Annotated in this window: 38 protein-coding genes; 20 read left to right on the top strand and 18 right to left on the bottom strand. The window is 75.6% G+C overall.

Translation table 11 applies throughout. The annotated features are described in order from the left end of the window. Nucleotides 1–460: 460 nt before the first annotated feature. The 7 genes from ACLQ2V_RS11155 to ACLQ2V_RS11125 all read left to right on the top strand — a co-directional run bounded on the left by ACLQ2V_RS11155 (nt 461) and on the right by ACLQ2V_RS11125 (nt 9827). Nucleotides 461–1288: a pyrimidine reductase family protein gene (locus tag ACLQ2V_RS11155; protein WP_425718304.1), complete on the top strand. Its 828-nt coding sequence runs from the start codon at nt 461–463 to the stop codon at nt 1286–1288. A 181-nt stretch (nt 1289–1469) separates the two neighbouring features. After that, entirely contained in the window at nt 1470–3224 is a 1755-nt protein-coding gene (locus ACLQ2V_RS11150) for an ATP-binding protein (RefSeq protein ID WP_425718303.1), read from the top strand. 34 nt (nt 3225–3258) lie between these two features. After that, on the top strand, nt 3259–4407 hold the full coding sequence (locus ACLQ2V_RS11145; RefSeq protein ID WP_425718302.1) for an exonuclease SbcCD subunit D: 1149 nt from the start codon (nt 3259–3261) through the stop codon (nt 4405–4407). Then, nucleotides 4407–6881, top strand: coding sequence for an AAA family ATPase (locus ACLQ2V_RS11140; RefSeq protein ID WP_425718301.1), 2475 nt, complete (start codon nt 4407–4409; stop codon nt 6879–6881). Before ACLQ2V_RS11145 ends, ACLQ2V_RS11140 begins: the two co-directional genes overlap by 1 nt. A gap of 83 nt (nt 6882–6964) precedes the next feature. Then, the gene (locus ACLQ2V_RS11135) at nt 6965–7912 is read left to right on the top strand and encodes a hypothetical protein (RefSeq protein ID WP_425718349.1); all 948 of its coding nucleotides are present in this window, start codon (nt 6965–6967) and stop codon (nt 7910–7912) included. After that, nucleotides 7912–8769 carry a spermidine synthase gene (locus ACLQ2V_RS11130; protein WP_425718300.1) on the top strand — a complete coding sequence of 286 codons (858 nt, stop codon included), beginning with the start codon at nt 7912–7914 and terminating at the stop codon, nt 8767–8769. Before ACLQ2V_RS11135 ends, ACLQ2V_RS11130 begins: the two co-directional genes overlap by 1 nt. Before the next feature lie 134 nt (nt 8770–8903). Beyond that, nucleotides 8904–9827: a DNA-3-methyladenine glycosylase family protein gene (locus tag ACLQ2V_RS11125; protein WP_425718299.1), complete on the top strand. Its 924-nt coding sequence runs from the start codon at nt 8904–8906 to the stop codon at nt 9825–9827. Nucleotides 9828–9870: 43 nt separating this feature from the next. On the opposite strand, the gene ACLQ2V_RS11120 is transcribed toward ACLQ2V_RS11125, so the two are convergent. Further along, nucleotides 9871–10434, bottom strand: a complete 564-nt coding sequence (locus tag ACLQ2V_RS11120; RefSeq protein WP_425718298.1) for a DUF1990 family protein — start codon at nt 10432–10434, stop codon at nt 9871–9873. A 131-nt stretch (nt 10435–10565) separates the two neighbouring features. On the opposite strand from ACLQ2V_RS11120, the gene ACLQ2V_RS11115 reads away from it, so the two are divergent. Next, the gene (locus ACLQ2V_RS11115; protein ID WP_425718297.1) at nt 10566–11060 is read left to right on the top strand and encodes a GNAT family N-acetyltransferase; all 495 of its coding nucleotides are present in this window, start codon (nt 10566–10568) and stop codon (nt 11058–11060) included. Here the strand turns inward: ACLQ2V_RS11115 and ACLQ2V_RS11110 are convergent. The 3 genes from ACLQ2V_RS11110 to ACLQ2V_RS11100 all read right to left on the bottom strand — a co-directional run bounded on the left by ACLQ2V_RS11110 (nt 11035) and on the right by ACLQ2V_RS11100 (nt 12571). Then, nucleotides 11035–11481 carry an SRPBCC family protein gene (locus ACLQ2V_RS11110; protein WP_425718296.1) on the bottom strand — a complete coding sequence of 149 codons (447 nt, stop codon included), beginning with the start codon at nt 11479–11481 and terminating at the stop codon, nt 11035–11037. The genes ACLQ2V_RS11115 and ACLQ2V_RS11110 overlap by 26 nt on opposite strands. Nucleotides 11482–11488: 7 nt before the next feature. Then, nucleotides 11489–12121: a putative immunity protein gene (locus tag ACLQ2V_RS11105; protein ID WP_425718295.1), complete on the bottom strand. Its 633-nt coding sequence runs from the start codon at nt 12119–12121 to the stop codon at nt 11489–11491. Between the two features lie 240 nt (nt 12122–12361). Next, entirely contained in the window at nt 12362–12571 is a 210-nt protein-coding gene (locus tag ACLQ2V_RS11100) for a hypothetical protein (protein ID WP_425718294.1), read from the bottom strand. 146 nt (nt 12572–12717) lie between these two features. Here ACLQ2V_RS11100 and ACLQ2V_RS11095 point away from each other — a divergent pair, with 146 nt between their 5' ends. Then, nucleotides 12718–13830: an ATP-dependent DNA ligase gene (locus ACLQ2V_RS11095; protein WP_425718293.1), complete on the top strand. Its 1113-nt coding sequence runs from the start codon at nt 12718–12720 to the stop codon at nt 13828–13830. Between the two features lie 12 nt (nt 13831–13842). Then, the gene (locus ACLQ2V_RS11090; RefSeq protein WP_425718292.1) at nt 13843–15450 is read left to right on the top strand and encodes an alpha/beta hydrolase; all 1608 of its coding nucleotides are present in this window, start codon (nt 13843–13845) and stop codon (nt 15448–15450) included. A 43-nt stretch (nt 15451–15493) separates the two neighbouring features. On the opposite strand, the gene ACLQ2V_RS11085 is transcribed toward ACLQ2V_RS11090, so the two are convergent. Continuing rightward, nucleotides 15494–15964 (bottom strand): potassium channel family protein, encoded by a 471-nt coding sequence (locus ACLQ2V_RS11085; protein ID WP_425718291.1) that lies wholly within the window; start codon nt 15962–15964, stop codon nt 15494–15496. 74 nt (nt 15965–16038) lie between these two features. On the opposite strand from ACLQ2V_RS11085, the gene ACLQ2V_RS11080 reads away from it, so the two are divergent. Further along, nucleotides 16039–16491 carry a GNAT family N-acetyltransferase gene (locus ACLQ2V_RS11080; RefSeq protein WP_425718290.1) on the top strand — a complete coding sequence of 151 codons (453 nt, stop codon included), beginning with the start codon at nt 16039–16041 and terminating at the stop codon, nt 16489–16491. A 67-nt stretch (nt 16492–16558) separates the two neighbouring features. Here the strand turns inward: ACLQ2V_RS11080 and ACLQ2V_RS11075 are convergent, their stop codons facing one another. The 4 genes from ACLQ2V_RS11075 to ACLQ2V_RS11060 form a co-directional block, all read right to left on the bottom strand. Further along, nucleotides 16559–17224 carry an ABC transporter ATP-binding protein gene (locus ACLQ2V_RS11075; RefSeq protein WP_425718348.1) on the bottom strand — a complete coding sequence of 222 codons (666 nt, stop codon included), beginning with the start codon at nt 17222–17224 and terminating at the stop codon, nt 16559–16561. 68 nt (nt 17225–17292) lie between these two features. Continuing rightward, on the bottom strand, nt 17293–18285 hold the full coding sequence (locus ACLQ2V_RS11070) for an ABC transporter ATP-binding protein (RefSeq protein ID WP_425718289.1): 993 nt from the start codon (nt 18283–18285) through the stop codon (nt 17293–17295). Between the two features lies 1 nt (nt 18286). After that, a complete protein-coding gene (locus tag ACLQ2V_RS11065; RefSeq protein ID WP_425718288.1) occupies nt 18287–20983 on the bottom strand; it encodes an FtsX-like permease family protein in 2697 nt (898 codons plus the stop codon). A gap of 70 nt (nt 20984–21053) precedes the next feature. Then, nucleotides 21054–24242, bottom strand: a complete 3189-nt coding sequence (locus ACLQ2V_RS11060; protein WP_425718287.1) for an FtsX-like permease family protein — start codon at nt 24240–24242, stop codon at nt 21054–21056. Between the two features lie 158 nt (nt 24243–24400). Between ACLQ2V_RS11060 and ACLQ2V_RS11055 the strand changes: the two genes are divergently transcribed. Next, nucleotides 24401–24694, top strand: a complete 294-nt coding sequence (locus ACLQ2V_RS11055) for a hypothetical protein (protein WP_425718286.1) — start codon at nt 24401–24403, stop codon at nt 24692–24694. A 56-nt stretch (nt 24695–24750) separates the two neighbouring features. Here the strand turns inward: ACLQ2V_RS11055 and ACLQ2V_RS11050 are convergent, their stop codons facing one another. Then, on the bottom strand, nt 24751–24990 hold the full coding sequence (locus tag ACLQ2V_RS11050) for a hypothetical protein (protein ID WP_425718285.1): 240 nt from the start codon (nt 24988–24990) through the stop codon (nt 24751–24753). Then, a complete protein-coding gene (locus ACLQ2V_RS11045) occupies nt 24978–25271 on the bottom strand; it encodes a hypothetical protein (protein WP_425718284.1) in 294 nt (97 codons plus the stop codon). The genes ACLQ2V_RS11050 and ACLQ2V_RS11045 overlap by 13 nt, the downstream gene beginning before the upstream one ends. A gap of 113 nt (nt 25272–25384) precedes the next feature. Between ACLQ2V_RS11045 and ACLQ2V_RS11040 the strand changes: the two genes are divergently transcribed. After that, nucleotides 25385–25585: a helix-turn-helix transcriptional regulator gene (locus ACLQ2V_RS11040; protein ID WP_425718283.1), complete on the top strand. Its 201-nt coding sequence runs from the start codon at nt 25385–25387 to the stop codon at nt 25583–25585. 190 nt (nt 25586–25775) lie between these two features. Here the strand turns inward: ACLQ2V_RS11040 and ligD are convergent, their stop codons facing one another. Then, nucleotides 25776–26804, bottom strand: coding sequence for a non-homologous end-joining DNA ligase (gene ligD / locus ACLQ2V_RS11035; RefSeq protein ID WP_425718282.1), 1029 nt, complete (start codon nt 26802–26804; stop codon nt 25776–25778). A 47-nt stretch (nt 26805–26851) separates the two neighbouring features. Between ligD and msrB the strand changes: the two genes are divergently transcribed. After that, entirely contained in the window at nt 26852–27262 is a 411-nt protein-coding gene (msrB, locus tag ACLQ2V_RS11030; protein WP_425718281.1) for a peptide-methionine (R)-S-oxide reductase MsrB, read from the top strand. Between the two features lie 101 nt (nt 27263–27363). Here msrB and ACLQ2V_RS11025 read toward each other — a convergent pair whose 3' ends face one another. After that, a complete protein-coding gene (locus tag ACLQ2V_RS11025) occupies nt 27364–27639 on the bottom strand; it encodes a glycoside hydrolase (RefSeq protein WP_425718280.1) in 276 nt (91 codons plus the stop codon). A 132-nt stretch (nt 27640–27771) separates the two neighbouring features. On the opposite strand from ACLQ2V_RS11025, the gene ACLQ2V_RS11020 reads away from it, so the two are divergent. Next, complete coding sequence (locus ACLQ2V_RS11020) at nt 27772–28227, top strand: GNAT family N-acetyltransferase (RefSeq protein ID WP_425718279.1); 456 nt, start codon at nt 27772–27774, stop codon at nt 28225–28227. Between the two features lie 150 nt (nt 28228–28377). Continuing rightward, nucleotides 28378–29469, top strand: a complete 1092-nt coding sequence (locus ACLQ2V_RS11015) for a lytic polysaccharide monooxygenase auxiliary activity family 9 protein (RefSeq protein ID WP_425718278.1) — start codon at nt 28378–28380, stop codon at nt 29467–29469. Nucleotides 29470–29535: 66 nt separating this feature from the next. Here the strand turns inward: ACLQ2V_RS11015 and hemQ are convergent, their stop codons facing one another. Genes hemQ through hemE form a run of 3 tightly spaced genes read right to left on the bottom strand, consistent with a single transcriptional unit; the run spans nt 29536 to nt 32777 of the window. Continuing rightward, nucleotides 29536–30252 (bottom strand): hydrogen peroxide-dependent heme synthase, encoded by a 717-nt coding sequence (gene hemQ, locus ACLQ2V_RS11010; RefSeq protein ID WP_425718277.1) that lies wholly within the window; start codon nt 30250–30252, stop codon nt 29536–29538. Further along, complete coding sequence (hemG, locus tag ACLQ2V_RS11005; protein ID WP_425718347.1) at nt 30249–31667, bottom strand: protoporphyrinogen oxidase; 1419 nt, start codon at nt 31665–31667, stop codon at nt 30249–30251. The genes hemQ and hemG overlap by 4 nt, the downstream gene beginning before the upstream one ends. 27 nt (nt 31668–31694) lie before the next feature. Then, entirely contained in the window at nt 31695–32777 is a 1083-nt protein-coding gene (gene hemE / locus ACLQ2V_RS11000) for a uroporphyrinogen decarboxylase (RefSeq protein WP_425718276.1), read from the bottom strand. A gap of 149 nt (nt 32778–32926) precedes the next feature. Here hemE and ACLQ2V_RS10995 point away from each other — a divergent pair, with 149 nt between their 5' ends. After that, a complete protein-coding gene (locus ACLQ2V_RS10995; protein WP_425718275.1) occupies nt 32927–33499 on the top strand; it encodes a DUF3000 domain-containing protein in 573 nt (190 codons plus the stop codon). Between the two features lie 110 nt (nt 33500–33609). Here the strand turns inward: ACLQ2V_RS10995 and ACLQ2V_RS10990 are convergent, their stop codons facing one another. Continuing rightward, nucleotides 33610–34533, bottom strand: a complete 924-nt coding sequence (locus ACLQ2V_RS10990; RefSeq protein WP_425718274.1) for a hypothetical protein — start codon at nt 34531–34533, stop codon at nt 33610–33612. Between the two features lie 79 nt (nt 34534–34612). Then, the gene (locus ACLQ2V_RS10985; protein ID WP_425718346.1) at nt 34613–35683 is read right to left on the bottom strand and encodes a trypsin-like peptidase domain-containing protein; all 1071 of its coding nucleotides are present in this window, start codon (nt 35681–35683) and stop codon (nt 34613–34615) included. 637 nt (nt 35684–36320) lie between these two features. Here ACLQ2V_RS10985 and ACLQ2V_RS10980 point away from each other — a divergent pair. From ACLQ2V_RS10980 to ACLQ2V_RS10970, 3 genes are all read left to right on the top strand, one after another. Then, a complete protein-coding gene (locus ACLQ2V_RS10980; protein ID WP_425718273.1) occupies nt 36321–37646 on the top strand; it encodes an HRDC domain-containing protein in 1326 nt (441 codons plus the stop codon). A 166-nt stretch (nt 37647–37812) separates the two neighbouring features. Then, the gene (locus tag ACLQ2V_RS10975; RefSeq protein WP_425718272.1) at nt 37813–39009 is read left to right on the top strand and encodes a thiolase family protein; all 1197 of its coding nucleotides are present in this window, start codon (nt 37813–37815) and stop codon (nt 39007–39009) included. Nucleotides 39010–39059: 50 nt separating this feature from the next. Then, on the top strand, nt 39060–41129 hold the full coding sequence (locus ACLQ2V_RS10970; protein ID WP_425718271.1) for a 3-hydroxyacyl-CoA dehydrogenase NAD-binding domain-containing protein: 2070 nt from the start codon (nt 39060–39062) through the stop codon (nt 41127–41129). Nucleotides 41130–41214: the final 85 nt, after the last annotated feature.

Raw genomic sequence — 41214 nt, 5'->3', positions numbered from 1 at the left:
ACGCTGGCGTTCCTCAAGGGTCTCAAGCAGGTCGACGGGTGGCAGGACATGCCCCTGACCAAGGCCGCCCAGACCGTGCAGGTCTCCGCCTACCCGGATCACTACGCCCAGTGGGAGCAGCTCGCCGCCGACCTCGTCGCCGAGCACTGGAACAGCTGACCCCCGCTCACCCCGCTCACACCGCACGCGCACGCAGTCGTACCGCCGCCGGCCGGACACCCGCACGCAGGGTGCCCGGCCGGCGGCCTGTTCGTCTTCAGACCCCGGCATCACCAGCGCACGGAAAGCGTCCAAGGTCGCAGGGGTCCGGGGCGGGGGTGGGGGTTTGGGCATAGGGTGGCGGGATGATCTGCCGAGCGTGCCGGGAGCAGCGGCACGAGGACTGCCCTGGTCGGACGTGGTGCGACTGCCAGCATCGCGTTCCCGAGCCGACCCCTCCGGTCACCGGTCCGGCGGGCGAATGAGCGCCGGGCCCCCGATCTCCCGGCTCTGGCCCGACCCGGCGGCGACGCCGCTGGACGACGCGGAGCTGGTGGCGCTCTACGGCCGGGCCGGCCGACCCCACCTGCGGGTGAACTTCGTGACCAGCGCCGACGGCGCGGTCACCCTCGACGGCTACTCCGAGGGACTCTCCAGCGTCCCGGACAAGCGGGTCTTCGGCCTGCTGCGGATGGTCTGCGACGGCCTGCTGGTGGCCGCCGGCACGCTGCGACACGAGGGCTACGGCGCGGTACGGCTCAACGAGCCGCGCCGGGCCTGGCGGCGGGCGCACGGGCTGGCCGAGTACCCGACCCTGGTGGTCGTCTCCGCCTCGCTGGACCTGGACCCGGCACAGGGGGCCTTCGCCGACGCCCCGGTGCGGCCGATCGTGCTCACCCATGCCGGCGCGCAGCCGCCCCCGGGGCTGACCGAGGTCGCCGACCTGGTGCGCTGCGGCACCGACCGGGTGGACCTGGCCGCCGGGCTGGCGGAGCTGCACCGGCGCGGCCTCGGCCAGCTGCTCTGCGAGGGCGGCCCGTACCTCTTCGGCGCGCTCACCGCCGCCGACCTGGTCGACGAGCTCTGCCTCACCGTCGCGCCGCTGCTGGCCGGGGGCGGCTCCGGCCGGATCACCGTCGGGGAGGCCAGCGCGCCCCGGGAGCTGCCGCTGCGGCACGTGCTGGCCGCCGCCGACGGCACGCTGATGCTCCGGTACGCCCGCGACCCAACAGCCGCCGCCAGCGACGCGCAGCCACCGCCCGCCAGCACCCGCGACGCGCAGCCACCGCCCGCCGCCACCGCCGGCTGACCCGGCAGCGCCGCCACGGACCCCGACAGGGCCACCGGCTGCGCATCGGCGGCCACGCACGGTCATCGTGGGCCGGTCGTAGGGTGGGCTGCGCCGCGTCGCGTGGCAACCTGTCGCATCCCTCGGGCAGGATGCTCCACGTGTGCCCTCACCGAGACGACCAGCTGACCGGAGCGCGCTGATGACCGACGACCAGCTCGACGGCCCCGGCGAGGGGGTCGGCCGGGTGCTCGGCACCGCCGACGCCACCCCGCTGACGTTCTGGACGGCCGTCGCCCCCGGCAGCTACCTGCAGCTCGACGACGTGGTGGTGACCCGCCGCGAGCTGCCCGACCGGGAGCCGGTGACCATCGCCGGGGTGGTGACCCAGGTGCGGGCCCGGCACGAGGGCGCCCAGTTCGACTCGGACGTCTTCGCCATCGCCGACGGCACCCTGCCGGCGATGGTGCAGGAGGCCGCCGAGATCACCACCACCCGGGTCGACCCCGAGCTCTACGTGCCGCCCACGCCGGGCGCGGTGGTGCACCGGGCCGAGGGCGACGCGCGGGCCCGCGCGCTGCACTTCGACCGGATGGAGCGGCGCATCCCGATGGGCATGGGGCGCGACGGGGTGCCGGTCTACCTCAACGCCGACTTCCTCGACGGCACCCGGGGCGCGCACATCTCCATCTCCGGCATCTCCGGGGTGGCCACGAAGACCAGCTTCGCGACCTTCCTGCTCTACTCGGTCTTCCGCTCCGGCGTGCTCGGCGGCGACGCGGTCAACGCCAAGGCGCTGATCTTCAACGTCAAGGGCGAGGACCTGCTCTTCCTCGACCACCCCAACACCCGCCTCGACGACGCCACCCGCGCCGGGTACGCGAAGCTCGGGCTGGACGCCGGGGCCTTCCCCGACGTGCGGGTCTACGCCCCACCGAGGGTCGGCGACTCCTCCGGCACGCCGGACGTGAGCAGCCGGCTGACCGGGGTGGACAGCTTCTACTGGACGCTGGAGGAGTTCTGCGCCACCGGCCTGCTGCCGTACGTCTTCGCCGACGCCGACGACGAGCGCCAGCAGTACACGATGGTGGTCCACTCCGTCGCCGCCCACCTGGCCCGCTACGCCCAGCCCGCCGACGGCGGGGTGAGCGTCGACGGGGTCCGGCTCGGCTCGTACGCCGACCTGGTGGACCACGTCGTCGCCGCGCTCAACGACGACGAGACCCGGGGCGACTGGGCCGGCAGCGCGGTCGGGCTGGGCACGGTCAACGCGTTCGCCCGGCGGCTGATCGGCAGCAAGAAGGACCTGGGCCGGCTGATCCGGGGCGACCTGGCCACCCGCCGCCCGCACTCGATCAACACCGCGGAGAGCGCCCAGGTCACCGTCGTCGACCTGCACAACCTGCCCGACCGGGCGCAGCGGTTCGTGGTCGGCGTGACGCTGAAGAGCGAGTTCGAGCGCAAGGAGAAGGCGGGCACCGCCAAGCCGCTGCTCTTCGTCGTGCTCGACGAGCTGAACAAGTACGCCCCCCGCGAGGGCTCCTCCCCGATCAAGGAGGTGCTGCTCGACATCGCCGAGCGGGGCCGCTCGCTCGGGGTGATCCTGGTCGGCGCGCAGCAGACCGCCAGCGAGGTGGAGCGGCGGATCGTCACCAACTCGGCGATCCGGGTGGTCGGCCGGCTCGACCCGGCCGAGGCGTCCCGCCCGGAGTACGGCTTCCTCCCGCCCGCCCAGCGGCAGCGGGCGCTGCTGGCCAAGCCGGGCACGATGTTCGTCAACCAACCGGACATCCCGGTCCCGCTCTGCCTGGAGTTCCCGTTCCCGGCGTGGGCGACCCGGGTCTCCGAGGCGGGCCGGGCCCCGTCGCAGACGCTACGGTCGATCACCGGGACGGTCGACCCGTTCGCCGTGGTCGGCTCCGGCGGCGGCACGAGCGACGACGACATCCCGTTCTAGTGGGCGGCGCGGCCACGAACGAAAGGCGGGCGCAGTGAAGATCCTGCACACCTCGGACTGGCACGTCGGCAAGGTCCTCAAGGGGCAGTCGCGGGCCGAGGAGCACAAGCAGGTCCTCGCCGGGGTGATCGACGTCGCCCACCAGGAGCGGCCGGACCTGGTCATCGTCGCGGGGGACCTCTACGACACCGCCGCGCCCACCCCGGAGGCGACCCGGCTGGTCACCCGGGCGCTGACCGCGCTGCGCCGCACCGGCGCGGACGTGGTGGCCATCGGCGGCAACCACGACAACGGACAGGCCCTCGACGCGCTGCGGCCGTGGGCCGAGGCCGCCGGGATCACGCTGCGCGGCGGGGTCCGGGAGAACCCGGACGAGCACGTCATCGACGGCGTCACCGCCGGTGGGGAGCGGTGGCGGGTGGCCGCCCTGCCGTTCCTGTCCCAGCGGTACGCGGTCCGCGCCGTGGAGATGTACGAGCTGACCGCCGCCGAGGCCAACCAGACGTACGCCGACCACCTCGGCCGGGTGCTGGGGCGGCTGGCCGAGGGCTTCGACGAGCCCGGCCGGGTGCACCTGGTCACCGCCCACCTCACCGTGGTCGGGGCGAGCACCGGCGGCGGCGAGCGGGAGGCGCACACCGTCCTCGGGTACGCCGTGCCGGCGACGGTCTTCCCGAACACCGCGCACTACGTGGCGCTGGGCCACCTGCACCGCTCGCAGCGGGTCATCGGCCCCTGCCCGATCCGCTACAGCGGCAGCCCGCTCGCCGTGGACTTCGGCGAGCAGGAGAACGTCCCGTCGGTGACGATCGTCGAGGTGACCGCCACCAGCGCGGCCCGCATCCGGGAGGTGCCGGTGGCGGCGGCCGTGCCGCTGCGCACGATGCGGGGCACCCTGGCGCAGCTCGCCGAGGCCACCCCGCCGGACGGCTGGCTGCGGGTGTTCGTCAGCGAGCAGCCCCGTGCCGGGCTGCGCGAGCAGGTGCAGGAGCTGCTCCCCCGGGCCCTGGAGATCCGGATCGACCCGGATCTGGTGCCGGCCCCGGGCAGCGGCACCCGCACCGCCCAGCGCGCCGGCCGGTCGCCCCGGGAGCTCTTCGCCGACTACCTCGGCAGCAAGGGGCACGCCGACGACGGCGTCCGGGAGCTCTTCGACGAGCTCTTCGAGGAGGTGGAGCGCTGATGCGCCCGATGCGGCTGGACATGGCGGGCTTCACCGTGTTCCGCGACGAGACCACGGTCGACTTCACCGACGCCGACTTCTTCGCCCTGGTCGGGCCGACCGGCTCCGGCAAGTCGACGGTGCTGGACGCGATCTGCTTCGCCCTCTACGGCACGGTGCCCCGCTGGGGTGGCACCCGTGGGCTGGCCAACGCGCTCGCCCCGTCGGCCACCGAGGCCCGGGTCCGGCTGGTCTTCGAGTCCGCCGGGGACCGCTACGTGGCGACCCGGGTGGTGCGCCGCGACGGCCGGGGCAACGTCAAGACCGCCAACGCCGGGTTGCAGCTCATGCCGGCCGGGTTCGACGTGACGAAGCTGGACACCGGGCTCAGCCCGGAGGACCTCGGCGAGGTCGTGGCCGGCACCCCGGCCGAGATGGACCGGGCGGTGCTGGAGGCGGTCGGGCTGCCGTACGAGCAGTTCACCAGCTGCGTGGTGCTGCCGCAGGGGCAGTTCGCCGACTTCCTGCACGCCCGGCCGGCGACCCGGCAGCAGATCCTGGTCAACCTGCTCGGCCTGGGCGTCTACGAGGCGGTGCAGAAGCGGGCCAGCGAGCGCGCCGGCCAGGCCGAGGCGAAGCTGGAGGCGGTCGACCGGATCCTCGCCGGGCTCGCCGACGTCGACGACGCGTCGCTGGCCGAGGCCGAGGCCGAGGTGACCCGGGCGCACGAGCTCTCCGAGGCGGTCGCGGCGGCCGTACCGGAGCGGGACCGGGCGCGGGGCGCGGCGCGCGAGGCGCACGCGGCGCTGGCCGACCTCGACGCCGAGCTGACCCGGCTCGGGTCGGTGCGCGCGCCCGCCGGGGTGGCCGAGGTGGCGCGGGCGGTGGCCGGCGCGCGGGCCGGCGCGGACGAGGCGGCGGCCGGGGTGGCCCTGGCCGAGGAGCGCGAGGAGAAGCTGCGCGGGGAGCTGGCCGGCGCGGGCGACGAGAGCGCGCTGCGGCTGCTGCTGCGGGCGTACGCCGACCGGGACCGGCTCGCCGAGGAGGCCGCGGTGGTGGGCGCGGCGGTGACGGCGGCGGCCGGGGAGCACGACGCGGCGGCGGCCGCGCTCGCGTCCGCCACCGCGGCGGCGCAGCGGGCCGAGTCCGAGCTGGACGCGGCGTTCCGGGCGCACGAGGAGGCGAAGGCCACCGACCAGGCGGTGGCGCTGCGGGCGCACCTGGTCGACGGGGCGCCCTGCCCGGTCTGCGAGCAGGTGGTGCCCCGGGTGCCGGCGGTGCCGGCCGGGTCGGCGGTGGCGCGGGCCACCGCCGCCGGGAAGGCGGCCCGCGCGGCGACCGAGGCGGCGCAGCGGGTGGTGCGGGAGCGCGACGCGGCGGCGCGGGACCTGGAGCGGGCGCTGCTGGGCGCGCGGGCCCGCCACGACCAGCTCCGGGGCCGGCTGGCCGAGCTGGACGACCAGCTCGCCGGGGCCGCCGCCGTCGAGGCGCTGCGGCACGACCTGGCCGAACACGCCCGGCTGCGCCGGGCGCTGGACGAGGCGGCGGGCGGGGTACGGGCCGGCCGGGACGCCGCCCGGCGGGCCCGCGCCGCGCTGGAGGCCGCCGAGGAGCGGCTCCGCGCCGCCTGGCGGGACTTCGACGCGACCCGGGACGCGCTGGCCCGTTTCGGCCCGCCGGCCGCCGACCGCGACGACGTCGCCGGGGCCTGGGCGACGCTGACCCGGTGGGCCGACGCCGAGGCGGGGCGGCGGCGCGACGAGCGGGTGGGGCTGGCCGAGGCGGTCGCCGAGGCGCAGGCCGCCGCCGAGGCCGTGGAGGAACGGATCGCCGCCGTCTTCGCCGCCGCCGGGCGCAGCGCCGGCGACGACCCGGTGCGGGCGGCCACCGTGGCCGTGGAGCGCGCCGAGGCCGCCCACCGGCGGCTGGTGGAGCGCCGCGAGCAGGCCGCCGGGCTGCGCGAGCAGCGCACCGGGCACGAGCACCAGGCCCAGGTGGCGCGGGCGCTCGCCGGGCACCTGCGGGCCAACAACTTCGAGCGCTGGCTGCTGGCCGAGGCGCTGGACCTGCTGGTCGACGGCGCGTCGGGGATCCTGCGGGAGCTCTCCGGCGGCCAGTACGACCTGGTGCACGACAAGGGCGAGTTCTTCGTGGTCGACCACCACGACGCCGGGCTGCGGCGCGGGGTGCGGACCCTGTCGGGCGGGGAGACGTTCCAGGCGTCGCTGGCGTTGGCGCTGGCCCTGTCGGAGCAGCTCGCCGGGATGTCCACCACGGCGGCGAGCCTGGAGTCGATCGTCCTGGACGAGGGCTTCGGCACCCTGGACGCGGCCACCCTGGACACGGTGGCGGCCACCCTGGAGAGCCTGGCCGCCCGGGGCGACCGGATGGTGGGCGTGGTCACCCACGTGCCGGCGCTGGCCGAGCGCATCCCGGTGCGCTACGAGGTCCGCAAGGACGCCCGCACCGCCCGCGTGGAACGGACCGGCCTGTGACCGGGCCGGCCGGGGCCGCAGGGGCGGTGCCGATCGGGGCCGGTGGGCCGATCGGCGCGGCGGCGCAGGAGCCGGCCCCGGAGCTGTTCGTCGACACCTGGGACCCGGGCTACGGCGCGTCCTTCGAGGCGACGCCGGGCGGGCCGGCCGCGCCGAGCAGCCAGCCGGTCGACGCCCAGGTGGAGCTGCCGGCGGTGGACTGGCGGGCCATCGACGTCCGCCCCGGGGTCCGGGCACCCGACGTGGTGCTGCTGGTCGACGGGGTGCGCCGGATCGACGCCAGCGTCTGGACCGCCGAGGCCGACGGGGCGTCGTACCCGGGGCTGGCTGCCTCGTACGCCGCCGGGGTGGTCCGCTGCGACCTGGAGCGCGGCGCGGCCCGGCTGGCCGGCGCGCAGGTCCGCCGGGGCCTCTTCACCGCCAGCCCGTCGGCGCGCGACGTGCGGGCCGGCACGGTGCGCTACCCGGTGCACCGGGTCAGCGGCACCGGCGAGCTGAACAAGCTCCAGGCGGCCGTGCAGGCGCCGCTGACCGCGCTGGAGGTGGAGGTCTCCGGCGCGGCCCGCATCGAGGGCGACCTGCTGGTGGTCGACGGCCCGCTGCGCAGCCGCCGGCAGCTCCCCCGCACCCTGGGCTACATCAAGACCCAGCACAGCCAGTACCTCGACGCCCGGCTGACCGCCGTGGTGACCGGGCTGCGCTCGGGTCAGCGGTGCCCGGTGTTCAAGCTCGGCACCCCGTGGGGCGGGTACTCGTGGTACCTGCGGCTGCCGGTGACCGGCGGTGCCCCGTGGGCCGGCATCGTCCGGGTGGAGTGCTCGGCGGAGCTGACCGAGCCCGAGGCCATCGCGCTGGCGGACCTGTCGCTGGTCACCCTCCCCCGCTTCGCCTCCACCCCGTACAAGGACCCGCGCGCCCCGCAGAACCTCATCCCGATCGCCGGGCTGGAGCGCCGCCTGCGGGCGCTGCTCGGCGACGCCCGCCTGCTGCAACGGGCCCTGACCGCCGCCGCCCGCGGCCCCCGCCGCTGATGGGCCGCCGCCGGGGCGACGACCGGGTCGTCGCGCGGGTCGACACCGGCGAGGCCGAGCTGGTCCCGGACGCGGACCGCCCCGGCTCGTTCACCCTGCTGCTCGACGGCGCCCCGCAATCGCACGTCGACCTGGGCGACCCCACCCACCTGGAATTCGAGTACGTCCGGCGGCTCGGCGCCGCCCTCGACCTGCTCGCACCGCCCGGCGTGCCGCTGCGGGTGCTGCACCTCGGCGGCGGCGCGCTGACCCTGCCCCGGTACGTGCGGGCCACCCGGCCCGGCTCCACCCAGCGGGTCGCCGAGGTCGACGCCGCCCTGGTCGACCTGGTCCGCCGGGAGCTACCCTGGCCGGCCGACCCCCGGCTGAAGATCCGGGTCGGCGACGCCCGCGCCACCGTGGCGTCCGCCCGCGACGGCAGCTACGACGTGGTGGTCGCGGACGTCTTCGCCGGTGCCCGTACCCCGGCGCACCTGACCAGCGTGGAGTTCGCGGCCGAGGTGGCCCGGGTGCTGCACCCCGGCGGCTGGTACCTGGCCAACGTCGCCGACGGCCCGCCCCTGCGGCACGCCCGCGCCCAGGTCGCCACGGTCCGCGCGGTGCTCCCCCGGGCCTGCCTGGTGGGCGACGCGGGGGTGCTGCGCGGTCGCCGGTACGGCAACCTGGTGCTGGTGGCCGGCCGGGCCGAGCCGCCGGTGCCGGAGCTGACCCGCCGGGCCGCCGGGGACTGGTTCCCCGGCCGGGTGCTGGCCGGCGACGAGCTGGACCGCTTCGCCGGCGGCGCCACCGTGGTACGCGACGCCGACGCCACCGACTCCACCCCGCCGCCACCGGGCATCTTCTCCGTCCGCCGCTGAGCCCCGCGGTTCTCCGCCCGCCGCTGAGCCCCGCGGGTGCGGTGTCCTTCGGCACGGCGGCGCGGCGGTGTCCTTCGCCATGGCGGCTCGGCGGCGTCCTCGACGCGGCTGTGCGGCGTGGCAGAGTGTCGCGGGTGACCGCAACCGCCGCCCGCCGCACGCTGCGCCCGCCGGCCGGCTACCGGCTGGCCGCCTCGGTGCGCGCGCTGCTGTTCAGCGCGTACGACCCGTGCGCCCGGCTCACCCCCGACGGGGCCTTCTGGTGGGCCGCCCGCACCCCCGCCGGCCCGGCCACCCTCGCGCTGCGCCCGGCCGGGGCCGACGAGCTGCACGCCGAGGGGTACGGCCCCGGCGCCGACTGGGTGCTCGAGCGGGCCGACGCAGTCGCCGGGCTCCGCGACGACCGCCACGGGTTCGCCGAGCTGGCCGCCGGGCACCCGCTGGTGGCCCGGCTCGCCGCCCGGCACCACGGGCTGCGGATGCCGGCCACCGGTCAGCTCTTCCCGCGTGTGCTGCGGGCGATCCTCGAACAGAAGGTCACCGGCACGGAGGCGTACCGGGCGTACGCGGCGACCGTGCGGCACTTCGGCGAGCCGGCACCCGGGCCGGCACAGCCGGCGCTGCTGCTGCCGCCCGAGCCGGCGGCGGTGGCCGCCGCGCCGTACTGGGTGTTCCACCCGTTCGGGGTGGAGCAGAAACGGGCCGACACGCTGCGCCGGGCCGCCGCCGAAGCCGACCGGTTGGAACGCTGCGCGGATGCCGCCGAGGCCACCCGCCGGCTCACCGGCATCCGGGGAATCGGCCCGTGGACCGCCGCCGAGGTGGTGCGGATCGCGTACGGGGACCCCGACGCGGTCAGCGTCGGCGACTACCACGTGCCGAACACGGTGGCCTGGGCGCTGGCCGGGGAGGCGCGCGGCGACGACGCGCGGATGCTGGCGCTGCTGGAGCCGTTCCGGGGCCACCGGGGCCGGGTCTGCCTGCTGCTGGCCGCCGAGGGCGTGCACGCCCCCCGGTACGGGCCGCGCCACCCGATCCGCTCCTTCGCCCGATACTGACCCCGGCCGCGGGTCAGGGCCGGGCGGCGCACGGGTGCGCGGGTCAGGGCCGGGCGGCGCAGAGTCGCCGCAGGGTGCGGCCGAGCCACCAGGCGTACCCGTGTTGAAAGGCTCGACCGGCGGGCCCGGCGGCGCGCATCAGCCAGCCGGCAGGGCGGCTGAACGCCCGTACCTCGAACCAGACCGCGCCCGTGTCGTCCCGGCTGACCACGAACGCCTCCTCACCCCGAGCCGGGTGGCCGGGGAGGGTGCCGTACCCGAAGCCGGCCCGGTGGGCGTCGTCGGCGGCCCAGACCACCCGGCACGGCGCGGCCAGCCGCAGCGGGCCCACCCCCAGCCGGGAGACCACGGTGACCCCGGGCGCGGCCCGGGGCGCGTCGGCGTCCATCCGGATGCCGGCGGCCCGGTGCAGCCGCCAGCCGAGCACCGCCGCGCCGGCAGTGGCGAAGGAGCCGTCGGGCAGCCGCACCCGGTGCCGCACGTGCCGCCAGCCGGCGGGCAGCCCTCCGATGCCGGGGCTGCCGGCGGCTACGGTGGTGCTGCCGCCGGCTGCCGTGGCACCGCCGGCTTCCGTGGCACCGACGTGCGGATAGGTCAGCTCGGGCACGATCGCCGCCTCTCCTGCACGCTTGCCGCCTCTCCTGAGGGCCGGGCCGCTCCCGGGGGCCGGTCCGGTCCGGGACAGCGCCAGGGTACCGGCGTGCGCGCCGGGCGTCGGCGGTGTGGTGAGCTGGTTTCATGACCACGCCGCCACTGATCGCCCCGGCCACCCCCGCCGACGCGGGTGAGATCCTCACCGTGCAGCGGGCCGCCTACGTGACCGAGGCGCAGCACTACGCCGACCCGTTGCTGCCGCCGCTCACCGAGACCCTCGAGGAGATCCTGGCCGCGCTGGCCGCCGAGGAGACGGTGCTGGTCGCCCGGTCCGGGCACCGGCTGGTCGGCTCGGTCCGGGCCCGGGTCGCCGACGACACCGCCCACGTCGGCCGGCTCTCCGTGGCCCCCGACCAGCAGGGGCGGGGCATCGGCACCCTGCTGCTGGGCGCGGTGGAGGCGGCCTGCGCCGACCGGGTGTCCCGTTTCGCCCTCTTCACCGGGGCGGCCAGCGAGGGAAACCTGCGGCTGTACCGGCGCAACGGCTACGAGATCGTCGGCCACCGGCCGGACGCCAACGGAATCACCCTCGCGGTGTTCGAGAAGCGGCTGGTCACGCCCGCTCGCACCGACGCCTGAGGCCGTCGGCCTCCATCCGCAGGTACCTGCGGGTGAGGTCGCCGAAGAGCCACCCCACCGGCCCGGCGAGGGGGCCCCGCTGCTCCAGCGTCAGCTCGACCCGGACCCGGCCGTCGGGCAGCGGGACGATCCGGTGGTCGCCGTGGCTGCGTACGCCCGGGGTCTGCGACACCCAGGCGAAGCGGTACGGGGCGGCGACCTCGACCACCCGCCACACGGCCGGTCGGAGCCGGGGCTGCTCCAGCAGCGCGGTCGAGCCGACCGCCAGCGGCCCCGGTTCGCGCCGCCGGGCCCGGCGAACGGAGTGGGTCCACTCCGGCCAGCGGTCGATGTCGGTCTGCACCTGCCACACCTGCTCGGCGGTGGCCGCGATCTCCGTGCTCGCCTCGAACCGCATGGTCTCCCGCTCCTGTCGTCGCACCCGCCGCCTACGCCGGCGGACCTTGGACGCTTCCTGTTCCGTGCGGACGAGAGCCGTCCCAGCTCCGGCTCTGCCGTGGGCGGTCCGTTGCCTGGCGGCGCAGTGCGGCGTCCAGCATCCGCAGCAGCTCTCCCGCCCGGCCGCGACCGGCCGGTGCGGTGGGGTAGCGCGTCAGGACGTCCACCACGGCGGGGCCGGCGAGCCCGCTTGCCCGCTCGACGTGGTCGACGCCGACGGCGGGGTCGTCGCCGACGTCGAGCTCGAAGGCCCGCGCCGCGTGGGCTGCCGCGCCGAGGATGTGCAGGACCTGGGCGGCCTTCGCCAGGGGGTGCAGGTACGCGGCGCTGGCCGCCGCGACGGCCGCGCGGGCGACCTCGCTCGCCGCCGCCTGCCCCGCGTCGCGGGTCTCCTGGTACGCCCGGTGGGCCGCCCATGCGCCGTCCCGGATCGCCTTGCTCCGCCGGCCTCCGTCGACGAACGCCCGCGCGGCGTCGAGCGCGCCCCGGGGACGCCGATCGTCGGGACGGACGCGTTCGAAGATCGCCAGGGCGGGCTCAGCGCAGACCACCGCATAGCCCGTCACCGCCCGCAGCTCCGCCATGCTGACGTCGATCGCCAGACCCTCGTCCACCCCCGCCACCCCGCAGACGCTATCCCCGCCGCCCCTCCCCCGCCGCCCCTCCCCCGCCGCCCCGCGCCGCCCCGCGCCGCCCCCGCCGCCCCACCCCCGCCGCCCCACCGCTGCGTCGATCTTGGAGTTGTGGTGCCCCGCGAAGGCCGCCGAACGGGACAAGGCGGGCACCACAAGTCCATGATCCACGGGGGGCGGGGGCGGAGGGCGGGGGCGGGGCCGGGGGCGGGGGCGGGGGGCGGGGCGGGGTCAGGGGTTCTTGAGGTTGGCTAGGGTCAGGGGGGTGTGGCGGTGGAGGAGGGCCGTTAGTTCCGGGATGGTGGTGGCCTCGCCGAGCACGTTCTTGCCGCCGCCGTGGCGGGCCGGGTAGCGGTGGGTGAGGCGGTAGCGGTAGCGGCCGTGGATCAGCTCGACGCTGACCCGCCAGCGCCCGCAACATTCACAGACCAACTCCCGCATTCGGCGAAACTAGCTCTGGGCTGCGGGAACGCCATCCGGTCAGGGTGGGACGAGCGGGCGGCGAGCGGGACGCGGCGGGACGGTTCGCGCCGTCACCGGCGGTGATCCGCCTCACGACTGTCGGTGGGGTCTGGTTGACTGTCGCCGTGGACCTGCCGATCAACCCGCCGGTCGAGCCGATGCTGGCCAAGGCCGTGTCGGAGCTGCCCACCGCGCCGGGCACGACCTACGAGCCGAAGTGGGACGGCTTCCGCTGCATCGTGTTCCGCGACGGTGCCGAGGTCGAGCTGGCCAGCCGGGGCGGCAAGACGCTCACCCGTTACTTCCCGGAGGTGGTCGAGCAGGCGCTGCGGCAGCTGCCGCGCCGCTGCGCGGTCGACGGCGAGCTCATCGTGATCCGCCGCGACGGCCCCGGCGGGCAGCCCCGGCTCGACTTCGAGCTGCTCGCCCAGCGCATCCATCCGGCCGCGTCCCGGGTGAAGCTGCTGGCCGAGACCACCCCGGCCGACTTCGTCGCCTTCGACCTGCTGGCCGTCGACGACGAGCTGCTGACCGACCTGCCCTACCCGCAGCGCCGGGCCCGGCTGGAGCGGGCCCTGGCCGGGGTCCGCCCGCCGGTGCACGTCACCCAGGTCACCACCGACGCGGCCACCGCCCGGCGCTGGTTCGACGTGTTCGAGGGCGCCGGGCTCGACGGGCTCATCGTCAAGCCCGCCGACCTGCCGTACGAGCCGGGCAAGCGGCTGATGTCCAAGGTCAAGCACGCCCGCACGGCCGACGTGGTGGTGGCCGGCTTCCGCTGGCACAAGACCGGCCCGGTGGTCGGCTCGCTGCTGCTCGGCCTCTACGACGACGCCGGGGTCCTGCACCACATCGGGGTCAGCTCCTCGTTCACGGCGGCCCGGCGCAGAGAGCTGCTGGACGAGTTGCAGCCCTACCGGGAGGTCGACGGCGAGCACCCCTGGGTGCACGGCGACCACGAGCGCGGCCAGCGCATCCCCGGCGGGGTGAGCCGGTGGACGGGGACGAAGAACCTGGAGTGGGAGCCGCTGCGCCCGGAGCTGGTGGCCGAGGTGGCGTACGACGCGATGGAGGGCGACCGGCTGCGGCACACCGCCCGGTTCGTGCGCTGGCGGCCCGACCGCCAGCCCCGGTCCTGCGGCTACGACCAGCTCGACCGGCCCATCCGCTACGACGTCGACCAGGTCCTGCGCGGCGATCCGGCGGCGACCTCCGACGCCACGGCGGGCCGGGCGTAGCCTGAGTCGTCGATGATGATCATGAGAGGCGTGCCGGTGACCAGCTTCCCCGACCGGATCCGCCGGGTCCGGCTGACCCTGGCCGGCGTCGTCGCGGCGGCGGTGGTCGCCGCCGGCTGCACGTTGCCGGCGTTCGCGCCCCGCACCGAGGGTGAGGTCGAGGCCGCGCCCCCCGGCACCGCGCCGACCTGGCGGGCCTGCCCAGAGGTGGCCGACGAGCTGGTGGGCCGGGGCGCCCCCGACATGCGGTACGAGTGCGCGCGGATCGCGGTGCCCCGCAACTGGGGCTCCGGCACCGGGGCGACGGCCGGGCCGGGCGTCGGGGAGACCTTCGAGATCGCCCTGCTGCGGGCGCGCTCCACCAAGCAGCGGGACCGGATCGGTTCGCTGGTGATCAACCCGGGCGGGCCGGGGGCCTCCGGGGTGGACACCGCCGTCTACCTCTCCTTCGGCCCGGCGTTCGGCGGGCTGCCCGCGACGGTCACCGAGCGATTCGACATCGTCGGGTTCGATCCGCGCGGGGTGGCCCGGTCCAGCCCCGTGCGGTGCATCCCCGACGCCGAGCTGGACAGCAGCTTCGGCTACGACCCGGATCCGCAGTCCCAGGAGTCCTTCGACGGGCTCGTCTCGCTCAACCAGCGGATCGGGCGCGGCTGCGGCGACAAGTACGGCGACCAGCTTCCGCTCTACGGCACCGAGCAGGCCGCCCGCGACATGGACGCGATCCGCGCCGCGGTCGGCGACGAGAAGCTGAGCTACCTCGGCTACTCCTACGGCACCCTGCTCGGCGCCACCTACGCCCAGCTCTACCCGTCCCGGGTCCGGGCCATGGTGCTCGACGGCGCGGTGGATCCGACGCAGGACCTGGTGGCCGGCTCCGAGAGCCAGGCGAAGGGCTTCGAGCGGGCGTTCGACAACTTCACCCGGTGGTGCGCGGCCAACGCCGGGCGCTGCCCGCTCGCCCCGGATGCCCGGGCGGCGGTGATCTCGGCGATCGACAAGGCCAAGGTCTCCCCGGTGAAGGCGGCCGACGGGCGGGAGGCCACCTCGGGCTGGATCTTCTACGCGGTCATCTCCTCGCTCTACACGGAGTCGGGCTGGCAGGAGCTGGCCCAGGCGATCGACCGGCTCGGCGAGGGCGACCCGGAGAAGGTCTTCGAGCTGGCCGACGCGTACGCGGGTCGGGAGGACGACGGGCGATACTCCAACCTCTTCGACGCCAACCTCGCGATCAACTGCACCGACGAGACGGAGAAGCCGACGGTGCAGCGGGTTCGCCAACTCCAGTCGCAGTGGCGCTCGACGTACCCGCTCTTCGGCCCGGCGCTGGCCGTGGGGATGCTCAGCTGCGTCCAATGGCCCGGCGGGCGGGACCCGTACCCGACCGGCAAGGCCGTGGGCGCACCGCCCATCGTGGTGGTGGGCACCACCGGGGACCCGGCGACGCCGTACGAGCAGACCGCCACCCTGGCCTCGATGCTGGGCGTGGGCCGGGTGCTGACCTGGGAGGGCGAGGGGCACACCGCGTATCCGCAGACGGCCTGCGTGACGGACGCGGTGGACGCGTACCTGATCTCGCTGACCGTGCCGCGGGAGGGGCTGCGCTGCCCGGCCCGGTGACGCGCCCGCCCGGGTCGAGGGGCACCGTCACGCGTCACCTGAGTCACCTGCGGCGGCGGCGCCTCCCCGACGGCGGTTGCGGGAGCGGGGCCGGTTCTGCCGGCAGGGTGATCCCCTGACGGGCCGCCAGTTCCTCCAGCAGCGCCCGCATCCGCCGTACGTCCGCCTTCAACGCCTCCTGCTCCTCGTGCTCGAAGGCGTCGTCGTCCACGATCAACTGGCTCGCGAAGTGCGCGGTGATCAGCGGAATGACCAGCAGCACCATGGTGGAGATGAGCAGCGCGGCGAGGGTCCGTCCGGCCGCCGTGGTCGGCGAGATGTCGCCGTAGCCGACGGTGGAGGCGGTCACCACCGCCCACCACACCGAGTCGGCGGCGCTCTTGTGCTCCACCTGGCTGTAGATCACCCCGGCCACCACGATCATCAGCAGGTACGACGCGATCAGCGTCCGGGGGGAGTTGGCGAACCAGACCAGGCCCCGGTAGATCCAGCGGAACGGCAGCAGGACGTCCATGCCGCATCATGCTGCCCGGTGCTGGCAAGCCACCACCCGCGCATCGCCGTCGCCGGCTGTGCCAGGCTGATCCGATGCGTACCTTAACGTTTCGGGAGGCGGTCCGGGCGGACCTGCCGGCCGTCCTCGCCCTGCTGGCCGACGACGAACTGGGCGGCAATCGCGACGCTGCCGACGTCGACGACGCGTACGAGCGGGCCTTCGCGGATGTCTCCGCCGACCCGCGCAACCACCTGGTGGTGGCCGACGAGGACGGCGTCGTGGTGGGTTGCCTGCAGATCACCTACATCCCGGGGCTCAGCCGGCACGGCGCCGAGCGCTCGCTCATCGAGGCGGTGCGGGTGCGCTCGGACCGCCGCGGCCAGGGGGTGGGCCGGCAGATGATGCGCTGGGCGATCAGTGAGGCCGAGCGACGCGGCTGCGGCCTGGTGCAGCTCACCACGGACAAGTCCCGCGCGGACGCGCAGCGCTTCTACCGCGACCTCGGCTTCGTCGCGAGCCACGAGGGCATGAAACTGCGTCTGTGACCCCCACCCCGCCCGCCTCGTCGATCACCGATCGTGATCGACGGGGCGGGCGGGAGCGGGATGGGTGTCAGGGCAGCAGGCGGCCGTCGCGCATAGTCAGGGTGCGGTCGGCCAGGTCGATCAGGGCCGGGTCGTGCGTGGCGACCAGGGCCGTCATGCCGCGAGCATGCACCACCGCCCGCAGCAGGTCCATGATGGACCTGCCGGTCTCCGAGTCGAGCTGACCGGTGGGCTCGTCGGCGATGAGCAGGTCCGGCTCGTTGGCCAGGGCCCGGGCCACCGCCACCCGCTGCTGCTGGCCACCGGAGAGCTCGTACGGCCGCTGTGCGGCGTGCTCGCCCAGCCCGACCAGTTCCAGCAGCGTCGCCACCCGCTCCTCCCGCTCGGCGGCGGGCACCTTCGCCAGCCGCAGCGGCACCCCGATGTTCTCGGCGGCGGAGAGAATGGGGATCAGCCCGAAGGTCTGGAAGACGAAGCCGATGGTGCCCCGGCGCAGCCGCAACAGTTCCCGCTCGCCGGCCGCGCCGAGGTCGTGCCCGGCCACCCGCACCTGCCCGGAGTCCGGCCGGTCCAGGCCGCCGACCAGGTTCAGCAGGGTCGTCTTGCCCGAACCCGATCGCCCCCGGACGGCGACCAGCTCGCCTCGGGCGGCGGCGAACGAGACGTCCCGGACGGCGTGCACGGCGCGCTCGCCCCGGCCGAAGGTGCGGCTCAGCCCGTCTGCCCGTACCACCTCGTCGCCGGCCACGGCGGTGCCGAGGCCACCGCCGGCGGCCGGCGGGGTCGGGTTCTGCTGCTCGGTCACGTGTCGCTCCGTTCGGCGTCGGCCCGGTCGCCCGGCCGCACCTCGACATGATCGGGTTCCAGGTCGAGTCGGACCCGGTCCTTGAGGGCCAGGGCGTCCACGAAGGACGCCGGGAGCTGCATCCGGCCGGCCCGGTCGAGCACGGCGTACTCCTCGCTGACCAGCTCGGTGCTGCCGTCCGCGCCGATCCGGGCGGTGCGGCGCACCTCGGAGGCGGTCCGGCCGTCGCGGATCGCGACGGTCCGGCGGACCTGGGCGGCCACGGCCGCGTCGTGGGTGACCACCACCACCGTCACCCCCAGCTCCGCGTTGATCTGCCGCAGCGCGGCGAAGACGTCGGCGGCGGTGGCCTCGTCCAGCTCGCCGGTCGGCTCGTCGGCGAAGAGCACCTCCGGGTCGTTGGCCACCGCCACCGCGATCGCGCAGCGCTGCTGTTCGCCGCCGCTGAGCTGGCCCGGCCGCCGGTCGGCGAGGTGCCCCACCCCGACCAGGTCCAGCAGCTCGCCGGCCCGGCTCCGGCGGGTCCGCTGCCCGCGCCGACCGGCCAGCCGCATCGGCAGTTCGACGTTCTCCCGGGCCGTCAGGTACGGCAGCAGGTTGCGCCCGGTCTGCTGCCAGACGAACCCGGCCATCTGCCGCCGGTAGCTGAGCCGGCGGCGAGCGGAGAGGGCCAGCAGGTCGTACTCGGCGACCCGGGCCGTGCCGGCGGTCGGGGTGTCCAGCCCGGAGAGGATGTTCAGCAGCGTCGACTTGCCCGACCCGGAGGCCCCGACGATCGCCACCAGCTCCCCCCGGTCGATGACCAGGTCGAGGCCCTGCAACGCGACCACCTCCACCCCCTCGGTCTTGAAGATCCGCACCAGGTTGTCGCAGACGATGTGCCCGCGCAGCCGGTCCTGCCCGCCGGCCCGCTCGGCCGCGCGCTGCGCGGCCCGCCGTTGCAGGGCGGCCAGGTCCGGCGCGGCGGACGCCTCCACGGTGGCTGTCATCTCAGCTCTCCTCTCCGAGCCGCAGCACCTCACCGAGGCGCAGCCGGCGGTTGTTCAGCGTCTCCACGGTCACCGCGAGGGCCAGCGCCACCGCGCCGATCCCGATCACGGCCCCGACCAACCCGGGCGAGAACCCCACCCGCACCGGCGTGCCGCCGGTGAACGCGGCCAGCCCCAGCGACGGGGTGAGCAGCAGGGGCAGCAGCGCGCCGGTCACCGCGCCGGTGAGCAGCGCGACGGCGACCAGCGGCGTCAGCTCCACCAGCAGCAGCCCGCGCCACTGGCGGCGGGACAGCCCGAGGGTGCGCAGCCGGGACAGCACCTGCCCCCGCGCCCGGGCCCCGGCGAGCACCGCGAAGGCGATCGCCAGTAGCCCGAGGACGGCCCCGCCGGCCGCGCCGGCGACGAAGCCGAAGACCAGCAGGCCGTTGGCGCCGACGCCGCCGAGGACGTCGCGGGCCCCCCGCCAGGTGGTCACCTCGGGGGCGCGCGGACGGTCCTCCGCGACGATGGTGCCGCCCCGCTGGTAACGGCGCTGACCCTCGACGCCCGCCTGCCGCAACGCCGCCAGGTCCAGCCCGTCGCCGGAGACCAGGAAGGCCGTCGGGACCACAGCGGTCGGCCCGGCGTCGGGCAGGGCCTGCCAGGGCAGGACCACGAACCGTTCGGTGCCGGGCGCGACGAGCGGGAAGTCGTCGGCCGCGCCGGCCACCCGGAACGCGTAGTCGTGTCCCTGCACGGTCACCAGGGCCGACTCGTCGAGGCCCGCGCGCGCCAGCTCGGCGGCGAGCACCGGGGAAACCAGCGCCGGGGCCGGCCCCGGCCCGGGGCCGGCGCGCAACTGCGGCGGCACCGACACCGCCAGCCCGGCGTCCCCGGCCGTCTCGGCGAGCCCCGGCCCGTCGACCAGCAGCACCGAGACGGTGGGCAGCTCGGCGTAGACGCCGCGCGGGTCGGCGATCCGCAGCGCGGTGTCGCGCAGCACGGGGGTGGCCTGCCGGACGCCGGGCAGCCCGCGCAGGGCGACGCCGGTGTCCGGGGCGAGCCGCCCGCCGTCGACCAACGCGGTACCCGGCACGAGCGTGGTCGCCGTGTGGTCCCGGCCGGTTTCGATGCCGGCGGCCACGACGACGCAGAACGCCGCCGTCGCGATCGCCACCACCACCACGACGACCGGCCCGGTCGCCGCCGCCCGGCTCGCCCGGGCGGCACCGAGGAACGTGACGCTGCCCCGGGTCCGGGCGGCGATCCGGCCGAGCAGCCGCAGCGGCCACGGATAGAGGCGCAGCGCGAGCACCGCCGCGGCCACGGCCAGCAGCACCGGCACCGACACCAGGAGCGGGTCGACCGACCCCGGGCTCAGCCCGCGACGCCGCAGCAGCACGGTCGCCAGCACCGCCAGCGCCACCACGAGGACTTCGAGGGTCAGCCGACGGCCACCGGGGCCCAGCCTCGGCAGGTCCCGCCGCCGGCCCGGCGCGGCGGCGACGGCGACGGCCAGCGCGGCCACCGGCAGGGCCAGGACGGCCAGCACCGCCGTGGCCGGGGCGAGCCAGCCCAGCCCGCCGCCGGAGCCGGGCAGTAGCTGCCCGAGCACCCAGCCCAGCGCCGCCGCGGGCGCAACGACCAGCACCGACTCGGCGAGGCTGCGCCGGGCCACGCTGGTCGCCGCGCCACCGCGGGCGACCAGCAGGGCGAACTCGCCCTCCCGGCGGCGGGCGGCGAGCCGGGCGGCCAGCCCGATCAGCCCGGCCAGGGTGGCCAGCACCCCGGCGGCGATCACGGCCAACAGCGTCCCGGCGGCCGAGACCGCGTCCAGGAACCGCTGCAACGGGACGTCCACGGACTGGGTCACGCGCAGGCCCGGCGGGGGCTTCCGGACCAGCAGCCGCACGCCGTCGACGATGCCGCGCAGGTTGCCGGCGTCCACGTTGTCGCCGGTGAGCCGGTACCGCCAGGAGGGCCGCAGCGGCACGCCGACGTCGACCGCCGCCGCCAGGCCGCGGGTGGCGGCGGTCACCGCCACGATCTCGTACGGTGCGGCGTCCACCTCGGGCTCGATCACCTGTAGGACCGGCGGCAGCCCGTCCCAGATCCCGTCCGTGACCCGCGCGGGTTGGAAGACGCCGACCACGAGCACCCGCAGCGGGTTCGTCGCCTTCTCGCCGACCCAGGTCAGGCGGCTGCCGAGGCGCAGGTTCATCTTCCGGGCCGTCTCGGCCGAGAGCGCGACCTCGACCGGCCGTTCCTGGGCCGTGGGCCCCGTCGGCCAGCGTCCCTCGACGAGGGTGGCCGCCGCCTCGACGCCGGGCATCTCGCGCAGCCGGGCGACGACGAAGAGGTCCTTCGCGGCCAGGTCCGGGCCGGTGAGCCGGCCGGGTGCGGTGTCCGCGACGTACCACCGGTCGCCCACGGCGTCGCGCACGGGAGCCGGCATGCCCGCCTGGAGCGCGTCGAGGTCGGCGGGCCCCGTCGCGACCGGTCCCCGGCTCCGGTCGACCGGCCCCGCAACGGCGCCGAGGATCACGTCCCGCTCGGCGGCCGGGCGGCCGGCGATGTATTCCCGCAGCCCTTGCTGGGTGAGCCGGTCGGCGACGCGCGGCACCCCGGTCACCAGCAGCACGGCGACCAGGGCGAGCGACCCCAGCAGCAGGAACTGCCCACCGAATGCCCGCACCCGGCGGGCCGCCCCGGTCATCGCCCGCCCGCCCCGGGCCGCACGGTCACTGCACTCACTGCTCTCCCCCGCTTCGTCGTCGCGTCGCCGTTCACTGGTCCCCGCCGATCCGCAGCTGGGCCGCCGCCATGCGCTGCCGGATGCCGGCGGCGATCGAGGTACTGAATGCCAACGCCGCCAGCAGCAGGCCCAGGGCGGTGGCGGCGACCGGCAACCAGGGCAGCACGAAGGCCGCCTCCGGCAGCGGCCGGTCCGCCGCGCGGGTGAGCACCAGGAACGGGGCCATGGTGGCGGCCACCGCCGTGCCCACCAGCAGGCCGACGCCGACGCCGATCCCGGCCAGGAACGTCTGCTCGGCCAGCAGGGCGCGGGCCAGCAACCGTGGCGTGGCACCGAGCGTGTGCAGCACGGTCAGCTCACCGACCCGCCGGCGCGCGGTCGCCCAGACGTCCACGCACAACCCGACCAGGGCGAGCAGGACCGCCCCGGCCGCCGCCGCCAGCAGGCCGGTGCGGGTGCCCAACCAGTACGGGTCGCGGTTGGCCTCCGCCGCCGTCGCCCGCCGGTCCAGCACCGTCACGCCGGGCAGGTCCGCGACCGCCCGGGACGCCGCGTCCGAGCCGCCCGGGTCGGTACGCACCCACCACTCCTGGGTCGGCCGGGTAACCCCCCTGGCGCGGACCAGCGAGTCGGCCGCAGCGGGCAGGTCCAGCAGCATCCCGGCCCCCGGCCCGCTCCCCGGCACCGCCTCGATCTCGCCCACCACCTGGACGGGCAGCATCACCCCGGCAACGCTGATCTGCGTCGTGTCGCCTCGGCCGATGCTCAGCGCCCGCGCCACCTGCGGGGTGATCAACGCCGGCACCGGCGCGTCGGCGCCGACCGCCACGACGGCGAAGCGGCTGGACGGCTGCGACGCGTAACGGCTCCCTTCCACCAGCATCTCGACCGTCCGGCCGGCGTGCAGCCCGTCGTCGTCGAGCCGGGCCGGCTCCCCCTGCCCCCCGACCTCCGCCGGGGTCACCCACTCGCCGGTGAGCCGCACCGGGCTCGTCGCTCCGGCGGCGTCGACGACGCGCAACCCGCTGACCTCCAACCGGTAGGCGGTGCCCTGGGCCAGGCCACCGGTGGCCTCGAAACCGACCAGCCGGTAGGCCCGGCCACCGAGGTCGGGCAGCTCCACCGCCGCGGCGACCGGCCGCCCGTCGCTTCCGCCGGTGGCCATCGGCAGTTTCCGTACCTCGCCGTCGGCGGTGGCCAGCAGCGCGGAGACCACGATGGATTGCGGGCGCAAGGCCCCGACCACCAGGGTGCGGACGGTGCCGGTGAGCCGGCGGGCGTCGGCGGGCAACTCGACGCCGACGGGCGCCGCCCGACCGCGCGCCTGGCGGTCGAAGAGCGCCCGGGCCGGCTCGTCGACGAGCCGGTCGTGCAGCCTGACCACGTCCGGCGCCGCCGCCGCGTCGATGCTCAACACGCTCACCGGCAGATCATCGCGGCCCACCCGGATGTCGTCGCGCCAGGCCGGCAGCGCCCGGTCGACCCCGGGCACCGCCGCCAACCGGGCCGCCCGGTCGGCCGGCGCACCGCCGGAACGCTCCACCAGCCGCAGGTCCGCGCCGACGGCGTGATCGGCCTGGTCGACGTGCGAGCGCTCCCCCGTGGTGACCAGCGACCAGGCCAGGGTGCTGCCGCCGACGGCCAGCGCGAGCAGCAGCACCGGGCCGGCGTGCGGGCGGCGGCCGGCCTGCCACATGCCCAGCGTCGTGGCGTTCCACAGCCGGCGGTCGACGAACCGTTCGGCGAAGCGGGCCGCCGGCGGGAGCAGGCGCAGCGCGACCACCGCGCCCGCGAGGACGCCCAGCGTCGGCGCCGCCACCAGCAGCGGGTCGATGCCCAACCGGCCCCCCGCGCCCGCCAGGGGGGAGGAGTACTGCCGCAGCTGGAACCAGGCGAGCACGGCCAGGCCGACCAGGGCCAGGTCGGCGCCGACCCGCTGGGCCCGCGCGACCCGGTTCGGCCGGGACCGGGTCGCCAGGTCGGCCACGTACGTGCCGGCCCGCCGCATCGCCGGCAGGACCATGGCCACCAGGCAGCCGGCGGCCACGGCGGCGGCCACCGCCCAGGTGAGCGTGCTGCCGGCGGCCGAGGCCCCCGACCACCCCTGGCCTCGGCCGACGTGACGCAGGGCCTCGGCGGCCAGCGGCGGCCCGAGCAGCGCCGCCGGGAGGACCACCAGCGTCGCCTCCCGGGCCGCCAGGCCGGCGAGCTGCCGCCGGGCCGCGCCCCGGGCCCGCAGCAGCGCCGTCTGCGCCCGGCGGTCCTCGTTGAGCAGCCCGGCCACCAACACCAGCGCGTACCCGCCGAGCACCACGATCAGCAGCAGCGGGGTGAGCAGCGCGGAGCGTCCCACCAGGTCGGCGCGGCCGAGCCGGTCGAGCAGCCGGTCCATGGTGGTGACGAGCTGGGCGGACGAGCCCAGGCCGGTGGCCTCGGGCAGTTCGGCGACCTCGGTGGCGACCGCCCGCCCCACCGCGCCCAGCCGGCTCGGCTCGACGGCCGCCAGGTCGGGTTCGACCAGCCACGCGGCCGACGTGCCGCCGGGAAAGGTCCGGTCGAAGTCGGCCGGATCGAGCAGGAACGGCCCGTACGAGGTGGTGAGGTCGGCGGTGGTGGCGCCCGGCGCGAGCCGCCAGTACGACGCGGTGGGGTCCCGGGGCCGGAAGAGCCCGACCACCTCCACCTGGCTGGTGCGTTCGCCGGCCCGGTCCCGCAGCGGCACCCGTTCACCGACGGTCACGTTCAACCGGCCGGCGACCCGCTCCGGCAGGAGCACCTGGGTGGGTTGCGCGCCGCGCTCGGGCTGCCGCCCGCTGACCAGATCGGCGTTGCCGGCCAGGTCCTCCAGGGCGACCAGCTCGGCGAAGACCGGGTCGTCACCGGCACGGGCGGGGCCGATGTCTCCGGTCAGCTCCCGGCCGGTGCCGTAGCGGGCTCCGCGCACCCGCGTGGGCGCGCCGCCGAGCCCGGCGGCGAAGCGCTCCCTGACCGCGCGGTCGCGGGCGGCGGCGGCGTTGCGGTCGGGGCCGCCGGAGCCGCTGACCAGCAGGCTGCGCTCCTCTGCGGGGGACGCGGCGAGCACCGCCGACTGTCCCGCGTCGACGGCCCGCCGGTTGTAGTCGGTCAGGCCCGTGACGAGGGTGATCGCCACCAGGGCCGCGACCACCGCCGCGAGCAGCAGCCCGCGGGCCGCCCAGGCCCGCCTCCACACCATCGCCATGTCGCCGCCCTCCCCGGCCCCCACGGGCCGATGAGGAACAAGAGCGACTGCGGGTACGGAAAGGTTGGCCCCCGTTATCCGACCGTTACGCCCGATCACCCGCCCGGCCACACTTGGCACGATTTCCGGGCCGACGCCGGCCTGCTTGGATGGCGGGCATGGAAATCATCCTCGGCATCCTGATGACCGCCGTCGTCCTGTTGCTGGCGGCCCAGTCCGCGGCGGGGCGGCCCGACCGGCGCACCGCGTACCGGCTGAGCGAGATCGAGCGCCGCCTGGAGCTGGTGATGAAGCACCTCGGGGTGGCCGACGACCGGCCGGCGGCACCCGGGGTCCGCGAGCACCTGGCCCGGGGCGAGAAGATCCAGGCGATCAAGGCGTACCGGCAGGCGACGGGGGTTGACCTGCGCACCGCCAAGGAGTCGGTGGAGGCGATGGAGGCCGGCCGCTGAGCCAGGTGCGGCCGGGCCGGCCGGCCAGGAGCGCCGGGTGCGGCCGGGCCGGCCGGTCAGGAGTCCGGCGCGGTGCGATGCCTTCTCGTCTTCGCGCCGGTGGCCTTCGGCGGTCGTGTCGTCTTGGTCGACCAGTCCCCGGCCTGCCGCCGCCGGCACTCCGGTTCGGGGCAGTCGCACCACCAGCCCAACTCGTCGGTGGGGATCTTGTTGCCCCGGCACAGGTGCGGCAGGGGCAGGATCGGCGTGACGCAGCCGAGGCAGCGACTCGGGCCGGTGAAGGTCACCGGGTCCACGCCAGCATCCGGCGGAACAGGTCGTGGTCGCCGCGCTCGTGGACCAGGTCCTCGACGGCGACGTTGAGGACCTGCGCCATCGTGATCGACAGCTCGACCCGGTCGCCGGCGGCGGCGGTGATCCGCTCCCGCGCGTGCGGGCACGGCCAGGGATGCGGGCAGCTCGCAGCGGCGCACGTCCAGGACGGCCGGGCGGGGAGGTGCCCGGCGATGCCGGGGACCCGTCGGATGGCGCGCATGACGGGCTGGGCGTCCGCCCCCGCCCTGTGCTCGTGAATCATTCGAGTGACCCTCCGGAGTCGTCCAACTGCCCCATCAGCCCCACCTGCAACATTGCCACTGTCAACCATACAAGCTGAATGCTTGCCACGCTGCACCTGCATACGGTCAGGGCGTGAGACTGGTTGCGCTGTCGGACGTCGCCGAGATGCTCGGCGGGGTGTCGCGCACCCGGGCCACGGAGATCACCAACCGGCCGACCTTCCCCGCCCCCATCGACACGGTGGCCAGCGGCCGAATGCGCGTGTGGGCACGCGCCGACGTCGAGGCATGGATTCGAGAGCACCGGCCGAGTCAGCGCGTCGACGAGCATTAGCCCCGGCCCGCCGCCCGGCGAACCCCATCGGGGGACGGCTCACCGCCTACGGACTACCCCCCCGAGGCCCGCGAGCACCTGACCCAGGGCCCCAAGATCCGAGCATCTTCGGGGAAGTTGCTGCCTCAAAGCGGATTCAGGCAACATTTTCCCTGAAGATGCTCGGATCTTGGGGAGAGGGCGGGCGGGGTCAGGCCGTGGGGCGCTTGGCGCGGCTCGGCTGGACCCGCATCGGCTCGCCGGGCATCTTCGGGTGGTCCGGCGGGTACGGCAGGTCGCCCTCCCCCGCGGCGGCGTCCCGGTCGGCCCACTCCAGCAGCGGCGTGATGTCCCACGGCGCGTCGTCGATGCCGGCGTGCGGGTCGCCGCGCTCGACCAGCCGGGTCGGGACGCTGCCCAGGTGGAACTCGTCCGGGTCGACGTCGGGCAGCTCGTCCCAGGTCACCGGGGTGGAGACGGTCGCCCGCGCGTTGGCCCGCAGCGAGTACGCGCAGGCGATGGTGCGGTCCCGGGCCATCTGGTTGTAGTCGACGAAGACCCGCTCGCCCCGCTGCTCCTTCCACCAGGCGGTGGTGACCAGATCCGGACGGCGGCGCTCCAGCTCCCGGGCCAGCGCGATGGTGGCCCGGCGGACCTCGGTGAACGTCCATCGGGGCGCGATGCGCAGGTAGACGTGCACGCCCCGGCCCCCGGAGGTCTTCGGCCAGCCGGTCGCGCCCAGCTCGTCGAGCAGGGCCCGCACCTCGGCGGCGGCCGCCGCCGCGTCGGCGAAGTCGGTGCCAGGCTGCGGGTCGAGGTCGATGCGCAGCTCGTCGGGGTGGTCGACGTGGTCGACGCGGACCGGCCAGGGGTGGAACACGATGGTGCCCATCTGGGCGGCCCAGGCGACGTGGGCCAGGTCGACCGGGCAGAGCTCGTCGGCCGTGCGGCCGCTGGGGAAGCTGATCCGGGCGGTGCGCACCCACGGCGGCACGCCCCGCGACGGCACCCGCTTCTGGAAGAACATCTCCCCGGCGATGCCGTCGGGGAAGCGTTGCAGGGTGGTGGGGCGGCCCCGCAGGGCGCGCAGGATCGCGTCGCCCACGGCCAGGTAGTAGCCGAAGACGTGCGCCTTGGTGAAGCCCCGCTCCGGGAAGACCACCCGCTCCGGGCTGGTCAGTCGGACCGGGTGCCCGGCCACCTCGAGCTGCGCGGCCGCCGACTTCGTGGTGCCTGCCATGTCGAGACCATATGTCAGGGCACCGACACTCGACGTACCGTTGCGGGGTGAGTCTTGACGAGAACGAACTGCCCCGAACCGAGGACGAGTGGCGGGTCCGGCTGAGCCCGGAGGAGTTCCGGGTGCTCCGGGAGGCCGGCACCGAGCGCCCGTGGACCGGCGAGTACGTGGACACGAAGACCCCCGGCATGTACCACTGCCGCGCCTGCGGGGCCCAGCTGTACCCGAGCGACACGAAGTTCGACTCGCACTGCGGCTGGCCGAGCTTCGACGACGCCATCCCGGGGGCGGTCAAGGAGATCGACGACGACAGCCTCGGCATGCGGCGCACGGAGATCCGCTGCGCGCGCTGCGACAGCCATCTCGGGCACGTCTTCCGGGGCGAGGGTTTCACCCCGAAGGACACCCGGCACTGCGTCAACTCGGTCTCCATCCGGCTGGACCCGGCGCAGGGCTGAGCCCACCCCCGCCGGCAAGGCGGCGGAACGTGTGGACGCCCGGCCCCGCCGGCCGGGCCACGAACGGACGGACGCCCACCCCGCCGGCCGGGCGGTGACGGTCAGAGCAGCAGCAGGCTGCCCTCGTCGTCGACCCGGTCGGCGGAGTCGTCGTCCAGCCAGACGCCGCCGCTGGCCAGGTAGCGGAACCGGTGCGCGCCGGGCGGCAGCTTGACGCTCACCGTACGGCTGCCGTCGCGGCGGGTGACCAGCTCGTGCCGGCCCGGCTCCCACTCGTTGAACGACCCGACCACGCTCACCGGCCCGGCCGGCGCGTCGCGGGGCAGGCAGAAGGTCACCCGGGTCTGGTTGCCGAAGAGCTTGCTGCGCTTGATCACGTCTCCTCCGGGGTGCACGAGTTCGCGGTCTCCAACACGAGGCAGCACGGCCTCCACCAGGCACAACGCGCGACACGCCGGCCGCGACACGCCGACGGCGGGGCCGAATGGCGGGCGGCCTACCATCGGCGGATGCCGCAGCAGACCATCGAGAGCCGGCTCGCCTCCTTCACCGAGCTGGACGCGCACACCTTCCACGACCTGCTGAGACTGCGCATCGACGTCTTCGTCGTCGAGCAGGCATGCGCGTACCCGGAGCTGGACGGCCGGGACGTCGAGCCCGGCACCCGGCATCTCTGGCTGACCCGCGACGGCGTCGTGCTGGCGTACCTGCGGATCCTGGCCGAGCCCGGCGGCGTGGCCCGCATCGGTCGGGTCGTGGTGGCCCCGCACGCGCGCGGCGAGGGGCACGCGGGCCGGCTGATGGCCGAGGCGCTGGCCGCCGTGGGCGACCGGCCGTGCGTGCTGGAGGCGCAGTCGCACCTGGCCGGGTTCTACGCCCGGCACGGCTTCGCCGTCTGCGGGCCGGAGTACGTCGAGGACGGCATCCCGCACACGCCGATGCGCCGGGAGAGCGCCACCGGCTGACCCGGGAAAGCGCCATCCATTGACATAGGCTGATGGGTGTGGAAACCTCCGCCACGGAGCCACCACGGGAGCGGCACGAGCCGGCGCGGGAGAGGCAACTTCCGCCGTTCGGGTGTCGCAAGTCCGACCTCGCACCCCCGAGGAGCCCCCGTGCCCTTTTCCCTCCGCAGCAGACTCACCCCGCGCGCGGCAGCCTGGCTGCTGGCCGTCAGCGCGGTCGTCACGCTGCTGATCACCACCGGCCTGGCGAACTCCGCCTCCGCCCACGGCTCGGTCGTCGACCCCGCGTCCCGCAACTACGGCTGTTGGCAGCGGTGGGGCGGCGACTTCCAGAACCCGAACATGGCCACCCAGGACCCGATGTGCTGGCAGGCCTGGCAGGACGACCCGAGCGCCATGTGGAACTGGAACGGCCTGTTCCGTGAGGGCGTCGCCGGCAACCACCAGGGCGCCGTCCCCGACGGCCAGCTCTGCAGCGGCGGGCGCACCTCCAACGGCCGGTACAACTCGCTCGACACCGTCGGCGCGTGGAAGACCACCTCGGTGTCGAACAGCTTCCGGGTCAAGTTCTTCGACCAGGCCAGCCACGGCGCCGACTACATCCGGGTGTACGTGACCAAGCAGGGCTACAACGCGCTGACCAAGCCGCTGGCCTGGAGCGACCTGGAGCTGGCCGGTCAGATCGGCAACACCCCGGCGTCGCAGTGGACGCCGGAGACCGGCGGCGTGTCGATCCAGATTCCGGCGACCGCGTCGGGCCGCACCGGCCGGCACATCGTCTACACCGTCTGGCAGGCCAGCCACCTGGACCAGTCGTACTACCTCTGCAGCGACGTGGACTTCGGCGGTGGCGGCGGCCCGACCACCCCGCCGCCCACGACCCCGCCGCCGACCACCCCGCCGCCCACCACTCCCCCGCCGACCACCCCGCCGCCGGCGGGTGCCTGCACCGCGACCTACCGGGTCACCTCGTCGTGGAACGGCGGGTTCCAGGGTGAGGTCGAGGTGACCGCCGGTTCCTCGGCGATCAAGGGCTGGACGGTGACCTGGACGTACTCAGGCGGTCAGCAGGTCAGCTCGTCGTGGAACGCCACCGTGACCAGCAGCGGCTCCACGGTGACCGCCCGCAACGTGGCGCACAACGGGACGCTGGCCGCCGGGGGGAAGGCCACGTTCGGCTTCCTCGGCTCGTCGACCGGCACCAACACCGCACCGACGCCGACCTGCACGGCGACGCTCTGACCCAGCGACGGCAGGACAGGGCCCCCGGACGACGACACGCGTCGACCGGGGGCCCTTCCCCGTCGCTCAGGCCAGGGCGGTGACGATGTCGCCGATCGAGCGGCGGCGGCCGGTGTAGAACGGGGTCTCCTCGCGGACGTGCCGCCGGGCCCCCGACGCCCGCAGGTCGCGCATCAGGTCCACGATCCGGTGCAGCTCGTCGGCCTCGAAGGCCAGCATCCACTCGTAGTCGCCCAGGGCGAAGGAGGCGACCGTGTTGGCCCGCACGTCGGCGTACCCCCGGGCCATCTTGCCGTGCTCGGCCAGCAGCTCGCGCCGCTCGGCGTCGGGCAGCAGGTACCACTCGTAGGAGCGGACGAAGGGGTAGACGCAGAGGTATGCCCGCGCCTCCTCCCCGGCCAGGAACGCCGGGACGTGGCTCTTGTTGAACTCCGCCGGCCGGTGCAGCGCCAACTGCGACCAGACCGGGGTCATCGCGCGCCCCAGGGTGGTCCGGCGGAACCGCAGGTACGCGTCCTGCAGCGCGTCGCTCGACGACGAGTGCCACCAGATCATCAGGTCGGCGTCGGCGCGCAGCCCGGCCACGTCGTACGTGCCGCGCACCGTCACGTCCATGCCGGCCAGCTCCTCGAAGAGGGCCTCGACCTCACCGGTGACGTTGTCGCGCAGCGACGGAAGCGGGCCGCTGGCCCGGTACACCGACCACATGGTGTAGCGGATGCTGTCGTTGAGCTCCCGCAGCCGTGCCGCGTTGGTCTGCTCGGTGCTGCTCTGCTCGGTCATGCCGCCGATCCCTCCCGTGCTTCGATGATCTCCTCGGCCGCCGTCTCGCCGGAGCGGACGCAGACCGGGATGCCGACGCCGTCGTAGCCGGCGCCGGCCAGCGCCAGGGTCGGGTGCGCGGCGCGCACCGCCGCCCGGACGTCGGCCACCCGGTCGAGGTGCCCCGGGGTGTACTGCGGCAGCGCGCCGCCCCACCGCTGCACGTGGGCGGCCACCGGGGCGGGCAGGGCCGTGCCCAGCACCGTCGCCACCTCCCGCAGCACGGTGGCGACCAGGTCGTCGTCGGTGACCTGGAGCGTGGACTCCTCGCCGTACCGGCCGACGGAGGCGCGGACCAGGGCGAGGCCGTCCGGCCGGGCCAGGTGCCCCCACTTGGTGGTGAAGAACGTCGACGCCTTGATCGTCAGCCCCTCGGTGGCCGGCACCAGGAACCCCGACAGCGCCGGCAGCTCCGGGCCGGGCAGCGCCACGGTGACCAGCGCGACGCTGGCGTAGTCGAGCCCGCCGACGGCCTCGGCGACGCCGGGGGCGAGGCCGGCGACCCCGGCCAGCAGCCGGGCGGCCGGGTGCGCCGGCACGGCGAGGATCACGGCGTCGGCCTCGACGAAATCGGGGTCGCGGGTCGGGCCGACGGTCAGCCGCCACCCGGTCGCCGTGCAGGTCAGCTCCCGCACGGCCGCGTTGCGCCGGATCGTCGCCCCGCTGGCCGTGGCGGCGGCGTCGACCAGCCGGCTCAGCCCGCCGGCCAGGGTGCCGAAGACGGGGGCGCCGGGGGCGCGCGGCGCGGCGGCCTGCGCCGCCCGGACCGCACCGACCAGGGTGTGCTCCACCCGGGCCGCGCGGGCCAGCGCCGGCATCGTGGCCGCCAGGGAGAGGTCGTCGGCCCGGCCGGCGTAGACCCCGCCGAGCATCGGGTCGACCAGCCGATCGACCACCGCGTCCCCGAGCCGGGAGCGCACCAGCGCGCCGACGGAGACGTCCGCGTCGCCGGCCAGCAGCGGCGCACCGCCGTCGCGGTCGGCGTCCGCGGCCGGCTTCGCCACCGCCGCCACCTTCTCCAGATCCCCGGGTACGCCCACCAGCGTGCCGCCCGGCACCGGGCGCAGCTCCCCGTCGACGACGAGCGCGGCCTGCCCGACGGTCGGGTGCACGATCTCGTCGGCCAGCCCGAGGCGGCGGACCAGGGTCAGCACGGCGGACTCCCCGCCGGCCGGGTCGCGCATCAGGAACGACTCCGCGCCGAACTCCACCGGCCCACCGGCCAGCTCGCCGGTACGCAGCTTGCCGCCGAGCGCGCCGGACTGCTCGTACACGGTGATCTCGGTGTCGGCGGGGGCGCGGTCGGCCAGTCGGACGGCGGCGGCCAGCCCGGTGATGCCGCCACCGACGATCGCCACCCGCCACGGCTGCCGCATCGTCACTGCCTCACTTCCTCACTGCGCTCAGCGCGCGGACACCTCGTGCACCAGCGCGACCACCCGGGTCAGCACGTCCGGATCGGTCTCCGGCAGGACGCCGTGCCCGAGGTTGAACACGTGGCCGGGGGCGGCCCGGCCCTCGGCCACGATCCGCCGGACCTCCGCCTCGACCACCGGCCAGGGGGCCAGCAGCACCGCCGGGTCGAGGTTGCCCTGCACGGCCTTGTCCGCGCCGATGCGGCGGGTCGCCACGTCCAGCGGCGTACGCCAGTCGACCCCGACCACGTCGGCCCCGGCCTCGCCCATCGCGCCGAGCAGCTCGGCGGTGCCCACCCCGAAGTGGATGCGCGGGATCCCGGCGTCGGCCAGCCCGGCGAGCACCTTCGCCGAGTGCGGCAGCACGTAGCGGCGGTAGTCGGACTCCGACAGCGCCCCGGCCCACGAGTCGAAGAGCTGCACGGCGGAGACCCCGGCGTCGGCCTGCACCCGCAGGAACGCGACCGTCACCTCGGCCAGCCGGGTGCAGAGCGCGTGCCACAGCTGCGGGTCGCCGTACATCAGGGCCTTGGTCTTGGCGTGGGTACGCGACGGCCCGCCCTCGACCAGGTAGCTGGCCAGGGTGAACGGGGCGCCGGCGAAGCCGATCAGCGGGGTGTCGCCCAGCTCGGCGACGAGCAGCCGGACGGCCTCGTCCACGTAGGAGACGTCCTCGACGGTGATCGGCCGGATCCGCTCGACGTCGTCGAGGGTGCGGACCGGCTCGGCCACCACCGGCCCGGTGCCGGCGACGATGTCCAGCTCGATCCCGGCGGCGGCCACCGGGACCACGATGTCGCTGAACAGGATCGCCGCGTCGACCCGGTGCCGGCGCACCGGCTGGAGGGTGATCTCGGCGACCAGGTCGGGGCGGCGGCAGGACTCCAGCATCCCCACGTTCGCGCGGATCTCGCGGTACTCCGGCAGCGACCGGCCGGCCTGGCGCATGAACCAGACCGGGGTGTGCGGACCCTCTTCGCGCCGGCAGGCCCGGACGAACGGTGAGTCGGCCGGCCCGCCGCGGCGGGGTTCTCCGTCTCGGGCGGCAGTGCCCGTGGTGTCGGTGGTCATCGCGGCAATCGTGCCACGCCCCCACCGGCTCCTTCCCACCCCCGCCGGCTTTTGTGACCCACCCCCGCGCCCGCTGTCCTCCCTGCGGTCCGAGCGGGTGTCGGCGTGCCGTCCGGGCGGCGGGGCGGCAGCCGACATAGGCTGCCCACATGGCCCCGCCGCTCGCGCTCCCGGAGACGTTCGCCCGCGCGGTCGCCGGGCTGCGGTCGGCCGCGCCCCGGGCCGAGATCGTCCTGGAGGAGGTGGGCGCCCCGCAGCGCCTCGCGCCCTACACGTTCGCGCTCTCCGCGACGGTGCTGCGCGACGGCGACGAGGTCGCCGACGGGCGGCTGATCCTGCTGCACGACCCGGCCGGGCACGAGGCGTGGCAGGGCACCCTGCGGCTGGTCACCTACGTCACGGCGGAGCTGGAGATCGACCTCGCCGCCGACCCGCTGCTGCCCGCCGTGGGCTGGACGTGGCTGACCGACGCCCTGGACGCCCAGGAGGCCCGGCACCGGGCGCTCGGCGGCACCGTCACCCAGACGATGTCGACCCGCTTCGGGGGCCTGGCCGGGCCGCCGACCGCCGGGGACATCGAGATCCGGGCGTCCTGGACGCCCCTGGGCGAGGACCTGACGCCGCACCTGTTCGCCTGGTGCACCCTGTTGGCCTCGACGGCGGGCCTCCCCCCGCCCGGCGTGACGGCCCTGCCGGGCCGCCGCCCCGCCGGCGCCGCCTGACCCACCGCCGCAGCCACGCGGGGGCGGCCCCGGGGCCGGTGACGACTCGGGCCGCGCCGCCGGTCGGGTGTCCGGTGGCGCGGCCCGAGCTGCGGGCGACTCCGTCCTCGTCAGAGGTAGTTCTCGGCCTCGTCGCAGACCTTGTTCAGCCCCTGGGTGGCCTTGTCGTACGCGGCCTTGTTGTTCGCCGCCGCCGCGTTCAGCGCGGTGGTCAGCTTGTTCAGGCAGTTGGCGATGACCTTCTTCTGCCGGGCCTGCTCGTCGCGGTCGTTGCGGGTGCCGGTGAGGTCCTGCTCGGTGTCGGAGAGCTTGTCCCGCACCCCCTGCAGGTCCTTCTTGAGCTTCTCGATCTCGGCCTTGTTCGCCGTGATCGTCCCGTCCCGCTCGCTGACCTGGGCGGTCAGCCGCTGCCGCGTGCTGTCCAGCTCGTTGCCCTTGGTCACGTAGAGGCCGGTCATCACCCCGCCCAGGACGAAGAGCAGCCCGGCCACCAGGGCCAGGATCAGCACGGTGGGCTTGCGGCGGCCGCCGGAGGCGGGCGTCGCGGGGCCGTAGGGCGGCGTCGCCCCGGGCGGGGCGGACATCGGCTGCGGGTATCCCGCCCCGGGGGGCTGCTGCCCGAACGGCGGCGCGGAGTGCGGCTGCTGCGGCTGACCGAACGGCGCAGCCGACTGCGGCTGGCCGTACGGCGGGGCGGACTGCGGCTGCTGCGGCTGGCCGTACGGCGGGGCGGACTGCGGCTGCTGCGGCTGGCCGTACGGCGGGGCGGACTGCGGCTGCTGCGGCTGGCCCTGCGGCGGCGGGCCGTACTGGCCGAAGGGCCGGGTCGGCTCGGGCGGCGGCTGCGCCGGCTGGTACTGGCCGAACTGCTGCGTCGGCTCGTGCGGCGGCTGCGCCGAACCGTACTGCCCGAACTGCTGGGTCGGCTCGGCCGGCGGCTGACCGGGCGGGCCGTACTGGTGGGGGACCGGCTGGCCGGCGCCGGACGGCGGGTAGGAGGGCTGGCCTCCCGGCCCGGTCGGTGGCTGGGTCATTGTTCTCTCCTCATGAGGGCTGGTTCACGACCGGGCAACGGCGACGGGCCGGATCGGAACGCGGACGGCGACGGCCGGGTCAGCAGATCCGGAACCCGTCACAGGCGACCTTGATGGGGACGGCGAGGCCGATGCCCTCCGCGTCGCGGGCCTTGGCGGTGGCGATGCCGACCACCTGCTTCTGACCGTTGATCACCGGACCGCCGGAGTTGCCGGGGTTGATCGGAGCGTCGAACTGGATGACGGGACCCGAGCCCTGCTTCGCCTCGCGGAAGGCGCTGACCACGCCGGTGGTGACGCTGTCCTGCAGCCCGAGCGGGGCGCCCACCACCACGATCTGCTGGCCGGACTTCACCGTGGCCGACGCCGCCTTCAGGCCGGTGAACTTGCTGGTCGTACGCAGGTGGGCGACGTCGTTCTCGGCGTCGACCCGGACGATCGTCGCCGGGTAGCGCTGGTCGGTGCGCTCCAGGAAGACCTCCCGGCCGCCGCCCTTCCAGACCGACTCGACGACGTGGAAGTTGGTGAAGAGGTTCGTCCCGCCCTCGGTGGCCGGCTCGCCGATCGCGAAGGCGGTGCCGGTGAACTGCCCGGCCCGGACCCGGAACACGCTGGGCAGCACGGCGCTGGCCACCGCCTCGGGGTTGAACTGGCCCCCGGCCTGCTTCTCCAGGACCTGGGTGCGCTGGTCGAGGTCGTCGAGCCGGGTGGCGTCGCTCTGCTGGGCGGCGCTCGCCCGCCGGTCGGTGCCGGCGAGCCGGTCGGAGAGCCGGTTGATCTGATAGGCCTGCACGCCGGCCACCAGGGCCAGCACCACGGCCAGCCCGAACGCGACCAGGGTGAGCGCGCGGCCCCGGGCGGGTGCGGCCGGCGCGGGCGCGGGCCAGCCCTGACCGCCGGCGGGTGCCGGCCCGTCCTGCGCAAAGGCCGGGCCGGCAGCCGGCGGAAACGCCGGACCGGCGGGCGGGGTGAGGGCCGGGCCTGCGGGCTGCGGATACGCCGGGGCGGCGGAGGGCGGGAACGAAGAACCGGCGGCGGGCTGCGGATACCCCGGGCCGGCGGAGGGCTGGGCGTAGGCCGGGCCGGAGGAGGGCGCAGACGCCGGGCCGGCGGGCGGCCCGTACGTCGAGCCGGTGGGCTGCGTCGGCACGGCCGGCGCGGTGGGCGGTGCGGACTGTTGTCCGGCGGCCGGCGGGTACTGCCCGGCCGCGGGCGGCGACCCGCCCCACTGGCCCGGGTTCGCCGGCGGGCCCCAGGCGCTGCGCTGCGCGGGCGGGTACCCCTCGGCGGCCGGTGGGACGGACCCGTAACCGGCTGCCGCCGCGCCGCCCTGACCCGGCACGGAAGCCTGACCGGCGGCGTGACCCTGGCCGGGGGCGTAACCGTGACCGGCAGCGGGGGGTGGCGGGTAGGGGGCGGCGGCGCCCCGGGGCGGGATGATCCGCGGCGGCAGCGGGCCGGGACGGGCGTCGGTGTCCCCCGCCTCGCCGGCACGGGCCGGTTCCGACCGGCCCCCAGGCGCAGCGTCTTGGGGCCCCTGCCCCGCGCCCGTCGGACCGTAGCCAGCCGTCGTCATCGCACGTCCTCCCCGTACCGCCCTCGGTGCCCGCGCCGACACGGGTCCGTACCCGCCCGGTGGCCCGAAGGACCGTACCTACGCCAACGCGCTTTGTCTTCCCCGATGTCCGACCCTGCCATGCCGGGTCAAGTCGCTCCTGCGGGCGCCGGGCGACACACGCCGCACCCGGCTGCGCGCGTCGGATGGCCGCGCGCACTAGGGTTGCCAGGTGACCGACGAACCACCCCTAGACCGTCGGGCCGCCGAAAGCCGCACCGGAGACGAGCCGCACCGCCCGCCGTCGGCCGAGCCGGAGCCGGTGGACGCGGGACCCGAACCGACCGACGACGGCCCCGTGCCGCTGACCGCCCCCCGCGACGGCACTCCCCCGCCGGTGGCGTCCGAGGCCGAGCTGGCCGAGGTCGTGGCGCGTTTCGCCGCCGGCACCGGCCCGGTCGCCCTGGACGCCGAACGGGCGTCGGGGTACCGGTACAGCCAGCGCGCGTACCTCGTCCAGCTGCGCCGGGCCGGCTCCGGCACGGCGCTGATCGACCCGCTGCCGCTGCCCGACCTGAGCACGCTCGACGCGGCCATCGCCGACGCCGAGTGGGTGTTGCACGCCGCCAGCCAGGACCTGGCCTGCCTCGCCGAGGTGGGGCTGCGCCCGCGCCGGTTGTTCGACACGGAACTGGCCGCTCGACTGGCCGGATTCGAGCGGGTCGGCCTGGCCGCGCTGACCGAACAGCTACTCGGCTTCAGCCTGGAGAAACACCACTCGGCGGCGGACTGGTCGAGCCGCCCGCTGCCGGAGTCGTGGCTGACCTACGCCGCGTTGGACGTGGAGATGCTGACCGACCTGCGCGACGCGCTCGACGCCGAGCTGACCCGGCAGGGCAAGTCGGCGTGGGCGGCGGAGGAGTTCGCCGCGCTGGTGCGCAGTGGGTCCCGCCCGCCCCGGGTCCGCGCGGAGCCGTGGCGGCGCACCTCGGGCATCCACCGGGTGCGCGGCGCGCGGGCCCAGGCCCGGGTCCGTTCCCTCTGGTACGCCCGCGACCAGATCGCCGTCCGCCGGGACGCCGCTCCGGGGCGGGTGCTGCCCGACTCGGCGATCATCGCCGCCGCCGAGCTGGACCCGCGCGACGAGAAGACCCTGCTGACCCTGCCCGGGTTCGGTGGCCGGTCGGTGCGCCGGCTGGCCCGCACCTGGCTGGCGGCCCTGGACGACGCCCGCGAGTTGCCGGAGGACGCGCTGCCGGTCACCCCGGCCGTGGAGGGGCCGCCCCCGCCGCACCGCTGGGCGGAGCGGGACCCGGTGGCCGCCGGCCGGCTGGCCCGGTGCCGGGAGGTGGTGGTCCGCATCGCCGGTTCGCACACGCTGCCGCCGGAGAACCTGATCGCCCCGGACTCGATCCGCCGGCTCGCCTGGTCCCCGCCGGAGGAGATCACCGAGGCCACGGTCGCCGACACGCTGCGCGGCTTCGGTGCCCGGGAGTGGCAGATCGGCCTGCTGCTCGGCGAGCTCACCGTCGCCCTGGCGCCCCCGCCCGCCGCCTGAGCGCGGCCGGGCGGGGTGTGGGGTGGGACACAGCGGGCTGGGTGCCGGCCGTGGTTACTGACGAGTAGCATCCGAGGGACCACGCCCGCGCCGCCGACCGTCATTTCGAGCCGCAGCGCCGCCCGCCGGCGCGGCGGGGCGGATGATGGCCGAGAAGGAGGCTCAAGTGCCCCGTGAAGTCCGGGATGTCGTCTTCGTCGACGGCGTCCGCACCCCGTTCGGCAAGGCGGGTGGCATGTACGCCAACACCCGCGCCGACGACCTGGTGATCCGCTGCATCCGCGAGCTGCTGCGCCGCAACCCGCAGCTGCCGCCGGAGCGGGTCGAGGAGGTCGCCATCGCCGCCACCACCCAGATCGGCGACCAGGGCCTCACCATCGGGCGCACCGCGGCCCTGCTGGCCGGCCTGCCGAAGACGGTTCCCGGCTTCGCCATCGACCGGATGTGCGCGGGGGCGATGACCGCCGTGACCAGCGTGGCCGGCGGCATCGCCATGGGCGCGTACGACATCGCCATCGCCGGGGGCGTGGAGCACATGGGCCGGCACCCGATGGGCGAGGGCGTCGACCCCAACCCGCGCATCGTCGCGGAGAAGCTGGTCGACCCGTCCGCGCTGGTGATGGGCGCCACCGCGGAGAACCTGCACGACCGGGTCCCGCAGGTCACCAAGGAGCGCGCCGACGCGTTCGCGCTCGCCTCGCAGCAGAAGACCGCCAAGGCGTACGCCAACGGTAAGCTCGAGGGCGACCTGGTGCCCATGGCGATCCGCGACGCCGACGGCGGCTGGGGCCTGGCGACGGTCGACGAGGCCCCCCGGGACACCTCGCTGGAGAAGCTCGCCACCCTGAAGACCCCGTTCCGCCCGCACGGCAAGGTCACCGCGGGCAACGCGGCCGGGCTGAACGACGGGGCCACCGCGAGCCTGCTGGCCGCCGAGACCACCGCCCGCGAGCTGGGCCTGCCGGTGGCGATGCGGCTGGTGTCGTACGGCTACGTCGGCGTCGAGCCCGAGGTGATGGGCGTCGGCCCGATCCCGTCGACCGAGAAGGCGCTGCGCATCGCGGGGCTGAGCATCGACGACATCGGGCTGTTCGAGCTGAACGAGGCGTTCGCCGTGCAGGTGCTCGCCTTCCTCGACCACTTCGGCATCGCCGACGACGACCCCCGGGTCAACCAGTGGGGCGGCGCGATCGCCATCGGCCACCCCCTCGCGTCCTCGGGGGTGCGGCTGATGACCCAGCTCGCCCGGCAGTTCGCCGAGCACCCCGAGGTCCGCTACGGCGTCACCGCCATGTGTATCGGCATCGGCATGGGCGGCACGGTCATCTGGGAGAACCCGCACTGGGAGGGTGGCGACAAGTGAGCGCGAGGAGTGAGCTTGCGAGCCCCGCAGTCGCGAACGAAGGAGGCGCAGTGAGCGCGCTCACCGCACCGAACGAGGTGGTCACCCGGGCGCTGCTGCGCCAGGTGAACGTGCCCGGGCTGGACCGGCCGGCCGCCCTGATCACCCTGGACAACGGCTTCGACCACACCAAGCCGAACAGCTTCGGCCCGGCCGGGCTGACCAGCCTGGACGAGGCGATCACCGCCGCCCTCGCGGCGAACCCGGCGTTCGTCGCGGTCACCGGCAAGCCGTACATCTTCTGCGTCGGCGCGGACCTGACCAGCCTGCCGCAGCTGGCCGACCGGGAGCAGGCCCTGGCCATCGGCCGGCTCGGTCACCGGGTCTTCGCCCGGCTCAAGGACAGCGCGGTGCCGACGTTCGCGTTCGTCAACGGCGCGGCGATGGGCGGCGGCCTGGAACTGGCCCTGCACTGCCACTACCGGACGCTCTCCGGCGGGGCGGGGGCGCTCGCGCTGCCCGAGGTCTCCCTCGGCCTGGTCCCCGGCTGGGGCGGCACCCAGCTCCTGCCGAACCTGATCGGCATTCCCGCCGCCACCCAGGTGATCCTGCAGAACCCGCTGATGCAGAACAAGATGCTCAAGCCGAAGCAGGCAGCCGAGCTGGGCATCGCCGACGTGCTGCTGGAGCCGGCGGACTTCCTGGAGCGCTCCCTGGAGTGGGCCGCCGGCGTGGTGCGCGGCGAGGTCGCCGTCACCCGGCCCGAGGTCGACAAGGACATGTGGGCGGGCGTGCTCTACTTCGCCCGGCAGACCCTCGATGCGCGGCTGCACGGGGCGGTTCCGGCCGCGTACCGGGCGCTGGACCTGCTGGAGACGGCGAAGGACGGCGACTTCGCCGCCGGCACCGCCGCCGAGGACGAGGCCCTGGCCGACCTGATCTTCTCCGAGGAGCTGCGCAGCGGGCTCTACGCGTTCGACCTGGTGCAGCGGCGGGCCAAGCGGCCGGCCGGCGCGCCGGACAAGGGCCTGGCCCGGCCGGTCACGAAGGTCGGCATCGTGGGCGCGGGCCTGATGGCCAGCCAGCTCGCGCTGCTCTTCGCCCGCCGCCTCCAGGTGCCGGTGGTGATGTCCGACCTCGACCAGTCCCGGGTGGACAAGGGCGTCGGCTACGTGCACACCCAGATCGAGAAGGCCGTCACCAAGGGCCGGATGGACAAGGGCACCGCCGCCAAGCTGTACGGCCTGGTCAGCGGCACTGTCGACAAGAGCGCCTTCGCGGACGCCGATTTCGTCATCGAGGCGGTCTTCGAGGACCTGGGCGTCAAGAAGCAGGTCTGGGCCGAGCTGGAGAAGATCGTCTCCCCGGAGGCGGTGCTGGCCACGAACACCTCGTCGCTGTCGATCACCGCGATGGCGCAGGAGCTGGAGCACCCGGAGCGGGTGGTCGGCTTCCACTTCTTCAACCCGGTCGCGGTGCTGCCGCTGCTGGAGATCGTCCGGGGCGAGCGGACCGACGACGCGACCCTGGCCACCGCCTTCGCGGTCGGCAAGCAGTTGAAGAAGTCGAGCGTGCTCGTGAAGGACGCCCCGGCGTTCGTGGTGAACCGGCTGCTCACCCGCTTCCTGGGGGCCGTCTTCGCCGCCGTCGACGCGGGCACCCCGCTGGAGGTGGCGAACGCGGCGCTGGACCCGCTGGGCCTGCCGATGCGCCCGCTGGCGCTGCTCCAGCTCGTCGGCCCGGCCGTGGCGTACCACGTGGGCGGGACCCTGCACGCGGCGTTCCCGGACCGCTTCGCGGTCAGCGAGAACCTCAAGCGGATCGCCGACTCAGGTCAGCCGATCGTGGTCGACGACGAGATCAACGCCGAGGTGGCGAAGCTGCTGGTGGTCGGCGACGCCCCGCTGACCGCCGAGCAGGTGCGGCAGAACGCGCTCGACGCGCTGGCGCAGGAGACCCGGCTGATGCTCGACGAGGGCGTGGTCGCCGAGGCGCAGGACATCGACCTCTGCCTGCTGCTCGGCGCGGGGTGGCCGTTCCACCTGGGCGGCGTCACGCCGTACCTGGACCGGACCGGCACCAGCGAGCGGGTCACCGGCCGGCGGTTCCTGCCGCCCGGCGTGGCGAGCCTGCCCGCCTGATCCACACCGCACCGCGATCGCGGGGGGCGCCCCCGACCACCTGGGTGGGTTGGGGGGCGCGGGGGGGGGCGTCCGGGGGGAACCG

Source organism: Micromonospora sp. DT233 (assembly GCF_049841815.1).
Lineage (GTDB): Bacteria > Actinomycetota > Actinomycetes > Mycobacteriales > Micromonosporaceae > Micromonospora.
This window is presented reverse-complemented; position numbering and strand designations above follow the sequence as displayed.

Excerpts from the sequence above, each read along its gene's own strand:
- ACLQ2V_RS11155 (WP_425718304.1), top strand. The coding sequence starts at position 461 with ATGAGCGCCGGGCCCCCGATCTCCCGGCTCTGGCCCGACCCGGCGGCG.
- ACLQ2V_RS11150 (WP_425718303.1), top strand. The coding sequence starts at position 1,470 with ATGACCGACGACCAGCTCGACGGCCCCGGCGAGGGGGTCGGCCGGGTG.
- ACLQ2V_RS11140 (WP_425718301.1), top strand. The coding sequence starts at position 4,407 with ATGCGCCCGATGCGGCTGGACATGGCGGGCTTCACCGTGTTCCGCGAC.
- ACLQ2V_RS11130 (WP_425718300.1), top strand. The coding sequence starts at position 7,912 with ATGGGCCGCCGCCGGGGCGACGACCGGGTCGTCGCGCGGGTCGACACC.
- ACLQ2V_RS11115 (WP_425718297.1), top strand. The coding sequence starts at position 10,566 with ATGACCACGCCGCCACTGATCGCCCCGGCCACCCCCGCCGACGCGGGT.
- ACLQ2V_RS11100 (WP_425718294.1), bottom strand. The coding sequence starts at position 12,571 with ATGCGGGAGTTGGTCTGTGAATGTTGCGGGCGCTGGCGGGTCAGCGTC.
- ACLQ2V_RS11090 (WP_425718292.1), top strand. The coding sequence starts at position 13,843 with ATGATGATCATGAGAGGCGTGCCGGTGACCAGCTTCCCCGACCGGATC.
- ACLQ2V_RS11085 (WP_425718291.1), bottom strand. The coding sequence starts at position 15,964 with ATGGACGTCCTGCTGCCGTTCCGCTGGATCTACCGGGGCCTGGTCTGG.
- ACLQ2V_RS11080 (WP_425718290.1), top strand. The coding sequence starts at position 16,039 with ATGCGTACCTTAACGTTTCGGGAGGCGGTCCGGGCGGACCTGCCGGCC.
- ACLQ2V_RS11070 (WP_425718289.1), bottom strand. The coding sequence starts at position 18,285 with ATGACAGCCACCGTGGAGGCGTCCGCCGCGCCGGACCTGGCCGCCCTG.
- ACLQ2V_RS11065 (WP_425718288.1), bottom strand. The coding sequence starts at position 20,983 with ATGACCGGGGCGGCCCGCCGGGTGCGGGCATTCGGTGGGCAGTTCCTG.
- ACLQ2V_RS11060 (WP_425718287.1), bottom strand. The coding sequence starts at position 24,242 with ATGGCGATGGTGTGGAGGCGGGCCTGGGCGGCCCGCGGGCTGCTGCTC.
- ACLQ2V_RS11055 (WP_425718286.1), top strand. The coding sequence starts at position 24,401 with ATGGAAATCATCCTCGGCATCCTGATGACCGCCGTCGTCCTGTTGCTG.
- ACLQ2V_RS11045 (WP_425718284.1), bottom strand. The coding sequence starts at position 25,271 with ATGATTCACGAGCACAGGGCGGGGGCGGACGCCCAGCCCGTCATGCGC.
- ligD (WP_425718282.1), bottom strand. The coding sequence starts at position 26,804 with ATGGCAGGCACCACGAAGTCGGCGGCCGCGCAGCTCGAGGTGGCCGGG.
- ACLQ2V_RS11020 (WP_425718279.1), top strand. The coding sequence starts at position 27,772 with ATGCCGCAGCAGACCATCGAGAGCCGGCTCGCCTCCTTCACCGAGCTG.
- hemQ (WP_425718277.1), bottom strand. The coding sequence starts at position 30,252 with ATGACCGAGCAGAGCAGCACCGAGCAGACCAACGCGGCACGGCTGCGG.
- hemG (WP_425718347.1), bottom strand. The coding sequence starts at position 31,667 with ATGCGGCAGCCGTGGCGGGTGGCGATCGTCGGTGGCGGCATCACCGGG.
- hemE (WP_425718276.1), bottom strand. The coding sequence starts at position 32,777 with ATGACCACCGACACCACGGGCACTGCCGCCCGAGACGGAGAACCCCGC.
- ACLQ2V_RS10995 (WP_425718275.1), top strand. The coding sequence starts at position 32,927 with ATGGCCCCGCCGCTCGCGCTCCCGGAGACGTTCGCCCGCGCGGTCGCC.
- ACLQ2V_RS10990 (WP_425718274.1), bottom strand. The coding sequence starts at position 34,533 with ATGACCCAGCCACCGACCGGGCCGGGAGGCCAGCCCTCCTACCCGCCG.